The following is a 57,671-nucleotide window of genomic DNA, read 5'->3' as shown; positions in this document are numbered from 1 at the left end:
GACGCTGCAGGATGGCAAAGTGCACTATTTTGATCAGCTTACCAGGGGCTGGACAGAAGCAGAGGCGGGCTGTCAGCAGTTAAAAAAAGGACTCGACGGTGGCGCATATATTCTGAAAGAGGGTGAAGTCAAGCGCCTGAATATTAATCAGTCAACCTCATCCATTAGCCAGGGCAGAGATAATTTCTTCGCATTGCCTCATGTTCGCAATAAACCGGAACCGGGAACGGCACTTCATGGGTTGGATAAAACGGATAAAGCGCAGGCTATCGCTGTTGTTGGCGTGAATAATTATCTTGCCTTATCTGAAAAAGGCGATATCCGGTCTTTTCAAATAAAACCAGGCGCTCAGCAATTAGCACGTCCCGCGCGAACCCTGAGTCAGGAAGGGCTGAACGGCACTCTTAAAGATATTCATCTCGATAAAAAGCAGAATTTGTATGCAGTGACCCGCGAAGGAGAGATATTTCGCCAGGCACGTGAACACTGGCAGCAGGGTGAGTCAGGGAGAGGTTGGCAAAAACTGACAATGCCACCAGGTGAGAGCGGAATAGATCGTATCGAAACTGACGCTCATTTTCATCCTGTTGCAGTACTTCTCGACGGCAGCCGTTACCAGTTAAGAGGTGAAACATGGCATCCTCAAAACGCATCTGAACCCACGCAATTAGAAACCGGTCTGCGCGATTCACAGCGTGTATTTGCAAGACTCAATCAGGATATGAAAGGTGGGCTAATTCCGGGGACCGGACTAACAATACAGGCTTCAGCGCAGCTTGCCGGCCAGACAGGGAGGGAAAACCGACAAATAAAGAGTAAATTCGCTGAAAGGGTGCGTGCTTATATATTTAATCCTACCATGGCTACACCGCGACCTCTGAAAAATATTGCATACAATCTTCAACACAGATGGCAAGGACGGCGAGGCCTGAGTGCCGTCTATGAAATGCAAGGCGCGCTGATTAAGCAACTGGAATCTCAAAATGTACGAAACAAGGGTGCGCAAACGGATTTGCAAAGCAAACTGGACGCACTGGACTTTGGGGAGCAGGGTGCGACGTTACTTAAAAACATAAAGCAATTCCGTGAAGAACTTGAAAACAGCGCAACACAAGCAGCAATATTGCTAGGAAAGCATCAAGGCGTACTGACCAGCAACGGTCAAATCAATGAAAAATTCAAACCTCCGATCAGTAAAGCGGCCATACAAAGCTTTAACGTTAACCGCTCTGGCAGGGATTTAAGTAAAGGTCTGGAGCAAGCCGTTCGTGCTGCCTCTCCGTCCCCTCAAAGTAAATTGCAAAAATTGCTTAGCCATTTTGTCACGTCAGGTCTCAATATGAGCCACCAGAAAGGTGATATACCGTTGGGACGCCAGCGAGATCCTAATGATGAGAACGCACTGACAAAATCCCGGCTTATTCTGGATGTCGTTACCCTTGGTGAGTTGCACGAGTTTGTAGATAAGGCAGCACTGATATCGGGGCATAATCCCGACCCCAGCCAGATAGCCCAGCTAAACCAAGAGTTTGAGGCCCTGCGTGAAAACCAGTACGAAGCAAACCCGGTAAAACAGTTTACCGACATGGGCTTTACCCATAATGCCGCACTGGAGGCGAATTACGACGCGGTAAAAGCTTTTATCAACGCGTTTCGAAAAGAGCATCATGGCGTAAACCTGACCACTCGCACCGTACTGGAAACCCAGGGAAACGCCAGCCTGGAAAAGAAATTGAAGGATACGCTTCTGTCCCTGAACGCGGGTGAAAGTATGAGTTTCAGTCGTGCATACAGTGGTGGCCTCAGTACGGCCTTTGTTCCCACTATAAAAAAAATACCGGTACCGATTGTACCCGGCGCGGGTATCACTCTGGATCGGGCTTATAATCTCACGTTTGGTCGTACTGATGGCGGACTCGATGTCAGCTTTGCCCGCGACGGCGGAGTGACAGGAACCCTCTCTGTTTCTACAGGACATGATTTATTACCTTATATGACCGGCACCCAAACCACCGCCGAAAACGCCAGTGACTGGCTGAGCAAAAAACATAAAATCAGCCCGGATTTTCGTATCGGTGCCACCCTGAGTAGCAACATGCAGCGCACGCTACAAAACAGCCTCAATTTTAAACTCACAGAAGATGAGCTTCCCTCATTTCTGAATGGGATGATTCAGGGCACATTGACCCCAGTAGATCTGATGAAAAAAGGGATTGAGCATCAGATGAAACAGGGGAGCAAACTGGTCTTTAACATAGATGTTTCGGCCGCGTCAGATCTCCGTGCCGGTATCAATATCACCGCCGACGGTAGCAAACCCGATACCGCCACCTTCCGTGCATCTACAGGATTGAGCGCCTCAGCCAATCTTGTTTCAGCCAGAAGCGAGCGCAGTACAACAGTCGGCCAGCTTGGGAATACGGTTTCGGCCAGTGACAACCGGCCTACATTTTTCAATTCTGCTAATATAGGTGCCAACCTTACGTTAAGTGCGGGCGTCGCTCATGATTTTATCCGCGGTGCCAGCGTCAGTCAGGATGGAACAACAAAACCAGAAAAAAAATCTGGAACCTTCCCTGCATTTATGTCAGTTAATGTTTCAACAGCGCTGGCTTTGGATAATCGCACGACACAAAGCATCAGCGTTGAAATGAAACATGCTGATCCCGTCTCTCAAAACGATATCGACGAGTTAATTTCAACGTTAGGTAAGCATTTTAAAGACAGTATGAGTACTACATTACTTTCATCTCTTAAAAATCAAGAAAATCCCGATCCGGCTGAGCAACTGAAAAGCCTTGATCGACATTTCAGCTATAATAATGTCGTTGGCGATGACCGTTATGAAGCAGTGCGAAGTCTGAAACAATTAGTTCAGCGCCAACGGGCAGCAGAAAGTAATATGATGGAATTAGGTTCAGCCAAACATACCACGCAATACAGCAACCTCTCTCGTTTAGATGAAAACGGCATTTTCGATATTTTACATCATCATTTCAATGCAGCATTACCGCCGACCAGCGCAACCCGTATTAGTAATATGATGGCTAACAACCCTTTACTTAAAGCGCTTATCCAAAAGTTGCAAAGTTCACCATTCACCAGCGCAAGCGTTTCGATGGAGCTCAAAGATGGCCTGCGTGACCAAACGGAAAAAGCCATTCTGGACGGTAAGGTGGGACGTGAAGAACTTGCGCTGCTCTTCCAGGATCGTAATAACTTACGTATCCGTTCGATCAGTGTCAGTCAGAGTGTTAGTAAAAGCGAGGGTTTTAATATGCCCGCATTGCTATTAGGGGCAAGCAACAGTGCGGGGCTGAGTATGGGACGTAATATTGGCACCATTAATTTCAAATATGGGCAAGATCAAGACACACCCAGGCGCTTTACTCTGGAAGGCGAAATTGCTAAAGCAAATCCAGACGTAGCCTCTGCTTTGTCTGAGCTTAAAAAAGAAGGGTTTGAAATGAAAAGCTGACATTATGATTAATTCATCAGTCACTACAGGTTATTACAATATTAAGGAGTAAATTAATGACACCTTCTCAAAAAAAAGTTGAAGCATTATTACAGCAATTTGCCACGAGCTGCAATACAACGTTGCACCTTAAAGAAGGTGTATGCGCATTGTATAACACGCAGGGACATGAAGCCGCAGTGCTGGAGGTTCCAGACCAAAGTGACTGCCTGCTTTTTCATTGCCAGTTAATCAACGCTGAACATCAGGCCGGACAGAACTTTTATGCGCTTTTACTGCAGTTGAATTTTGAAATGTCTGCTATGCGAGGCTGTTGGCTGGCGATAGATGAAAATCATATAGTGCGTTTATGTTTTCAGCAAACGATAAGTCAGATTGATGAGACCAGTTTTGGTAACCTTATAACAGGTTTTATTACACAAGCTGAAGAGGTGCGTGAGTTCATCACACACATTACTGAGCACGAAGTGGCTTGAATTATAATACGTAACAATATCAAAGCCTCTTAGATACAACTTAGTTAGCCAAAAAAGTGTTATAAAATAAATCGTCCTCATAAATTAAAAAATTTAACATTAAGCTAAGTCGCCATGAGGCCGTAACAATGCGCAGTTTGGCAATTTTTCATTATTAACGTATAGAGGAGGGCGCTTACCTGCATCACGCGACAAAGGTAAATTACTCAAGAAATAAATTTATGAGCAATGTATAGTCAACTTATTTTAGCGAAACTACAGATTATCCAAAAAGAGTCAAGCTGGCCCAACCGGACCAGCGTAAAGGAAGTAAAATTACTTTATAAAACGCCGGATTTATTATGACTTATTACAGATTAGCAGGACTAAATAAATAAGTCATGAGAAGTATTTACGATAGATATCGCTATGGTTTTTCAAAAAAACTTTCATACTTTCTCATGAAATCTTTAAGCTGCATGGTCATTGCTTCCAGGTCCGGCACAATACCATGTTTCATAGGTCCTAAATCCATGCCTCTTGCCTGGGCAATAGAACGAACACATAATTCAGTTTTCGCTGCACTTCCACGCTTGTCTGGCATGGCATGCGCCATCCACCAATGCATTTCTGCCAGCGTGTTTAATGCTTTGGAATCAGGTTCTCTTGCATCGATAGCTTTTCTGTACAGATCTTCAACATGTTGCATGATTAGCGGTACATGTTCAGCACTTGTATGAAACATTTGATTCGGCTCTCCAATATCATCGAACCCTCGCTGACGTATACTTAAATAAGGTTCTTGCATTCGATCTGCATTCTTATCTGTACTGACCGTAACCTGTGTAAGGGGAATTTTTTCACCATTTATTTTCCCTATAATTTGAAGGGATTTAGTTGGCGGAAGAGAATATTGAGAAGGGCTGGTTTCTAAATCATTTCGGTCAGCTAACTTCCGGGCTACATAAGCGTACTGTTCAGCTAAAGGCGTTCCATAAACTTTATAAGTATTGGGATCACGTTCCTCCCGAAAAACATGTGCGTTTTCGGGAGCCATGTTTGCTCTCCATTCACGGGCCTTACCCCAAAGCTCATGGAAGTTTGTCACTGAGCCCTCAGCAATTTCCGAACCCAATTCTCTGGTTTTATTGTAAAAAGATTGTCCATATGCCATTTGATGAGGTGAATCATCTCTGTTAAACCTTTGCTCCGGCCAACGTGCCACACCGACCAGAGACTGCTGATAAGGTACCAACCTGCTAGGTTGTGGTCCTTTTAACTCGCCATATCTAGGGGAATTTCCCTGACGCCTGGCCGCAGAAGATGATGATGCCCCAAAATTGTCTGGAGAATTTAATGTGTAAGAACGAAAACTATCAGACGTGATAGAGTTTTTGGAAGATACGCAACCCATATCAATGATACCTCTTATTTTCCCTGGGGATGGATGGTAAAAGCCACTTTCACTAACGTTAAACCTTTTGTGAGTGGGAGTTAGGGGTCCACCAGTTCCACTAAATATGTGGGTGCTTTAGTATCAATACAGCTTTCGCTACAGGCGCAGCGACCAGATATACGCTTCTGAAAAACGAGAAGCAGGAGGATTGTGAAGACAGGGCGACTTACAGGACTGGTAATGGGCAGATAATTACATAAAAGTTATATAATTTAACATAACTATGATTATACGCACTTTACTGTAGTGGCTAAGTTCAGATGTCTGCCTCTGGCTGTATTGATATGTCCGCATTGACGTCCTTTTACCAAGGCTTCCGGGCTGAGGATAAACCTGATGACGGCTTAGGGTTCGGCGTGCTTTACGATGAATGAAGTTAACCGCATCAAGATCGTGCATGACGTTATTGATGGCCGGCTTACCACCTCGCTTGCATCACAACGACTCGGCCTGACGGTTCACCACTGCCGGCGTCTGCCTGTTCGTTATAGCGAGTCCGGGCCGCTGGCAATGGCGAATCGCCGCCGTGGCTTGCGCAATCGCCAGCTTGTGCAAGGCCTTGCTGTACTGGTTCCCGGCATCATTCGATGACAATAGTTGAGCCGTTTTATATTTTGAAGAGCTGGATTTATATGCTGATGAGCCTTACCGACCAGCTGACCTGCTCCCTGAAAATGAATACATGGCCTGTTTCGGCTACAACCACCTCACCGGCATGCAGGTCGGCAATCATGCGCTGGAGTTCAGCGCGGTCGCTGAGGCCTTTTCTTTATAAACGCCGTCAACATAACCATCCCTGCCCCGGGCATCTTCAAAAATGCTGTTCTGCAGCGTCAGCTCTTCCTCGTCAGTACTGACGCGTAATGATCACGGGGTAAAGAAAGCGGCCAGGAAGGCCGCTGAAGCGTGGCTGAATGTACCCGCCTTAAACAGCGCAGATTAGTCTGTGTCAGGGCATGTTTACGGCTGTCAGATTCCGGATATGCTTTCACTGTCCCGTGACGTCATTTGTCCTTTGATAAAATTCAGTACGAGGTACATCAGGCAGCCAGCAATGATTGAGTTCAGCGCCGGTACGCCGTAGGTGACGTAATAACCCGCTACCGCGCCCAACAGGCTGGCGATGATCGCATTCCAGCCGAAGTTTTTCGTCTGCGCTTCGTCGGGTAAGGCGTTCCTGCGCCGGCTTTCGTCCAATACCTTCCTGTCACTTTTCAGAATGAAATAGTCAACCATCATGACTCCGATGACTGGCGGGAACAGGACACCTAGCAGGTTAAGAAAGTCGACGAAACGGTCAAGAATGCCCATTACCGACATCGTAGTGCCGGCAAGGCCGATGAAAAGCGTGATAACCACGTACGGGATTTTTTTCCCCGTAAAAGCTTCAATCGCGTTGGCCACGCCAAGCGAGGACGAATACAGGTTGATGTCGTTGATCCTCATCGTCGAAAACACCACGACGACCAGCCCAATGCCGCCGGTGACCTGACTCATAATGGTCACCACGTCTGCAGTATTCAGTATCACGGAAATGATCACTGCCAGCCCGTTGATAACGTATTCTCCCGCAAAGATGGTCAGAACCGTCATGAGCATGACCTGCCGGCCGTTGCTGTAATAGCGTGTCAGGTCTGGCGTTATCAGGCTGGCCACGATACTGCCTCCCACCACAAGCGTAATGGCATCACTGATGGAAAGACCTTTTCCTGCTTCAGACAGCGCCGAAAGCGCCCCCATGTCCTGACCTGTCAGCAGAACGGTAGAGATGTACAGAACGCTGATGGCGAACGCCGGGACCGCTATGCGGGCGGCAAAGCGTAGCGCTCTGAAACCGAAAGCCACGATAAGCGTCAGGGTAAGGCCTGAAAGCGCAGCTGCCCAGTGGAATCCGAGTTTCTGGCCAAGGGCATGATCCAGCGAACTGGCAAAGACGGAATTCTGTATGCCAAACCATCCCAGGAGACTGACGGCGATAAGCAGACTGACCAGCACGGAACCTCCCCGGCCAAAACCGCACCAGCGAGCCAGCAGGCTGCCGGAGATGCCTTCCCGCATACCGGCGTAACCCAGCCCAAACGTTGCGACAAAGAAAATCAGGCTGCCGGCGGTGATGGCGATGAAGGCGTGTGCATAGCTCATTGAGTGGCCAAGGGTGGCCCCCAACATGAACTGGTCCAGCGCAGTCAGCATCCCCATGTGAACCAGTGCCACGCCCCAGAACGGCAGGCGAGCTGCGGCCGGAACCCTTTCAACAGAATAATTTTCATGCAAGCTCATAAGTGCTCCGGTCAGATAAATTTTATGCCTTTATTAATGGCAAATTCAGGCAGGTAATTCTGCAGGTTTTTATGTAAGCAGAATTCATAGAGCGCAGAAACTGAATTAACTCCTGTCTTTCTGTATATATTTTGCATTTTGTTATTAATGGTCTTTGTGGATAATCCGAGTTGGTTTGCGACCTCTTTCTGACTCAGGTTTTTCATCAGATAAAAAATCATATCCATTTCCGAACGAGTGAATACAGACTGGTCGGACGCTGTATGCAGGACGCCCGGTTTTTTATCACTGATACATACGTACGGGGAAAGGACCCTTATTTTTCTGGCATTCCACAGTGTCCCCATACAGACACCGTTCGCATCCCTGAAGGGTATTTTCTCACTGATATAAGGGTAGAGTTCTTTTCGGCCAAACCAGAAGTCGGTCTCTATCACGCTGACGCCTTTTCCTTCTGATTCCGCCTTTCTGTCATGTTCAATAAACCCTTCCGCCTGCTCCGCCCACGTTGTGGGAAATTCGCAGTCAAGTTTACCCTCAAGATCGAAAGCCGCCGGTGTGCAGGTGTACATGCGGGCGGCTTTGTTCATAAAAAGATGTCTGGACTGGCAGTCTTTAATTCCCCACGGTTCATCCAGTTTTTCGATCATTTTGATCATGATGGACAGTGTGTTCGCGCAGACTCTCTTATACTGCATACATACCTCTGCTTTCGCAGGTATGCTACGTAAATTCTTTTGCCAGGTAGTGACGTCTGAACTTATGTGCATAGCCTGAGAGTGATCCATACTCTTTGTAACCGAGCTTTTCATAGAACGACCTGGCCTGAAAATCGAACGTGTCCACTGTGGCCATGTGGCAGTTTCGGTTTCTGGCCTCTGCTTCAGCAGCTGACATCAATTCTTTTCCATATCCCTTACCTCTGATACGTTCAGCGATCCATAAATACTGAATTTCAAGAGTCCCCCACCAGGTCTGAGCGATCAGACCCCCAGCTACGTTGCCATCATCGTCTGTGCAGTAAAGCAGAAACGGTTCGATTTCAACGGGATGGAATGTGGCGTTGTGGCTCCAGAGTCCATCAGTGATAACGTTTTTTTCCTGGTGGGAAGGATTGGTAATAAGTGTGATCTTCAAAGTACGTTCCTTGCGGCTTGCAGATGTATAAAGCAGATTACTCTCTTTGGAATAAGAATCCTTATACACAAGTCATTGCATCTGTCAATGGGGTGAATAACCCCATTTACTCCATTCCGGTGTGGTGTATCCTACGTAAATGAAACAACAGACCGGAAGATGCTTAATTCCCTTTTATTTTCTGCAAGGGTATATAAATAAAAAACAGACTGCAAGAAATTTAAAATGGCATTGTTTTTGTAGTATATTTCTGGCGCATGATGGGTCTGGATTAGGGCATTCAGCCATGTGATTTTTACATAATATAAACAACACCAGGGAACGCTATTTTTTCTCGTTTATATTCACTAAGATTTTTTATAAATTCAAAGTTCTGAGCTGTTTTAACAAAATTACCAGGTTCCATAATAAAAAATCTATACCTGACAATCTGTTGAGTGACTTTTGAAACTCGACGTATTTTTTATATCAGGACGAATTAATCAGTAACATGATTTATGAACTCAGGAAAAAGTATCGCAGTTAAAGTGATCATGAAGTCACGATGACTGCTAACGAATACGTAAATTATGAATCGCTTACAACATTTTTCCTGAGCAGACTGTGCAGCAGGCCACTCATCTTTGCATGCTGGTCTTCTGTCACATTACGAGAGAATCTCGCTAAATAACTTAGGTTTTCTGAAGATAAGGTTAAAGAAGCCATCAATTCCGTGCAGAAAAAGCTGGGTGTAAACTCCCGGAAAATACTGAGAGCATCTGTCACCCGCCGCGCACTATTGAAGCTTTCCCTGAATGTGTCTGACGAAAAACCGCACACGTAATCCCACCGGCCGTTCTGGCCATTATATCACCCTCTCCTGCCGCCTCTGTCTGTACAGGCACCATACTGTATTCAGGAAGAGTTACTACGTCACATGATATTGCAGCGAAAGACAGGCTGGAGCGGTATAAAATCAATATTGATCTCGCAGCCTCAGGCGTTGTCTGTAAAGAGCAAATGAATAAACCCTTATCCCGATGGAAGCAGAACTGCAGCAGTCAGAGGTACTGCGAGTTTATTTTCATGAGCGCCTCGACCGTTAGCGCAGATTTCCCTGACTCTGCCAAAGAGCGCCGATCCGGTTTACCTGAAAGAGGATAAGCCTGAAGGAAACTGATGACAGGTCAGCTGGTGGCCGGAGTGCGTTCCCGACCGTCAGGTTGCCCGCGTCACTATCAGCGGTATCTTCATAAAAGCGTCAGGATGATAATTCCGGCTGAACGTGAGGGCGCAGGCGTTGTACACAACTGAAGAACTCAATAACCCCTGTTTCTACGAAGGCAGACCGAACCTGAACGCAGGTGAACTTTTCAGCCTCACCAGATAACTGGCTGTACTGGTGACGCGGCAGACCTCGGCGACATCGACGAGTAATTCGCTGCCTTCCAGCAAAGGCACATCTTCGGCTTTCGCCAGAGCACGGGCTGTGAGCCTCAGGCCAAAGGTTCGCAACTGCTGCGGCGTTGGGCCGATAAAAATCCGCCCTGCGGACTCACAGGCTTCCGCAAGCGCGGCATTTTCAAAGAGAAAACCGTAACCCGGGTGAATTGCCTGCGCGCGACTTTGCTGCGCTGCGGTGATAATTTTCAGATCGGTGTAAGCAATAATTATGTAAATGCAAAAAATGAATCAGTCTACCTAACTGGAATTTCTGATAGCGCACAGGCTCATAACCACCACCTCTTTCCTGTTTAATCAGCAATATCAAAAAAGTCGGCTATTCATGGACAGCACATTCACAAACATCAATGCTATCTAATCTTTTGATAAAAGAATTCATTTTCTTTAACAGGTTACAGGTGGGCGCACAGACTTCTTTTGTAAAGAACAGCAAATATCCACATTAATTCCGGAGACCTTTTTTAAGTTAACAATTGATTTAAATCAAACAACGGAATTGTTTTTAGTAAAAAACAAAAGATTAATTAAAAAAATCATTTCAGGATAAAAAGAAAACTTCATATTTATTCAGATCTCATATTTAACAAAATAAAAAAGAAAATGGTAGAGTTATCCTTCACATCATGACTAACCCAGGTCTAATAAACTAAGAGGCCGATATCAATTTATGAAGTCATGTAGTTGCCGCATCAGGGTTTTTTGAGGTTAAATTGTAGATCATGTCAAAAATACGAAGTGTTATAGCTGTATTTGCGTTTTTTTTAGTTTTCCTTAATCACGCCATTGCTGATGGTGGTATTACTATAGAAGGAACAAGACTTGTTTATCCAATGGATGATAAACAACTGACTTTCACTATATCTAACACATCATCCAAAGATTCTTTTTTGGTACAGTCCTGGGTTGAAAATCAGGCAGGTATGAAAGTCAAGGATTTGATTGTAGTCCCTCCCCTTTATCTGAGTGGTCCTGAGGATGAGAACATTCTCAGGCTCATTCTTATGAATCATAATCTGCCGGAAGACAGAGAGTCTCTTTACTACTTCATTGCGAAAGGCATTCCTTCAATCGGAAAAAAAACTGATGATGAGAATAATGTCCGTATCGCCATAGCAAGCCGCATTAAATTATTTGTGCGTCCGTCAGGGTTAAGCCCCTCTCCTGAGAAAGCTCCGGCAAAGTTAAGTTTCATGAAAAGTAATAACAGCATAGTTGTAAAAAACCCAACACCTTATTACCTGACCATGGTCAATATTAAATACGGCTCACAAAATATCGAAAGCATGATGGTTAAACCTTTTTCAGAGCAATTATTAACATCAGGGGATACAAGCTCATCTCTGATTATTTACTCAACCATTAATGACTATGGTGCGAACACTCTCCCAATTCATGCCAAAGTGCTATAACAAAAAAAGCAATAAAAATGGAAAGAACATCTTTTTTTGTGAAAAGTATTTTTATATTGACCGTAATTTTAAACCCTAAAATTAGTTTTGCCCGACTTAATTTTGATCCAGCTATGATTTCAGACAATGTCAATAATGTAGCTGATTTATCTGTGTTCTCTACCCCGGGCAGACAATTACCTGGAAATTATAATGTTGACATGTATTTAAATGGTTCATTCATTGAAAAGAAGAACATTTATTTTACTTCCATACATTATATGAATATAAAAACAAAAAGCGTAAGAGATGATACCGGTTTAATGGCTTGTCTCAGGCCGGATTTTTTTCAAAGTATCGGCTTGAACTTTAACACGTTTACTAAGATAAATAATACGTCCCGAACGAAATGTTTTAATCCGGGAGAATATATAGACTCTGCGTATACACGATTCAGCTTCTCCAAAATGAGGCTGGACATTAATATCCCACAAGCATATTTAATTTTAAAAAACAATGAATCAACGAATGAAACTGAATGGGACAACGGCATAAACGCGGTTTTTTTGAGCTGGCAATATTCAGGAAATAAAAACAGTACCGTATACGGAAATGCCTTTAATGATTATATGAACTTAAATTCTGGCATAAACACAGGCGCGTGGCGTTTACGCGATAACAGTATACTAACTCGATATAGGAGCAACGGTAAGCGAGAGCATAATTGGGAACATCTGAATACTTATTTAATGCGGCCTATCGTTCCATGGAAGAGTAACCTCGTCATAGGTAATACACAGTCGAATGGAAACATATTTGAATCTTTTTCATTCAGTGGTTTTAAAATAGGGACTGATTTAGCAATGTATTCCGACACGATGCAGGGCTTCGCGCCGGTAATCAGAGGTGTCGCTGCCAGTAATGCCGAAGTGTATGTTCGTCAAAACGGTAATCTTATCTACAGCACGGCAGTGCCTGCAGGGGCATTCTCTATTACTGATCTGGCTTCCGTCAGCAACAGTGGTGACCTCAGGGTTACGATTGTAGAAACTAATGGTACAAAGACACATTTTGTTGTGCCTTATTCTTCTGTACCGGTTTTACAACGAGAAGGACGTGTTGTTTATACGCTGGCAGCCGGGAAAGTCAGAGATACTAACAACTTATATGATCCGCTTAACTTTGCGCATGGAACTTTTCAGTGGGGTGTAACGGATGATACAACCATTTATGGTGGCACGCAGCTAGCAAACCGTTATCAGGCGGCTGCAATCGGTGCAGGTTTAAATGCTGGCTTTCTCGGTGCCATATCAGCCGATGTTACCCGGGCAGAGAGTCTTTTAGCTGATGAATCGAAGCATAGTGGTGCTTCATGGAGATTGATGTATGCAAGATCTCTGTCATCGGTAGGGACAACATTCCAGTTAATGGCAAACCGATTTTCTACCAGGGGTTATTACACGCTATCTGAAGCGGCTTTGAAAAAAATGAACGGATGGGCCAGTGATGATCTTTCAAACCGCATTAATCCTAATAACGATAAAGTAAACTGGGGTGATTATTACAACCTCTATCAAGCTAAAAAAAATCTTATACAGGCTAATATAACACAACGACTCGGGGAAGTAGGCTCGCTGTATCTGACTGCAAGTCGGCAGACATATTGGAGTGGCATGACACCGACCACTTCTTTTCAAGTCGGATTCAACAGTTCATTCTGGAAGGTTAATTATCAAGTCTCCGCAGGGTATAGTAAATACAGCGATCAGCCTTATGCTGATAAGAGTATATACCTCTCTTTTTCACTTCCACTTGATAACTGGTTATTCAATAGAGGTATGCTGAGTAATAGTTACCTGGCATACAATATTAACAGCGGTAACGGCAGTACCTCTAATCAAATGCAGCTCAGCGGAAGTGCTCTGGAAAACAATAATTTAAACTGGGGTGTTAGTCAGGTTTATAACCAGCGGGAGGGTAACTCCGGCGACGCTGCCATTGATTATTTGGGTACCTATGGCGGTATTTCATTGGGTTACGGTCAGAGTAAGAATTACAGCCAGTTAAGATATGGAGCTACAGGAAGCATGGTACTTTCGTCATATGGTCTGACGTTTGGTCAGCAGCTGAGTAAAACTAATATTCTTATTAAAGCACCTGAAGCATCGTATATACCTGTAACTGATAGTCCGGGAGTGAGAACTGACTGGCGTGGTTATACAATCAAAAATAATGCTTCAGATTATCGTCGAAATCGTGTCGCTCTTAATGTCGGCTCGCTTGATCAGTTTACTGAAATTAAAGAGCCCGTCAAATACGTTACTCCTACCGAAGGTGCGATAGTGCTTGCAGGTTTTAACGTTCGTAAAGGGCATCAAGCTCTTTTAAACCTGATTTATCAGGATAAACCTTTACCTTTTGGTGCCGGTGTTTCTGTCTCTGACGATGATAAAGCCGGAATTATTGATGAAAATGGAGAGGTATATCTTACCGGTTTAAAGGAGAAAGGATTGCTTAGGGCTAAATGGGGAAATCACACAGGCGAACAATGTACTGCCCATTATGACTTTTCAAAAATAAAACAGGATAAAAGCATTATTCAAATGTCTCTGGTGTGTAAGTGAAATATGAACTATTGCAAACATTCTTATTTCAAATTTTAAATGAAAACTATTGAGGATCTAAAATGCCTTCAACCAAAAAGTTCAGTACTGCTTTCTTGATGAATATCTTAATTGCATGCGCAGCTACTGATGTTTATGCGGCAACCGAAACTGCAAAAATTAATGTTACAGCAACGGTTGTTGATAATACCTGTACGCCCGGCTGGAGTGCTTCTGGAATCAATGTATCTTTAGGCCGGGCATCTCTTAGAGATTTTACGGGCACAGGAGAATCTGGTGCGGCTAAAACATTTCATCTGGATTTAGAAGGCTGTGGCGCTGGTGCTAAATCAGTTACTGTGACTGCAAATGGAACCCCTGACGGAACCAATCAGACACTTTTTGCAAATAGTACCCGTTCAGGAGCTGCAGGTGTAGCACTCGGTCTGTACGGTGGTAGCACACAAGCAACCCAGCTTTTGCCCAACGGCAGCAGCTCCGTTGATTATGCGATAGTGGATAGCAAAGTGAGAATGGATTTTACCGCAAAGTTAATCCAGACGTCTGCCACCGCACCCACGGCTGGTGACTTTAGCAGTATTGTCACGCTCAACGTTGCGTACAACTAATTAGCAAAGCTGCCCGTACCGGGTAGCTTTTATTTCACTTACTGAAAATGACTGGCGAATGTCGTTTATTCTTAACGGCATCGCCCTTCAATGAGTAAATACACAAAATGAATAATACGCTGACTTTTAGCTTTTTCCTTAAATTTTTTTTTGGGGCGAGATGCAAATTCATAGTTTTCTGTATCATACCTGTGCTTGTCTGTTCTCTACATTCCCGGTCTGTTTTTGCAGATTCCGTCAGCGGCAGTTTTACCTGCACGTCAGGTAAGGTATGCAGAATGCAGTTACAGTCTGTTTATAATGGCCATAGCATTGAGCCTGCATACGATTATGATATTACAGGATGGAAAAGTGACGATGCTCAGGTTGATAATGATTCTGTCATTGCCAATGTTACATATACTTATAGTGATGGTACGTCTTCATACGCAAATAATATAAAAATCCCTCTTAACCATGAAAAGAACCGTTATTTCCCCTCAAACCGCCCTGATTCAAATAAAAAGGTAGAGAAATTAGTAGACACTGTATACGCCACATTCAAAAATGAATCCTCTGAGACTAAAACGATAAGCATAAATATTGATCACCGATATGGAGAAAACTCCGACAGGTTTACCTACACAGTCAATGTATTGCCCCCACCGCCTGTGTGCACGACATCTGTCAGTAACCCGAATCTGGATATGGGGACCTTTACCACTTCTCAACTCGCCGCTCTTTCTCCTAGTCAGTCGACTGGTGTCAGTAAAAGTGTGAAAGTTATTTCACAGTGCTCTTACAGTGCTGGTATTAATATTATCCTTAGCACCAATAAGGTAACATCTGGCGGGTATCTCGTTGCTGGCGGAGGTTTGAATTTCCTTACCGATATTGACGGAAAAAAAACAGTTTTCGGTCCCGATGGGAAATTATCGTTTTCTGTTAATTCCGCCAGTCATGGTTTTGACTTGGGTTTCACAGGTGTCCGTTCCGACGATAAACCTACTGCGGGAAATTTTAATAACATTATTACCATCACCACAACACCTTTATAGCGTTAAGCTCAAATTTTATATTAATTTCACTCTGCTCGCCTTATCGCGAGCAATTTTTGATATGTCTGCCTGAATGAATGCGGATATAAAAAGAGGACGAATTCGGCTTAGATTATTAATTAAAAGAGTTTAGCATATGAATGATATGATACCCGATGCGAGTCACTTATGCGGTAATTGACCAGACAGATTTTATCGCTTTTCCCGCCCCCTGTATTTGGGCAATTTTCGAGGTTTTCTCTGAGTCAGCCTGTTGTATGGCAACTTCCGCCGTTACCACAGCTCAAGGACAGAGTGTCAGGGCGATGCCCTCCTCCCCCCTTTTCATTTTCTCTTTTACCGACAGAGAGTTAGCTTCATCTTGTTTACAGGAAACCGTCCAGAGCCCCACTTTTTATTTCCGGACGACCGGGTTATTCTTCGCACACAGGAGAAAAGCCTGAAAGCGGACCCGGTGAGGATCGATATATCCCCGCCGAAAAGCTTTTACAGATGCGCGAAAATACATTGCACCATTACAGAGAATGGCAATTAATTATTCGCCTCGAAGCACCGCAGGTTTCTTTTTAATTCACCATGATAAAATAACCACGCTATATCATGTTTCTGACATTGAATTCGGTTTTACTTAAGATAATAAAGTTTTCAGGCTGCACAGAAGTGATCTGCGGTGTTCGCATCTGTATCAAACACCAGACCTGAACCTGAATCGTTAATAATGATGAGTCAGGAAGAGTCTGCGTCAGCAAAAGCCTTTTTATTCAAGCCTTTATCCCCAAACAGCTTTCTGCCCATTCCCCTCCTGTGACATCCCCCATCCCCAGCCAAAACATTTCCGCTTACTACCGGAAAAACACTCTCTGTATCCCATCAGAGCTTGCTGATAATTTATCCAGACTCTGGCTTTACATTCCCAATACAAACGCTTAACGGACACCTTCAGAAAACCGCAGCCAGGCATGCGTGCCACGCAGAGGCGCTTCTGACAGGCCGAAAAGCGACACGACAAAGTGGATGGATACTCTCCGCCACACTTTTCTGGCAATCGTTTCGACGTAAAGGCAAAGCGCGCATCACTGAAACGCTGCGTTCTGCCCTTTTACTCACGGCGCAGTCACTGCATTGATGAACGGGCAACCGTTATATTCGCTTAATGACACTGGTAAATAGGGAAAAATTATGAATAAAACGATTCTGACAGCCGCCGCCGTTGCAAGCGTTACGGCCTTCGTGCCGTTTATGGCTCAGGCATCTTACGCGTATGTGGGAACCTATAATCCTGATGGCGAAGGGGTTTATCGATTCACGATCAATGCGCAGGGTGAACTGTCGGGAAAAACGTTGGTGAGTCAACTGCCCAATCAGGCGCAGATGGTCGCGTCAGCCGATGGTAAACATCTCTATGTGGCCAGTGAGACCGAAAAAGGCAGCGTTACCGCTTATCAGATTGACCCGGACGGCTCGCTCACGGCATTAAATCAGGTTGACACCCAAGGTAAGGGGCCGGTTTATCTGTCTATGACACCCGATCAGCGTTACCTGATGGTCGCCAATTATGTCAGCGGTAGTATCACAGTGTTTGCGGTGACGTCAGAGGGCAGGCTGAGTGAGGCTGTCGATCATCATCAGGACAGTGGCCCGGCAGGCGCAGGCAAACCCGCGGCGGCACCGGAGGGCAGTTTTGCTATTAGCGATCACAACGGTCCGCATGCACATATGGTCGCCAGCGATCCTACGGGCCAGTTTGTGTACTCGACGGATCTGGGACTGGATCGCATTTACCAGTATCACCTGAATAAAGACGGTACGCTCACGCCCGGTAAACCCGCATGGATAAATGCCTCGTCAGCAGGAGCAGGCCCGCGCCATTTCGTCTTTAGCGCCGACGGTCGTGCGCTCTGGTTAGTCAATGAAGAAGCCTCGACACTCACGCATTACCTTATTAATCCGCATACCGGTGCCTTGCAGGAAAAGGCCACGGTTTCTACGCTGCCTGCCGGTTATAAAGGCACCAGTTTTGCAGCCGGGTTAGTTATTGATAAGGCGGGGAAAAATCTTTACGTGGCCAACCGTCTGCATGACAGCATTGCGCACTTTGAGGTCAATGCTAACGGCACACTGACGCATAAGGATGATGTGTGGACGCGCGGTGATTACCCACGAACGCTGACGTTATCCCCCGATGGCAGCATGATTTACGTGATGAATCAGCGTAGCGATAACATCACCAGCTTCAGAGTGGACAAAGCGAGCGGTGCCATGACCTTTACCGGAAACTACGTTGCCGTTGGCGCGCCCTCTCAAATGGTTATTGTGCCCTGATGCATTATTCGGGTGCGGGTCATCAAAGCGACCTCACCTGCTGAAACGCGCCTACCCCACGATGATCTCTGGCGTCCCGCGCGGGCGGGATGCCAAACAGACGACTATATTCACGGGTAAACTGCGTCAAACTGTCATAACCCACCGTCGACGCAACGGCAGCGACGTTACCGGGCTGACGAAAGAGCAGATTACGCGCCGCATAAAGCCGCAGATGCTTTTGATACTGCAACGGAGAAAATCCGGTGCTGGCTTTAAAACGACGATGAAATACCGAGATACTCATGTTGGTCATATGCGCCAGTTGTTCAATGCGCACCGGCGAAGCATAGTGCGTTTTCAACCAGCTCACCGCACTGCGGATGGATAAAAAATAACCGCTTGTGTCAGCAGCCTGACGCAACAGCGCCCCCTGGGGGCCACGCAACAGGCGGTAAATAATTTCACGCTCCGTTAAGGGCGCCATCACAGCAATATCTTCGGGATGATGAATCAGACGCACCAGTCGCAACCAGGCATCCAGTAATGTTGCATCTGCATCCTCAACAGCAAACCCCGGTCCGTCCGGTGGTTCACTCACTAAGGGTGACACATGCAGTAATGCTCTTATCACGGCAAGATCGAATGTCAGGCGCACTGCCAGATAAGGCGCTGTATCGCTGGCACCCACAATCTTACCGCTTGCTGGCAGATCGACAGACGAGATAAAGGCCTGCCCGGCGCTATAGCGAAAGAGACGCGATCCAATCTGCAGCTGCTTCTCACCCTGCAGGATCAGGCTAATAAAGGGCGGATAAACCTCGGGCGGAAGAGTAAGAGGTTGCGTGACCCGGTAGATGTCCAGTCGTGGGATGGCCGAACGCGCGTTTGCATCCACAGGCCAGTCCTGCACGCTCTCGCGCAGGGCGTCTAATGCCGTTGTCATAAGCTCAGCCTTACGCAGAATTAAGCAGAAACAGGCAAATAATAAGCAGAATTCAGGCCGCGCGGCAATGATGTGCGCACTAAAATCAGTGCGGAGAGTGCCGCAACCGGAGCGAGAAAAGCGATGAATATTAAAGGGGCAGTAATCATGATAACCGGCGCATCGTCGGGCATTGGTGCAGCAACCGCCCGGGCGGCTGCACAATCTGGCGCGCAGGTGGTACTTATCGCGCGGCGTAAAGAACGCATTAGCGCGCTGGCGCAAACGTTGGGAAACGCCATAGCGATAGCCTGTGATGTGACGCGTCATGATGAGATTGCCAACGCCGTTCAGACCACGCTTAGCCATTTTGGGCGCGTTGACGCGTTAATCAACAATGCGGGGCAAGGGCTGCATGGTGCCATTGACACGATCGGCAGTGAGGACTTCATGGCACTGCTGGACGTAAATCTGGTTGCGCCACTCAGGATGATGCAGGCGGTCCTACCCGCGATGCGTCAGCAAGGACGCGGCAGCATTGTTAATGTCAGCTCAGGTGCAACGCTGGCAACCTATCCAGGCTCTGCGGCCTATACCAGCGCGAAAGCCGGACTGAATATGCTTTCACGTGTTGCCCGTCTGGAGCTGGCTTCTGAGCGGATCACGGTATCGACTTTCTATCCCTTTGTGACCGCGACAGAATTTTACCAGTCCGTTAAATCAGGCCGTGAGCAGGCCAGCGCGCAGGAAAAAGAGATTGCCGCCTTCGCGCATTCACCTGAAAAAGTTGCTGAAAGTCTGTTAATGCTACTTGAGAGCGGGGATGCCGAGCAGGATCTGGTGCCGGAAGCTTATGGTGGCAGCGTCCGCGACGCGTAAAAGGCCGGGAATACGCATCACCTTTACAGCCGTTTTTGTTTAGCAAACAGCGCGCCGATAACATGCCAGAGCGCATGGCTTTCGGCGCGCAGGTGCACGAGCCATACCTGCTTCGCGCCCCTGCCAGACGGAGATCACCAACGAGCGTGATCAGCCCCGGCGGTAACCGCTATCCGGGGCCCGAAACCGCTCCCGCTTCAGACGTTCTCTTCCCTTATCACCGCAACCCGCTGTCCCGCGCGCACAGCACTGCCTGGCTGCACGTTTATCTGCTGAATGATGCCGTCGCACGGCGCCAGCAGCGGAATCTCCATTTTCATGGATTCCAGCACGACCAGCACATCCCCCGCACGCACGCGACTTCCCGCCGTGGTTTGCACCTGCCAGAGATTGCCGGAAACCGGGCTTTCGACGCCCTGTTCACCCTGCTGTAATGACCTATCGCCGCCCTCTTCCACCACGCTTTCCTGGCTGTCGAAATGAGCCTGACCGCTGGCGATCCAGCGATCGCGTTCCGCATTAAACGCCTTTTGCTGATGGTCACGAAACGCCGCGATGCTCTGCGCCTCCTGAGCAAGAAACTGCTGATAATCGCTTAACCGCAGCGTGCTGTGCTCAATGCGCAGCGGATAGCGTCCCAGTGGAAAATCGCGGCGGATTTGCATCAGTTCCCCGGCGGATACGGGGTAAAAACGCAGTTGATCGAAGAAGCGCAGTAGCCAGGGTTTTCCGGCAAAATCGGTGACGTCGCGATAGCGGTTCCACATCTGAAGCGTGCGGCCCACAAACTGATAGCCACCGGGCCCTTCCATACCGTAAACGCACAGGTAAGCCCCACCGATACCGACCGAATTTTCTGCCGTCCAGGTGCGCGCCGGATTATATTTTGTGGTGACAAGACGATGGCGCGGATCCAGCGGTGTCGCTACCGGCGCGCCAAGATAGACATCACCCAGCCCCATAACCAGGTAGCTGGCTTCAAATACCGTTTTCCAGACCGCCTGCTCATCAGGCAGATCGTTAATCCGACGAATAAACTCCAGGTTGCTGGGGCACCACGGCGCATCAGGACGTACCGTGGTCATGTATTTTTCAATCGCCTGACGACAGGCGGGATCGTCCCAGGAAAGCGGCAGATGCACCACGCGGGTCGGCACCTGCAGATCATCATGCATACAAACTGTGAGCCACTCGCCGCGCACCCATGCCAGCAGCGCGTCATGGGTGAGAATTTCAGGCTGAAAATGGATTTGCAGCGAACGGATCCCCGGCGTGATATCAATCACCCCGTCTTTTGCATGCGCTTCCAGCGCCTGCATCAGGGCATGAATGCGAAAACGCAGAACCAGATCCAGTTCCGGCTCCCCGGCTTCGAGGAGCAGATGCGTATCGCCCGAAAGCCGCGCCACCAGGCGCTTATCGGCCTCGCCGCAGGTCATAACAATCGGCGAGGTCAGCGGCACAGGTTGCCAGGCCGTCTCCTGCGCGCAGAGCGTTGCCAGCGCCTGGCGTTGCTCCCGGGCCAGCTGACGCGCGGTGGGCAAATCCACTGCGGTAAAGCGCACGTTATCACCGGCTTTCAGTTGCCCCAGTTGCCAGAGGTCGGCTTCTATAACCGTGACCGGACAAACGAAGCCTCCCAGACTGGGTCCATCCGGGCCCAGAATTACCGGCATATCGCCGGTAAAATCAACCGCGCCAATAGCGTAGGGGTTATCGTGAATATTCGACGGGTGCAGTCCGGCTTCGCCGCCGCTGTCACGGCTCCAGTCAGGCTTGGGTCCAATCAGACGAACGCCCGTGCGACTGGAGTTGAAATGTACTTCCCAGTCCGTGGCAAAAAAGGTGGCGATATAGTCCGGCGTAAAAAACTCCGGCGCGCCATGGGGGCCATAAATCACCCGCAAGGTGCGGACCTGCGGAAGATTCGTACGCAACGCCAGAGGAAGTTTCGTGCCCGCCTGCGCCGTCTGCGGTGCCAGGTGCAGGATATCACCGCTGCGCAGGGCGCGTCCGGCATGACCACCAAACTGGCCGAGCGTAAAGGTGCTTTTGCTGCCTAAATATGTTGGCACCTGAATACCGCCGCTCAGGCAGAGATAGCTTCGCACGCCCGCACCGTTTACGGCACCCAGCTTTAGCGTTGCTCCGGCGGATATCGTAAAGACACATTCCATCGGCACGGGCTGGCCATCCAGGGTAGCGCTCAGCGATGCACCGCAAATCACCGCCTCAATGGCGGTGTTAAATTTCAGGGTGGGTCCGGTGAGGGTGATTTCCAGCGCGGCTTCGCCCTCCTCATTCCCCAGCAGCCGGTTGCCTGAACGCAGGGCGCGATCATCCATCGGCCCGGATGGCGGTACGCCGACTGCCCAGTACCCCAGACGGCCCGGGTAATCCTGAACGCTGGTTTGCGTACCGGCACTCAGCACCTCAACTGTCGCCGCCTGATAACACAGTTGCTCCAGACAACGGGTCCAGGGTTCTCCGTGGACAAAGGGCGCAAACGCCAGGATTTGCTGCAGATAGAGGCGATTGGTTTCAACACCGTACAAACGCGTCTCCCCTAGCGCCTGCGAAAGCGTGGCAATGGCCTCATCGCGGCTGGGCCGCCAGGCGATCATTTTTGCCAGTAGCGGATCAAAAAACGGCGGCACTTCACAGCCGGCTTCGACCCAGTGATCAATGCGCAGGCTGGCATTCTCGGTTTCGGGAAAGGCTACCTCCGTGAGCAGTCCGGGGGAAGGCTGAAACTGCCGTCCCGGATCTTCCGCATAAACCCGTGCCTGAACAGCATGACCCTGTGGCTGAAGCCCCGCGGCCAGCTCGCGCAGCGGCGGCAAGGTGCCCGCCGCCAGTTCAATCATCCATTTCACCAGGTCAACACCCCAGACCTGTTCCGTTACGCCATGCTCTACCTGAAGGCGGGTATTGACCTCCAGGAAGTAAAACTGGCGGGCGACGCTGTCATAAACAAACTCCACTGTGCCCGCACTGCGATAGTTTACCGCTTTACCCAGCGCAACCGCCGCCTCGCACAGCGCCTGCGCCATTCCTTCGGGCAGATTGGGCGCGGGGGTTTCTTCGATGACCTTTTGATTACGCCGCTGCACCGAGCAGTCACGCACGCCCAGCGCGATAACCTCACCCAGTCCGTCGCCGAAAATCTGTACCTCAAGGTGGCGCGCCCGCTCGATATAGTTTTCGAGAAACACGCCGGCGTCGCTGAAGTTGTTTTGCCCCAGCCGCTGTACCGTATCGAACGCGTCGGCCAGCTCGTGCGCATCGCGGCAAACGCGCATGCCAATTCCGCCGCCGCCCGCGGTGCTTTTCAGCATCACCGGATAACCGACTGTCCCGGCGACACGGCAGGCTTCGGCGGCATCGGCCAGTAATTCGCTGCCTTCCAGTAAGGGCACACCTTCGGCTTTCGCCAGGGCCCGGGCCGTGTGCTTCAGGCCAAAGGTTCGCAACTGCTGCGGCGTTGGGCCGACAAAAATCAGTCCTGCGGCCTCACAGGCTTCCGCGAACGCGGCATTTTCAGAGAGAAAACCGTAGCCCGGATGAATGGCCTGTGCGCCACTTTGCTGCGCTGCGGCGATAATTTTTTCGGCGACCAGATAGGTTTGCGCCGCCGGGCCGTCGCCAAGGCTTAACGCTTCATCCGCGTCGCGAATATGCAGGCTACCGAGATCGGCTTCGGCGTACACAGCCACACCCTTCACCTGCATGGCACGTAGGGTGCGCAAAATGCGGCAGGCAATCGCGCCACGGTTGGCAATCAGTAAGGTATCAAACATAAGCGGAACTCTCAGGGAAGCGGGCCGTCCCGCACAAAGTCGATATGTCCCCTGGGGCCGTCCCCGGGGCTGATGTTGTTCAGGCGCGCGTAACGCTCAGCCGCGCCGGACTCAGTTCCACACCAGTACCTCGGCGGGTGTAGGGTTCCAGCCGTTGCAGGGGTTGTTTAACTGCGGACAGTTAGAGATCAAAACCACCGCATTACACTCAGCACGCAGTTCAACGTATTTACCGGCCGCAGAGATGCCGTCCTCAAAGGTCAGTCCCCCTTGCGGGGTAACAGGGACATTCATAAAAAAGTTGATGTTGGCACCGATATCGCGTTTATGCAGACGGCCATCGTGCAGACAGGCACAGAGAAAATTATCCCGGCAGCTGTGCATATAGCGCTTGTCATGGGCATAGCGCACAGTGTTACTTTCCTGCGCACAAGCCCCGCCCAACGTATCGTGACGGCCGCAGGTATCGGCGACAATAGTCAGCAACGGATTGCCCAGATTGGAATAGAGTACGCTGCCGGTGGTCAGGTAAGCCTTACCCTGACGGCGTAGTGTACGTTGAGGATCGTAACGTTCACGCGGGTTATCCGCGTTGTAAAACAGCGTATCGATCGCCTGATTCCCTTCCAAATCGAGCAGACGCAGTGTTTGCCCTTTTTTAACCTCAAACAGCCAGGGCTCTCCCGCCGGGATCACGTGACGGTACACGGCATCTTCAGGGCGGCGGTCGCTGGAAATCATGGTCATCACTGCCTCCTTACAGGGCAAAAAGTTGGGTATTGCGAATCGCGCGCTGGTTTTCATCGCGGATAAACAACGCTTCGGTAGCGGCCTGTTCGTCATCCGCCTGATACCAGCTCAGCTGAATGGGGCGCGGGGCATAGTCCGGGGCAGGATCCATCGGATGCGGCAGCACGGTCAAAACGATCAGGACGTCCATAGGGGCAAACAACTCAACAAAATCCCCTGCGCGACTGTTCGCTGTGATGAAGTGAAAGTGGCCATCTTCATCTACAGTGACTTTGCTGAAGAAGTTAACGACCATGAGCAGATCTTCCAGACCCAAATCCCATTTGCCCATTTCGACCAACAGATTATCGACGCCGTTACGATGGAAGCCATTCCGCAGCTCCTGATAGCGCCCCGTGCCATATTTTTCGTGCGTTTCTGCCGCGTTCAGTACGCCGCCAAACGGGTCGTGCCAGCCACAGCTGTCCGCCACGATTCCGGCGAGTACGCGGCCCATATCGGAGTAGAAACAGTGCCCGGTGGTGAGCCGGGCAGTATGCTGACCCTTTAGCGTATCCGGCAGATTCAGGCGTTCACTTTTTTCGTGGGGATTGAGCATCATCATGCTGACGTTAGCGCCGCCGTCGAGATCGGTCAGGCGCAGGATCTGTCCTTTACGCAGAATGAGTGAGGTATGCGCCCCGCCGGGAAGCCGCTCTTCGCGCAGGCTGGGAGCCGAGTGAAAACGTGCGGTCATTGCTGTCTCCTTAATGCATAAACGTTGTCTTTACTGTCTGCCATCAGTTGTGCCATTCGCGCCTCATTAAGCGGAATATCGTAAGTAATACGTGCGCCCCAGGCATCAGGGGCCTGGGGATCGTGACGGACTTTGTCGAATACCAGTAGCCGGGTGCCCAGGTTGAAGCCTTCGGCAAGATCGTGAGTGACCATAAACACCGTCATACGGGTTTCACTCCATAGTTGAAGCAACAGCGCATGCATATCTTTGCGAATGCCGGGATCCAGTGCGCCAAAAGGTTCATCAAGCAACAGCACGCGCGGTTGCATGATGAATGCCTGGGCAATCGCCAGCCTTTGCTGCATGCCGCCGGAGAGCTGCGCCGGATATTTATCCAGCGCATTTCCCAGCCCCACCTTCTCCAGCATCGCGCGCGCCTGCTGGCGGGCCTCGCGTTTCCGGGCACCAAACAGGCGGCCAAACAGCGGGGAAGCAGGTAACTCAAGTCCCGTCGCGACGTTATCCAGGACGTTGAGATGGGGAAACACGGAGTAGCGCTGAAACACGACGCCGCGGCTACGGTCTGGTTCTGTTGCCAGAGCCTGGCCATCCAGCGTGATCTCTCCCCGGGTAGGTTTCTCCTGACCCAGCAGCAGGCGTAAAAATGTCGACTTTCCGCAGCCCGATGCACCGACCAGGGAGCAGAATTCACCCTCTTTAACCTGCAAACTGATACGCTCCAGCACTACATGATCGCCGTACTCCTGCCAGATATTCCTGATGCTGATAAAACTCATTTCCGGCCTCCTTCCGCCCAGGGGAAACAGGCGTTGTGCAACCTGCGCAGGCCCAGATCCATCAGCCATGCCAGCAGCGTGATCCAGATGACATAAGGAATAATCACATCCATCGCCATGTAACGCCGTACGAGGAAAATGCGATAGCCGAGCCCGGCGGTCGCCGAAATCGCTTCAGAAGAGATTAAAAACAGCCAGGCCGATCCCAGCAGCAGACGTAGCGAGGTAATAAGCCGCGATAACAGCTGCGGCAGGACAACCCGCAGCACAACCGTCCAGCTATTCGCCCCCAGGGTTTGCGCTTTGATAAAGAGTTCTGCCGGGATTTCCCGCGCCCGGTGTTCAAGATCGCGCGCGAGCATCGGCGTAATGCCAATGACGATAAGCATCACTTTTGACAACTCATCCAGGCCGAAAACAATAAACAGCACGGGCAGAATCGCCAGCGGCGGAATCATTGAGACAACCGTCAGCAGGGGTGACAGGGCGGCGCGGGACAGCGGGAACACCCCTGCGGCGATACCCAGACACAGGCCGATCAACGAGGAGAGCGTCAGCCCCAGCAGCAGGCGGCTCAGGCTGGTAAACGTATCGGTCCACAGCAGGTATTCACCACTGCGCTTATCCGGCGTGAAAGCCATCCGGTCAATGGCATCAATCATCTGCGACAGGCCGGGCAGCAGTTTGTCCTGCGGATTGGCTTCGAGCCGCACCGCCGACCCGATAAACCAGGCGGCGATAATCAGCACGAAGGGCAACAGCATTAGCGTCAGGCGCATGCCCTGGCGGGGATAGCGGTTGATGAGGCGCATGGCACGAACTCCCGTGGTCAGTGGTTACAACTTGCCCGCGGCGGCCAGCTTCAGATAGCTGTCGTCGAAGCGCAGCTTGCTGTTAGCCCTGTCGCCAATGGTGACGTTGCCCGGGAACGTCATGCCGATAAAGTCAGCGCTCTGTGCGCCCTGGCCCAGCAGCCCTTTATCAAAGGAGAATGTCGCCACGCGCTGCATGGTTTTTGGCAATTCCGGGGAAGAAATAAAGGCCAGCGTTTCGGCAGGTGTCCAGAACAGGTGGGTCGTTTTCAGCTGGGCCTGATAGCCCGCAAGGTCGGTACCGGAATCAGCAGCCATCTCACTCAGCACTTTCGTATCGCCTGCGTGCATTTTTGCCATCATTTCAAACCAGGCTCCGGTCAGCGCTTTGCCGAGAGCCGGGTTATCTTTCAGCGTCTGGGTGTTCACCACCATCATGTCGATAAGTTCACCGGGGACCTGGGAGGAGCTGAACACTTCAGTGGTTTGTGGTGTCTTTTTGATGACGGACAGTTGCGGGTTCCAGGCGACCACCGCCCGCACGTTGCTGGTGCCAAAAGCCGAGACGATATCCGCATCCGAGGTATTGACGACCTTCACGTCCTTTTCCTGCAGTCCGGCTTTTTCCAGTCCGCGAACCAGAAGATAGTGCGATACCGACAGCTCAGGTAAATAGACCGGCATGCCCTTCAGGTCGCTGAGTTTTTTATTCACCCCTTTCAGGACTATACCGTCGTTGCCATCGGAATAGCTGCCGGTGATCAGCGCAGTCGAATCCACGCCGCCTGCCGCCGGGATAGTCAGCGCATCCATATTAGTCATGGTGCAGCCGTCAAACTGCCCCGCTGTATACTGGTTAATGGATTCGATGTAGTCGTTGAGTTGAACGATATGGATTTTGATGCCGTATTTGCTGGCCCATTTATCAATAATTTTTTCATTACTGATGGTGCCCCAGGGCATCCAGCCCGCATAGATCGTCCAGCAGATGTTGAATTCTTTTTTGACCGCGGCGAAGGAAGGAAAGCTGATCAGCAAGACCAGTGACAGCAAAAGCGTGCGGATGAACGACGTTGTTTTCATGGTTAACCTCTGGTTGGCACAAAAAAGGAGCAGCGCGACACCTCACGGTGCTGCTGTCTCCCGGGCTTTTGTCCCGCCGTGTAACCTCGCAGAGGTCGCCAGCTCTCGGACCAGACATTCACCCGCGTGAACCGGAACCCTAGCCAGCTATTGCTATCAGATTATGTGTTGCGCTGCGTACTGTTCACAGTTTTGCAATTGACGTGCCAGAAATCATGTTGCCAGAAATCAGGCAATTACCCGATTTTCAGGCCGCGAAGCACCAGAATGATGAGTAATGAATGTGCGTTGCACACTCTCGGTGCCGGTACAGAACAGAAAGACGAAATGGGGTGATATCGCACGTAACCGCATCTGTTTGCCTGACTTAAGGTGTGGTGGCTGGGGCATTTGACTCAGAGCTGAATGTCATCATCATCCCATTCACAACGCAGGGTAAATCTCGTGCTTTTTTTACGGCAGGATAATCCGGAATACACTAGAGTTAACTGATTCAATTACCAGTAAAAACCCATGACCATGCACTCTTCCTTTGGCTCAAATCTTTTCGCCCGGTTGCGCCTGCTCATCTCTGTCGTTGCGGGTATCGTCTGCTATTTTTTACTGCCCGAACAGTTGGGGCAAATGCAGCGACTGTTGATAAGCTGGAACGTGCTGGCGTGGCTCTATCTTTGGTTTATCTGGTTTCGTATGTTACGCACTGCGCCTGATCAGATTAAACGAATCGCCCAGATGCAGGATCAAAGTGCCGCACTCGTACTGGGGCTGGTGATTGTAGCCTGTACGATCAGTATGGTGGCCATTATGAGTGAGCTTCCCACGCTGAAAAGCCTGACGGGCACACCGCGGGCCCTGCATTTGCTTCTGACCGCCATAACGCTCATCGCCTCCTGGGCATTACTGCCCAGCGCGTTTGCAATGCATTATGCACACCAGCACTATTTGCATCGTAGCAGCAGCGTTACCCCGATGATCTTTCCAGAAAAACCGGCGCACCCGGCTTACTGGGATTTTCTCTATTTCTCTTTTACCATCGCGGTGGCTTCTCAGACCGCCGATGTGGCAACGGGCACAACAGAAATGCGAAAACTCGCCCTGCTGCAGTCGGTCATCTCTTTTATCTTTAATCTGACGATTCTGGGGCTATCTGTAAACGTGGCCGCCAGCCTGCTGAGCTAACGTGCGTCACGAAAGAGAGAGAAGAGATTACCTGCGGTGAAAAGCCTGATCTGCCCTACACCTGTCCGCTGACGGACGGTGTAGGGAGGCGAGATTTACTGCTGCCCTTGCTGCTTAGCATCCGCCTCTTTTTGTTTTTTCTTCGCCATATGATGCCCAACCGCACAGCCAGCCGCCGCACCCGCTGCACCGTGGTTTTTCATATGCCCGGCAACGCCACCGACGGCTGCACCTTTCAGGCACCCTTTCGCTTCGACCTGAGTACTCATTGCCATGAGCAGACCTGCGGTAATAACAACCATCGAAAGTTTATGCATCAATTTGACTCCGTAACGATTATGAAAATGATTTACCTATATTGAGCGTAGCGATGTTGTACGTTTTTGCCGTTCAGGTTCTGTTACGTTTATGAGACGTTTAACTTTCATTAAAAATCTTATTTCGCCGCAAGGCGAAAAAATAAACAGACGGATAAAGTCGGCGAGAACGGGCATGGTTAAGCCTGGCGGAAAAGGCGATCAACCGGGATCGAAACCCATCTCAACGCTACCTGTTGCGAAATAAGCCTGTCTGTTTTGCTTTAAAAAACAGTCAAAGCATGCTCAGAATAGGTGACTCAAATCAGGCTGCGATCCCACGGCGTCTGGCAGATGAGATGACATCGTAACTGCCTGCATTCACAAGCAAAAACGGCGGATGCGCCGCCCGCTCTGGATAGCCTGTCTTGCTGGTGTTTAATTCAGGAGAATGACATACCGCACATACTAGCGCCTTAAGCTCTCGCCTCGTGCATTACAGGTATGTTCGATACCGTTTTCTGGTAAATCCTTAATCATCGTGATTGCGTCAAATAGAGTGATATCCGCTAAAGGGCTGTCATAACTAAAAGGGTTAATTCATCACCAGTGCCTTCTTCAAATCCATCCCGCGATTTTGTTTATTGCAGAACAGATTAACGAACCCGTTAACTATCGCCGGATACCGTTAAACGTGATCCTTCTATTTTGTTGATAGCCTTACGCCAGTTTCAGTCCGACGATGTCGTGTGGCATTAAGTCGCAAGGCGTCGGGAAAACCGCACACTGCGCCCTTAGCCTCTGTACCGAACGCGCCGTGACCTTGCCAGGCATATTCTGCTTTAAAGACGACGGTGAATGAGCAGAAGTTTCATACGCAGGAAATTAAAACGCGCTTTGTTTTTCTGGTTTTGTTTACGCTAAGGGCAACGTGCAATGCCTGCCATAACCGTGACAATCGCTCAGGAAGAAAAAATGAAAGTACAAAAACTTGAACAACCTGCTTCGATCAGCACTCTCGAACCCTGGGGTACCGTTGAGGGATTACCTGGTTCACCTGAAATCGTGATCGCCGGGCTGCAGAAAGTCATTCCGGGCCATGAGAGTATTGATATGGGCATTTTTGAATGTTCGCCGGGCAGCTATCGTCGCGGCGTAAAGCAAGCGGAGATGATGCACTTCCTTTCCGGAACGGGATCTTTTACTGCTGATGGCGAAACACCACAGCATTTCAAACCCGGCGATACGTTGTTTTTTGAAGCAAATACGGAAGGCACATGGGTTATGGACACGACCATGCGTAAGCTCTACGTGATATTTGAAACCCCTTAATGACGCCGACGAACAGACTTTTTGGTTGCCCGGATAACGGACAATCAGGACAACATAAAGTCTACGGCATCACGGGCATGAAGGCTGGTGGTATCAAAGACAGGCAGAGCGCTTTGCGCCTCGGGAACCAGCAGGCCGATTTCCGTGCAGCCGAAAATCACCGCTTGCGCGCCCTGATCGCGCAGCTGCGTGATCACATCAAGATAATACTGGCGTGCGCTTTCGGTAAATTTTCCCATGCAGAGTTCATCAAAAATGATGTGATTGAGGGTGGCGCGCTGCTCCGCCTCCGGCACGATCGTGTTAATCGAAAACCGCTGCTGTAACCGCCCCAGATAAAAATCCTGCTCCATCGTATAGCGGGTGCCCAGCAAGGCGACTCGCGTCATCCCTCTGGCTGTTATCGCCCTGCCCGTGGCATCGGCAATGTGTAAAAAGGGAAGATTGCAGTGGGCTTCTATATCGTCGGCGACCTTGTGCATCGTATTGGTACACAGCACGATGGCTTCGGCCCCGGCAAGTGCCAGTCCCCGGGCGGCTTCACCCAACTGCTTGCCTGCCTGTGCCCAGTTGCCCTCACGCTGACAGACTTCAATATCGTGAAAATCGACGCTGTGTAACAGCAGTCGTGCCGAGTGTAATCCGCCCAGTCTTTCCCGAATACCTTCATTGATGAAGCGGTAATAAGGCAGCGTGGATTCCCAGCTCATCCCACCGATCAGTCCGATTGTTTTCATGTTCATCCTGTGTGCATGCCGTGCAGGTTCAGGCCCGCCTTATGCGTGCGCAGGCCTGAATGCAGGTTTAATGGTCTGCCGCAGCAATAAGGCCATCAGGTTTTTTTACCTTTTTCGCTGGCCTGCTGCAGTGCCGTGATGACGATGCCCGGGGTTAACACCTGCGGCAGAACGACAGGTTTTCCGCCATCCGCAGGGTAAACGACATACAGCGGCAATCCGCCGCGACCAAAGTCGCTGAGCGCCTGTTCGACATCAGGATTGTACTTCGTGGAGTCCGCAATCATATAGATGGTGTCCGTGCGCGCCATGGCTTGCTTAACCGCCTGCGTCGACAGGGAAGTGCGCTCGTTAACCTGACAGGTAATGCACCATGAGGCCGTAAAATTGACCAGAACGGGTTTGCCCTGACCTTTTATCGCCTCAACATTTTGAGGTGTCCATGCCACCGCGGCCGCGGCAACGGTATCGGGCGAATCCGGCGTTGTCGTGGCGGTTTTCAATGTTAACAACGGCGGAATTAACAGAACGACCATGGCGGCTGTAGCGATGTGTAATGCCCAGTGCCGCCTTCCCATCATCTGTCGCTTTTGCGCCATACCATACAGCCAGGCGGCAAAACTCAGCACCAGGCAGCATGTCAGAATGGCTGCCAGGGCTGTCGAACCCGCCTGACGCTCCAGTACCCAAATCAACCACCCCGCCGCCCCCAGCATGGGAAAGGCGAGCCCGTGTTTGAGCGTGATCATCCAGGCACCCGGCGCAGGTAGCAGGCGGGCAAACACAGGGAAAAAGGAAATTAGTGTGAACGGTGCTGCAAACCCCAGCGCCAGTGAAAGGAAAATAACCACACTGATAACGGGAGGTTGCGTAAAGGCATAGCCGATGGCGCTGGCCATAAACGGCGCGCTACAGGGCGTGGCGACGACGATGGCCAGCGCGCCGGTGAGTGCCGATCCGGTTAGCCCTCCCCGCTCGCCTCCGACTTCACCCGCCCGCTGAAGGGATAAGCCAACCTCAAACAGGCCGAACAGGTTGAGGGCCGATGCCACCATGATTAGCACCAGTAAGGCTATCACCAGCGGCGATTGCAACTGAAAACCCCAGCCGACGGAAGCGCCCCCCATTCTTGCCAGTAACAGCACACTGACCAGCAGCACCATCGTGACAACCACACCCACCAGAAAAGCCAGCCCTTCGGCTCGCGCATGTGCGGGTTGGGCATTGTGGCGCAGCAGACTCAGGGCCTTCAGCGAGATCACCGGGAATACACAGGGCATGAGATTAAGGATAATGCCGCCCAGAAACGCGGCGGCGATAGCAGTCAACATGATGGCGCTGTCCAGATGTGAGATTAAGCCGGGTTAGCCTGACGGTATTTTTTCACGGCATCCAGGGTCTTCTGAATATGGGCCTCTGGATTTTTATCGGTGTAACTCAGCAAAATTTTGCCATCCGGCGCAATAACATACGATGTGCGGTCAGACAGAGTTTTACCTTTCATTTCCATCGTACTTTTGTATTCGGCCGCCACTTTGGCACCCGGATCGGCGGCGACGGTGAACTTATCGCTACACTCAAGCTGAGAGAATTTCGCAATCTGATCGGTATTACCTGCGGTCACGCCAATTACCGTTGCGCCCTGCTTTTTAAACTCATCGGTTGCTTCCGCAAAAGCATGCGCTTCCAGCGTGCAGCCAGCGCTGAACGCCGCCGGGAAGAAATAAAGTACAACCGGTCCTTTTTTCAGTGCCTGCTGTAAGGAGAAGGTCGTTTCTTTACCTGCCAGAGCCGCTTCCAGTTTAAAGTCCGGTGCGGTTTCTCCTGCGGCCAGCGCAGCAAACGCAGAAGTCACAGGCAGGCTTAACGCCAGCAGCGTCGCTGCCGTCAGCATTTTCAGGCGCTTCATTTGATGCATTCTTTTTCTCTCCATCGGCAAACAGGCAACAGTGCCTTATGCACATTGATACTAGATTCACTGGCAAAAAATGGAAATATTTAGCCGCATGGCCGGGCGGACAGAAAGGTCATACACACGTACCCGGCAGATAAAATAAGATAGTCATATAACCGTTCTAATAGATATGCGGTTAGTAAGATAAATGTGTGACAGAGCGTAACGGTCCGCCGGTCACGCCCGTGCAATATATCCGACCTGATAAGCGCGAGCCGGACAAGTGACGGCCTGCGGTGTTCGCCATAAGGTGAATGTCAGGCGCCGCCAGCCGCAGGCGTCCAGTGCGGACACCCGTGCCAGCGCGTTGTCCAGCGGCCGATGGTGAGTCAGTAGCGCGAGATCGCTGTAAGGTTGTACGGGGCTGATTTCACAGACGGCCCAACTCGCCTGGCTGATAGCCGTCGATATGTCGGCAGACAGCACCGGAAAGGTATCAATACGCGGCCAGCCAAAGGCCTGCGTCAACCTTTTGAACCCCTCGCTGGCTAAAAAGCGGTGCATACTGTCCGCATCCTGCCAGAGATAAAACGGGGCATAACTGTTTTCCTGGCCGTTCATATCGGCGCCCTTCTGCCAGGCGTAAAGATAAGCTTTAAACAGCAGGCCTGGAAAGCCATCCATTTTTTTGCCGTTGTCAGCAATCCTGCGCTGAATGATTGTCATATCGTAGTCAGCGGGAAGAACAAAACGGTACTGCATCGCCAGCATATTTTTTCTCCTCAGCGTGATGAGATATCGGCCAGACTAAACACCTTGCCGTTGCCAAATGACCAGTCCTCGGGGTCACTGAAATTCACGACAATCATGACGTCAGCCGGATTAATGCCAATCGCCTTTACCAGACGCGCATTCAAATCTGCATAAAAAGCCTGCTTTTGTGCGAGGCTACGCGCTTTCCCTGCCGTAATGTGAAACAGAAGAAAGTCATCACTTCGGCCCGTCTGCGCGCTGCACAAATAGTGCCGGTCAAAAACACGTGTATGCCGGTGATAACTGTCAAAGAACTGAAAACAATCCCCGTGCGGCACAGAAAAAGAGGTCTCGAATGCGTCCTGTAACGCCGTGGAGATAGCCTCACGCCACTGTTCAATACGGTGTTCAGATATCGCAATACGACTGACGGGCATAGATATTCCTTACTCTGAGAGCGTGCTTTTAAAAACCGTGAGGGCGGAAACAGCCGCCGGCCAGCCGCAATAAAAGGCCAGGTGGGTCATCATTTCCGTGAGCTCAGCCTCAGAGAGGCCATTCTTGCGAGCCAGTTTCAGATGCCAGCTCAGTTGTTCGGGTCGGTTTAACGCAATAAGCGCACTGACAGTAATCAGACTTCTGTCTCGCGGTGAAAGCCCGTCGCGCTGCCAGATATCGCCAAATAAAATGTCTTCACTCAACGCTGCCAGCCTGGGCGCGATCTCAGCCAGATTTTCGCGCGTTAACGGTATGGGGTTCATTTCTCTTTCCTTCTGTGGGTGTGATAAAAAGATAAAAGGCGGCGATGATTTATAAAATCAGAAATATTGGGACAAACAGTCCCGTTTTATGGGATGAATAAGAATGGCGAAAAGGCCCGTGACGTTTGATGCAGAAAGCCTGCGTACGTTTGTGACCGGTATTGAACTGGGGAGCTTTGCGTCTGCCGCGCAGCGCCTGGGCCGATCAACCTCGGCGGTGAGCGCTCAGCTAAAGAAACTGGAATACCAGGCGGGAGCAGCGTTGGTGCAGAAGTCAGGACGGCATCTGACGCTTACCGCGCAGGGCGAGATTATGCTTGCCTATGCGCGCAGGCTGATGAGCCTGAATGACGAAGCCTGTGCCGCCATCAAGGCCAGCGGGATTGGCGGAGAAGTGCGGCTGGGTTTGCAGGAAGATTTTGGCGAAACATTCCTGCCTGCCGTTCTGGGTCAGTTTTCGCGTGCGCATCCCGACGTGCAAATTTCAGCATCCGTGAGCCGCAATCAGCCCTTGCTGACCGCAATACGCCAGCACGAGATTGACGTCGCCCTCTGCTGGCAAGGCGAGGAGTCGACGGCGCACAGTCAGTCACTTGGCGCGTTGCCGCTCAACTGGATCAGCGTAAAGGGTTTTGATGTCCAGAGTCTGCTGGAGGCTAAACAACCACTACCCTTGCTGGTCTTTGACGCGCCCTGCCTTATGCGTAGCGCCGCCACTGCGGCGTTAGACAGGGCGAATATTCCCTGGCGCATTGCGTTCACCAGCCGCAGTCTGAGCGGAATATGGGCCGCCGCGGAGGCGGGGCTGGGTATTACCTTGCGGACACAGATGGGCTTACCGTCTTCGCTAACGTTGCTGACATCAGCTCTGCCGGAAATGGGCACGATTGGCGTCAGCCTGCACTGTGCTGAAAAACCGTTATCCCCTGCAGCCGCATCACTCTGCGAGTCGATCAAAGCGCACTTTGCTGGTCTGTGACGGACCGGAACGCTTTACCTCGGGCGCGGCATCACTGGTGTGAGTCGCTAATCAGTGCAAAGAATTCACCCCGCCAGATGAATGAACAAGGTGATAGTGGTGAAGAAACTGGGGGGTTTTCCTTATTAGACTGCACGTTAACCTCTGCCCTGCTGCCGCTTCACGTTACGCTGTCACGGATAGCACACGCTTCTGGCGGGCCGATGAAAGCGGGTTTTCCGCGAAAAGGTATGTTCGCAGATTATCTGCTGCTAACGCTATTTTGCCGCGAAAGTTGATGCCGACACCCTGGCAGGAAATCGTTAGAGTATGATGTAACTAAAATGCATAACACAGCGCTGTTCGCGTTTCCCCTGCATCAGACACGCTGAACCCGCACCCACAAAACGCTAGCCCCGGCTGATTTCTCCACCAAAACCGGACACCCTGAGTTGGTCACCCGTGATATCAACCCACGCAAAGGGCACCGCTGTGGGGCCATCCAGCATGCCTTTCAGGGTGAAAAATTCCGTCCCGTCGATACAGGCATAACCTCCACGATGATCGTGCCCGGCAAAACAGGCGCGTACGCGATAACGTGTGAATAACGCCACCAGCGCGGGGGCATTCATCAGGCGGTGCGTGGTTACGGGTGCCAGCGGATAGTGGCCAAAAACAATCACGCTTTCCCGTGACTGTTGGGCAGCCTGTAGCTGCTGTTCAATCCAGTTGAATTGTTGCCTGCCAACGGCACCGTTCCAGGGCTGCGCCTGAGGCTGATGGTCATGTTGCAGTTGCGCTAACAAGGCTGCGGCCTCTTCACGATCGCGGCCGTTGAGGGTATTACAGTACAGGCTCATATCGTTGCCATCGTAAACAACAAAGCGCCAACCGTTAAAACGGAAAGCGTAATAGCCTTTGTGTAAGGGAGCCTGATTATCTAGTCGTTCAGCGATGGTCTGCGCATCATGGTTGCCCAGTACCACAGCATGCGGATGCTGTAACCGGGCAAACACCGGCAGTATGGCGGCATAGCTTTGCCAGTGGCGATCCACCAGATCGCCCAGCGTCACCACAAAATCCAGCGGCTCCGCATTGAATGCCTTGATGGCCTGGCTGAGTTTATTAAGGCCATTGCGGTAGTAAAGATTGTTGCTGATATCCGGGTCCACATCAGCATACTGAGGATCGGCAAGCAGACCAAAACGGATGCCATTATCTCTGACGGGCAACGCACGTAACGATGGCGGCTGATACAGCGACGCAATATCCGCCAGCAAGGTACGTTGTGACGGGCTGAGAGTGTGCGGCGTTAACATGTTATTTTCCTTAGCGAATGCCTGCGCGCATAAATGACTGGATAAACTGGCGCTGGAACACCAGAAACAACAGCAACAGCGGCAGCGTTGTCATGATCGTTGCCGCCCCAATCAGTGCCCATTGCACGCCCTGCTCCGGTGCCGAAAATAACTGCAGTCCTACCGTCAACGGACGGACTTTTACAGAATCCGTAATAACCAGCGGCCACAGAAAATCATTCCAGTGGAAACTAATGGAGACCAGTGCAAAAGCGATATAGATTGGCCTGGCCAGCGGAATATAGATTTTGCGCAGGATATAAAACCGACTGGCGCCCTCTACAATGGCCGCTTCTTCCAGCACCACAGGGATGCTTTTAAAGGTCTGGCGCAGCAAGAAAATCGCAAATGCTGAAGCAAAATACGGCAAGGCAATGCCGGTCAACGTATCGCGCAAGCCCAGCGCACCAATGGTTTTGTAATTATTCAGGATCAGGACATCCGGGCTTATCATCAGCTGTAACAGGATAAGCGCGAACAGAAAACCCGAATATTTCAGGCGAAACCTGACCAGCGCGTACGCCGCCATCGTGGCCAGGATAAGCTGACACACCACAATCATGACCACCAGCAATATGGTATTCAGGAAATAGCGACCAAAGGGCGCGGCGTGCCAGGCATCCGTGAAATTTTGTAGCGTCAGGGGTGCCCACAGCGAGAAGCTTCCCTGATCGGCCGCCGGGTGAACCGCTACCCACAACGCCACCAGTATCGGTAACAACCACAGCAGCGCCGCCAGCCAGATAACCATATTCAGGCACAGTCGGCCCGCAGAGAATTCAGGCTTCATTGATAGTGCGCTCGCTTATCCAGCAGGGAAAATTTCAGCACCGCAATCAGGGCTAAAATCAGCAGCAATACGACGGTCATCGCCGCTGCCGCAGGGAGATCCCAGTAGCTGAATGCCGTACGGTAGATATAAAACAGTAACAGGCTGCTGCTGCTGTCCGGGCCACCGTTGGTCATCGCAATCACCTGATCGACGATACGAAATGCATTCATTGAGGCATTAATCAGCACGAACAACGTCGTCGGCATCAGTAACGGCCACTGGACGCGGCGAAAAAAATACCCCTTTGACGCCCCTTCGATTTGTGCTGCTTCGCTGAGGCGCGGATCGATCTGCTGTAACGCAGCCAGATAAAAAATCATAAAAAAACCAGCCTCGCGCCAGACAGAAACGGCCATCAGGCACCCGAGCGTCGTGCCGGGTTCGCCGAGCCAGTTAACCGGTGCGACAGAAAACAGCGCAAGCAGCTTATTCAGAAGTCCCAGCTGTGGTGTGTAGAAAAACAGCCACAGATTGGCGATGGCTATCATCGGCAGCAGAGAGGGAATAAAGAAGGCTGCACGCACAGCGGCGTTACCCGCCAGCCGTCGGTTAACGGCCAGGGCCATCAGTAACGCCAGGGAAACCGCAAGCGGTATAGTGATCAAGGCATACAACAGGTTATTCCACAGCGACCGGATAAACACATCATCATCCAGCAGCGCAGCGTAGTTATCCAGCCCAACAAAGTGGGCCGGATGACCTGCACGGGCAGCGCTGAACAGGCTTTCCCACACCGTTGCCAGCGCAGGATAATGGGTAAACAGCAGCAGAAAACCCAGCGCCGGTAAAATCAGCAAATAGCCACACAGCTGAAGTGAACCGCGCCGCACACGCGGTGCGGGCGTTGCTGTTGCCGCCATGTTCATCGCCATCCCCTTACTGATAGGCCTTCAGTAAACGATCGGCCTGCTTCTGTGCCGCTTCCAGTGCCTCAGCCGGGGTTTTAGACTGCGTCACCGCCGCCTCAATGGCATGGTTCAGGGCTTCCTGTATCTGCACACTGTTGTAGGTAGAGAGTTCAGGCTGGGCATATTTCAGTTGTTCACGAGCGACCAGCGCCTGAGGAACCTGCTTCACATAGTCTTGCATCGCTGGCGTTTCCCATGCTGCCGGGGAGGTAGCGACATAGCCTGTCGCAATACTCCAGCGCGCCGCCTGCTCTGGCGCGGTGACCCAACGGATAAATTCCATGGCGGCTTTTTGCTGTTCCGGTGAAGCACTTTTGAAAACATAGAGATTACCGCCGCCCGTTGGGCTGCCGCGCTGTGTTTTTTCAGGCAACATGGCAACACCAAACGGGAATTTGGCATTTTTGCGCACCACGCTCAGGTTGCCGGTGGTGGTAACCATCATGGCCGTTTTGCCACTGAGGAAATCCTGTGGCGTCGTGCCCCAGGCAATCGCGCCTTTCGGGGAAACGCCCGCCTTCTGGCCTAAATCGGTCAGCCATTGCAGCGTTTCGACATTGTTGGGCGTATTAAAATAGACCGCCGTGCCCTTGCCGTTATCCAGATGCGCGCCGTTCGTGGCCGCAAAGCCCTGGAAAACCCAGTAACCATTGGGCGTCGTCGGGATTTCGATGCCCCACTGACTGACGTTATCGCCGTCTTTCACGACCAGTTTTTTACCGAAATCCACCACCTGCTGCCAGTTCGCAGGCGCTGTATCAGCAGCCAGACCCGCTTTTTCAAACGCCTGTTTATTCCAGTACAGCACCACCGTCGAGCGCTGAAAAGGCACGCCCCAGACTTTGCCGTTGATGTGGCGCAAAAAAGCGGGGTAAAAGCTGTCGATCCATTTTTTACCGGCGTCATCCTGAGCCAGATCGCTGGCCGCCACAATAGCCCCTGCATCCATCAGAGAGTAGGCTTCGATATCACCAATGACCGCCATTTGCGGCGCATTCCCGCCACGAAAGGCGGTTAAGGCTTTCGTAACCGTTGTGGCGTAGTCACCGGTATAAACAGGCTGAATGCTGACCTCAGGATGAATTTTTTCGAAATCGGCCACCAGCGCTTCCACGGTATGGCTGATCTCCCCACCGACCGCGATAGGGTAATACATTTGCAGTTTGACCGGCTCGGCGGCAAAGACTGCCGTGCTCGTCGCGATAAGTAAGGCTGAAAGCAAACGTGACAGACGAATGGCTGGCATGATTTTCCCTTAGGTAAAAGTTAAACGGCGTATTGTTTGAAAGAGGCAGACATCTGCTGTTCAGCGTGTAAACAGCGTTTACCGCTCGCAGTGGAAAACAGGTATTGCTTATCGACAGGCCATTGCAACCCGGTCAGATGACCTTCGTTAAAACGTTTCATGCCCGGCACGGTAACGGTTAAAACGGCCTGGCTGCCTGTTAGCTGACAGACCACTAACGTATCAGCGCCCATGTATTCGTAGTTCACGACGTTGGCAGTCAACCCCGCACTGTGAGGATCAATGAACTGGATATCTTCCGCCCTGATCCCCAGACTGAGCGCCGTCTCAGACGACTCGGTGACCACAGGCTGAGTGAGCTGGCTCAAAAAGTGCCTGCCGTTGACAGAGGTCAGCGGCAGAATATTCATGGGCGGCGCACCGATAAACTGCGCCGCAAAAATACTGGCCGGATTGTTATACAGGTTGTCTGGCGTATCATGCTGCTCAATCCGGCCGTCATTCAGCAGAATGATGCGGTCAGCCATGCTCATCGCTTCCGTCTGATCGTGGGTGACATAGAGCATCGTCAGGCCCAGCGCTCTCTGCAGCGCACGAATTTCGCGACGCATACTTTGGCGCAGTTTCGCGTCCAGGTTAGAAAGGGGTTCATCCATCAGGCATAAGGTGTTGTTGGCAATCACGGCACGTCCGAGTGCAACGCGCTGTTGTTGGCCGCCCGAAAGCTGTGCAGGTAACCGATCCAGCAACGTCTCCAGTTCCATTAATTTGCTGACGCGGCTCAGGCGGCCAGCAAATGTCTGCCTGTCCTCACCGCGCGCTTTTAAACCAAACAGCAAATTTTCGCGAACGCTGAGATGCGGAAACAGCGCATACGACTGAAAAACCATCGAAAGTTTGCGCTCTGATGGCGGCAGGTGCGTGATATCGCGATGACTGAAACTGACCGTTCCCTCATCCGCGGTTTCCAGTCCGGCGATCGTCCGAAGCAGCGTCGACTTACCGCAGCCTGACGGACCTAACAGCGCTACAAAGGTTCCTTCTTCCGCTTCGAAACAAATGTTATCCAGAGCAGTTTTTTCGCCCCAGCGTTTAGTGATGTTGTGAAGCGCCAAATGGCTCATAGCTTCGCCGCTCTGCCAATGAGAATGGCAGTAAGCTAGCGGAGCAAAATGAAAGATTTATGGCTGAAAAGTGTCAGCAGAATGACAGAACGTGATGTGATTATGGCGGCTAACGGTTCTGCAAGGTGCAGAGACGGTTAAGCGTTGTGCCGACAGGCTATCGACGCCCTTCGTGTCGTGCTGCTGACAGGACCTGATCTGATTCGTTTGAAGGCAGTTAACCTGTTTTGGCGGGTGAAAGCCAGTACGGTTAAAGAGCACAGCGCACTCTTTTGTTATCCTCACGACACGATTTTTAAAGGATGATGTCAGGAGAGATGATGAGCGAGATAATTAACCTGTTTACCCGTCACAAAAGCGAACGCAGCTTCACCGATCAGCCGGTCGATGATGCCATTCTGGATCGCATAATCAGCACTGCTTATCGCGCGCCTACCTCCGTAAACTCACAGCAGGTTTCTCTGGTGGTGACACGCGATCCGGCTAAACGCCAGGCTATCTCGCAAATCGCGGGCGGCCAACCGTGGATCGCTAAAGCCCCTGTCTTTATCACTGTGGTGCTGGATATGCATAAATCACGGATGGCGATGGCCGCCGTAGGCAAAGAGCAAATTGCCCAGCAAAGCATTGAAAGTATTGTTTCTGGCTCGACGGATGTGGGTATTGCCCTGGGAAGCATCATGGCTGCAGCCCGTTCAGAAGGACTGGGCATTGTGCCGATTGGTGGTATCCGCCGCGATCCTGACGCCATGATCGAACTGCTTAACCTGCCAGAATATACCTTCCCGGTCGCAGGTGTGGTTATCGGCTATGTTGATCAACCCGCGTTTCAGAAGCCACGCCTGCCAATGCAGACTTTCCGTCATGAGGAAAGCTACCATACCGAAGGCCTGGAACAACAGATTGCCCACTATAACGCCGAGATGGTGCAGCACTGGAAAGATACAGGCCGCGCCGACGGCGAAAGCTGGAGTGACAGCGTGAGTGGCTATTACCAACACATCTATTTCCCCAAAGTCCTGCCCGCACTGCATAAGCAAGGCTTCGGTAGCGACAAGTAAGACACCACTGCCCGGTGCTAATCCGGGCAGCGGCACTGAATGGCGCGACGTTACAGACTAGCACCGTTTCGCCCTTCGTGTTTTGTCCGGTACAAGGCATCATCCGCACGCTTGATCAGTGATTCTGCATGCTCTGGCCCTTCACCAGCCTCCGTAGCCGCCACCCCCGCACTGAGCGTAACGCAACCCGTTGTGAGCCCCGTTGAGACATGAGGTATGGCCTGTTGTCTGACGGTCTCGACCACACTTAAGGCAACGGTCAGCGCATCCCGGGCCGACGTATCGGCCAACACAATCGCAAATTCCTCGCCGCCATAACGGGCCGCGATATCCGTGCGACGTTGGGCAAACGTTTTCAGTATCTGGGCGACCTGCTGTAAGCATTCGTCACCTGACACATGGCCTTAAGTATCGTTGTAGCGTTTAAAATAGTCGATATCGAAAAGGATCAGCGACACCGGCCCGCCGCTGCTGCGCGCATGGAGCAGGCTTTTTTTCAGGAATTGATCGAAATAGCGACGATTTGCCAGCCCTGTAAGCCCGTCCGCATTTGCCAGACTCTTCAGCGACTGATTCGCGGCGGTGAGCTCATCGCGAAGATGCGTCAGTTCAAGTTGATAACGCAGGCTGCGCCTGGCTTCATTCCGGATAAATATCCAGAGCAGAATAATGCCCACCAGCAATACAAGGCTCAGTAAAACCCCCTGCACGCGGCTTTGCATCCACTCTAAAAAAAGCCGTTTGGTATCAAATCCCGCGGTCACAACTACCGGATAACGGCTGGAGCTGACAAAACCAAATATTCGCTTTTCGCCATCCAGTTCGGCTTTCCACTGGCCGCTTCCGCGCTCGGCATTGGCTAATAACTGATGGAAAAGTGGACTGGAGGAGAGGTTTTTGCCGATATAGCTGTCTGGCAACGGGCGCGCATACAGCACCGTACTGTCTGCCAGCATAAGCACCAGTAAATCCTGCGGGCCGATAACAAAGTAATCGTAATAATGGCGGAAATAATCAATGCTAATCGTGGCGAGCAGCACACCTTTGAAGCCGCCATAGTCGTCATTAATCCGTAAGGATACCGGGATGACATAGCGTCCCGAGCTGCGGCTGCGGAGCGCCGGACCGACATGCACGCTGCTACGAAGATTATGTTGATGGAAAATAAAATACTCCCGGTCAGCATTGTTATTTCCTTTGGGCATCTCAGTAAGCGAACTGGCTATCCATCGCCCTTGTGAGTCAAAGTAAAACATGTCCTCCAGTTGAGGAAGACGACTTTGTAAGGTGCGCATGATGTTATTGACTTCCGCCACGTCAATATCCGTTCCGGGCTGGGACTGAATAACGCGCTGTACCTCGCGCAGAGAAAGTTCGATTTGCAAAAAGGTATCTTCTGCCTGACGGGCCTGTGCGACAGAGAGATCAATCGCACGCTCCTCGGTTGACCGGACGGTTCTCTGCCAGTCCATGTGCAGCGTCCAGGCATTAACCACAATCACGCCCAGCGTCAGTAAACTACAGGCCAGTGTTATGCTTCTGAGCAGCGGGGAAAGGCGCATCATTGCAGCATCTTTTTTACGACGTAATTCCATGCCGGTTTACCGTTTTTTCGCTATGGGATACCGCAACATATCAGAAATAACATGTTAACAATGACAACCACACAGGCCATTTCTGCCAACTGTGTTTAGTGTAGATGACGGTTACGCTTTCACGCGCATGCTGTGCATGTCAGCGAGAGGAAAGAGAATCTTCTCCGGCGGTGGAAGCATAATGCGGCAGGGCGAGTGAGCTGATTATCAGGTTTCCCCTCTGCCCTCAGAGACAGAGGGGAAGATGCCTTAACGTCGACGACGCCACCACCAAAACAGCCCCCCAATGACCACCAGCACGCCTGCGACCATCGCCCCCCGGACCAACGGCAGCAGCAGTGAAGGCTCACCGCCCTGACGCAATGCTTTCACGCGCGCCGGAGTGATGCGCACTGCACTGTTGCCGATGTCCTGCATCACGTAGTTCGTGACATCGGCAATTTGTGTGTCATTTAAGGTCTGGGCAAAACTGAGCATGCCCTGCCCTTTTGCAGGCCAGACACCGTCCAGTATGACCATCGCCACGTTATCCGCATTGGGTTTCTCCAGTACCGGATGTTTGGTTAAGGCAGGCAGGCCGTTAAGTCCCTGTCCTTCCAGGTTATGGCAGGATGCGCAGTTATTACGGTAAATCTGCTCGCCGTCCGTCATATCCGATAACATATCAGGTGTATCGTCCCCGGTGACGGGCGTCAGACCGACAGTGGGCTCCTCGCTGTCGGCATCGGCATCCGTGTCGTCTTCGTGATCGACTGCAGGCAACAGGTAGGTCGCGATAGCGGCCCGATCGTCCGGCGTCATCCGCGAAAAACTTTTGTCGATGGCTTCCAGCATCGGACCGGCCGCCGTTGCACCATTATCGGCGTGACCGCTGGCGAGATAGGCTGCCAGCGACTCGCGTGACCACTGATCGTCACTTTGTAACGCAGCAGACGTAATCGCTGGCGCATACCAGGTCCCGAGAGAAGCGCCCTGTAACGATTTATCCGACTCCTCCGCCATCAGGAAATTACGTGGCGTATGGCAGGTGCTGCAGTGAGTTAACCCTTCCACCAGATACGCGCCGCGATTCCATTCAGCAGACTGGCTGGGATCGGGAGTAAAAGGCTTGCCGTCAAGGAACAGAAGATTCCACGCCGCCATGCTGAAGCGGAGATTAAACGGAAACGGCAACGCCGTTTTTTCTGGCTGTGTATCATCTGCTTTTACACCGTACATAAAATAGGCATAAAGCGCGGAGATATCGCTGTCGTTAATCCGGGCATAGGCGGGATACGGCATGGCCGGATAAAGATGGCTGCCATCCGCGCGAATGCCCTTGCGTAAGGCATCGGCAAACTGCTTCTCACTGTAGTGACCAATGCCTGCCGTTTTTGAAGGCGTAATGTTGGTACTGAAGATGATCCCTAACGGGCTGCCAATCGCATGGCCACCGGTAAACGGTGCTTTGCCCTCTTCTGTATGGCAGGCCGCGCAGTCCCCGGCTACGGCAAGGTATTCTCCCCGCTTAATAAGATCGCCCTGGCTTTCGGCATGCGCAGTGGTCTGCATGAGGCTGAGCATAAGGGCAATCGGCGGCACCAGGCGCCTCAGTAACTTATCCATGCTGCGTCTCCTGCAAAATTTTATCAGCCGTGCGCAACGCAAGCGCCATGGCGGTCAGTGTGACATTACAGGTTCCGACCGTGGGCATCACGCCAGTGCCCACCATAAACAGGTTTTCATGATCGTGCGCCCGTCCCCAGGCATCCGTGACGCTGGTAGCGGGATCCAGGCCCATCGACAACGTGCCAGTAATATGTTGGCGATTAGAAAATTTGCCGCTTTTACTGTGGCGAATATTGGTCGCGCCCAGCTTTGCGGCAATCGCGTCATAACATTCACGGGTTTTCGCCGTGCCCTTTTGCACATACTCGTCCACATTCCAGTACAGTGCCGGGGTAGGCAGCCCAAGAGCATCTTTGTTACTGCTTAACGTGACGCGGTTGGTGGGATCCGGGAGCTGTTCCAGGGCATTCTTTATGCTGAGACGACGTGCCGCACGGAAGCGAATCTGTTCCTGAAGTTTTTTGCCAAAATAGCCTTCCTCCAGCACTTCTTTCGTCACCGCGGCGACCTGCGAGGCATTGGAAATATCCAGACGGAATGGCGCGTGTTCACGACGGAACTTACCGTCCCTGAACTGCCCGATTGAGCACGGGCTGACGGGGCCGCGTCCGGGCCAGATTTCTTCATCCACATCAAACGTGACGCCAATCGCGGGGTGATCGCAGAGGTTACGGCCCACAGTGTCCCGGGCATTGCCGATGCCCTGTGGGAATCTCTCGCTGGTGGACATCAGCAGCAGCTTAGGCGTTTCAATCGCATTGGCCGCCAGAACAAATGTCTGCGCCGTCACGCGATGGCGGGTTTTATTCCAGTCATAATAGTTTGCGGCCACAATCCGCCCCTGCGCATCGTGCTCAAGTTGATAAACGACAGCTTCAGTGATTACCTGTACGCCGCTGTCTTCCGCCTGCTGAGCGGCCAGGCCACCGTGATACTGCGCGTCAATGGGGCACACGGGCATGCAGTTATTGTTTCCACAGCAGGCCGGTCGGCCATCGTAACTTCGGCTGTTGCGGCCGGTACTGTCATCCAGTACGGTGAAGTCTGGCGCGAGTCGGGCCGTGACACGTTGCTGCAACCAGGAGGCTGGCACCCGTTCCATCGGAAACGGCTTACTGCGAGGCGAGCCGTTGTCCGGCGATCCGCCGACGCCAGCGATGACTTCGGCTTCATAGTAATAAGGTTCCAGATCCTGATAGCTAATCGGCCAGTCTTTTCCCACGCCATACAGCGAATGTTGCTGAAAATCATTCGGGACAAAGCGCCACAACTGAGCCGCCCAGTGCCAGCTGGTGCCGCCAAAAATACGAATATATTGCGCATTAAATGCCTGAGGCCCCAGTTGCTGCAGGTAATCATTGGGTTCTGGGGTATAGCGCGGTTGGGGTGCCATCGGTGAAAAGGGGTACGGTGACATAAAGTCAGACTTAAAGGCAGAACTGCGGAAGCGCTCCACCAGTTCTCCACGGCTGACCTTAGGTCCGGATTCAAGCAGGATAACGGACTTTCCGGCTTTCGCCAGACGCGTCGCCAGCAACGCGCCATTCACGCCTGCACCGATAACGACCACATCAGCCGAATTATTCTTCTTCATGGATAACATTACTCTTGAAAAGGGTCACGGTTGACTCGCCCAACTGCCACAGACGCCATAGGAGAAGCTCGGTGGAACCAGTTTGTCGTTAACGACCCGATTCGCAAGCGTGTTGATATAGGTGATATAGCGCGCATTTTTGCCTTTGCCGACAATGCCGGTATACCAGCTGCTCAGAATCGCCCCGGCCAGTCTGGCGCTCGCCGCCTCAGTTTCAGCAAACTGCAGGCGTGCCTGTTTTAACAGGTCGGGCTGATGCGTTAACAGGTTGCTGAGATGAAAAAGTGCCGCGCTGAAGTTTTTCTGCGTCTGACTGAACGCATCAAACAGCGCACTGCCTACCGTGTCATTGAGCTCGTTCTGTTGTGTCAGTTGCTGTGAAACCAGCATAAACACATCAAGGGCATCTGCCTGCATGTTCGGTTGCGCGGCGTTGAGAGGCGCCAAAGGGAACAGATGGCCGGTCGCACTGGCCACAGCGACAAGCCCAACCATCTTCAGCACGCGTCGGCGTGAATAGTGATTCATCATATTATCCAGTCAAAAAGCTGCCTTTCTCTGGCAGCAAATCCTTCTTTGGCATACGAATAGTGTGTTGCCAGAATGCATTGCGTCCTGGATGCTTTGCCTTACGTCATCGCTAAACTTGACGAAGTGATGACTGCGACGACCTGCTCTGATTAACTCTATCGACAAGCCAGCCACTGTCCTTTACGTTACGCATGCAAGAAATCTTTTTCCTGTTAGCGGCAAACCCAGCATGATGTTTTGTGATCCTTCAACAGCGCCTGGACAGCGTAGTCGTTAAACCAGATGGTTATTTGGGTTATGAATATATTAAATGGATAGTAAACAAATTTGATACGAAGCGGTACTGACCGTTGAGACGGGTGAGGTGTGTGAACCTGTTACGTCAGGCTGTCCTGCGCGTTGTGCCGGCGGCAAGCTGATCTCTTTTTCCAGTCGGTTATTTAGCCGGCCAGACAAGGCTTTATTTTTGTGTGAGAATCCCGGCAGGAAACATGCCAGGCTCAGCAAAATGATCGGGCAACCGACGCCCGTCCAGAACGCAATTGCCAGCAACACGATGGCGGCACCGCTGATGGGACGACGGATGTTATCAAGACAGGCAAATGCAGCTCAAAAAAGTCGACAAACTCACGTGACAGCGTCACACGGATAGCAATCGTTGAGGCATTACGCTTCGCGTTGCGCCACGACCACCGGCACCGCCAACTCTACATAGATCCGTGCAAAAATTCGGGTTTCCACGCTACGCCTTGCCGCACCGTTTCCCACATTGTAAAGGCCATTACCGCATGAAGCATGGCCTGGAGCGCATGTCCGGTGATAATGGCACTAATCGCGAACCCAGCTAACAGCGGGTAAAGCAAACAGGAGACATTTTCCGCCATGACCCGCAACAGGGTGAGAGTCAACTTTTTACTGTGACGTCGCCCCAGCGTTTTCAGGGTTGCAATGGCGGTATGTGGCGCGGTATTCGGTAGTATCGCTCTGGAAGAACGCATGATTTTCTTTTCGTAAACTGTTAAAACTGAGCGGTCGCTCAAGTACCAGCGCATCATAATTGCGTGATTGCTTAAAGTTAATTCAGGAGTCAGGATGCAAGCATCAACCCAATCCGCCGGGGAAACACTGAAAGAAAAAATTCTGGCGGGCGCCGTCGCGCTTTTTCTTGAAAAGGGGCTCGAAAAGGCCACCACACGCGAGCTCACCGCGACGCTGGGCATTTCACGCAGTCATATCTATCACTATTTTCCTGACTGGCACACGCTGACCTTAACGGCGCTGGAGCGCTTTATGCAGGGCGAACTCGACGACTTCGCCCGTGAACTGGCCGCGCTGGATCCTGAGCAGCAACTATACTGTTTAATCGAAGGACATATTCCTGATGCGGCGGATTCCGGCTGGCAACTTTATGCTTCAGTGTGGCAGATGGCTGGCCATCACGATGATTATGCCGGACTGGCCGATAAAATTACGGTCGGCTGGGATGCCCTGCTCTGTCGCATTCTTGAGGCTGGCGTCGCACAGGGATACTTTCGGATTGAGGATGTTGCGCGCAGCGCACGCCAGCTCAACGCCATGCTGAATGGCTATGCCGATCTGCTCAGTATTAAGTCTTCGCCTGAGAGAGTCGAGCAGGTGATGTCTGATATTCATCACTTTGTAAAACTGCTGCGTTAACCGTATCCGCAACAACAGCGTGGCGTTGACGCCCACCGACATTAAAGGAATGTTAAACAGAAGTTATAATTATATTTACTCTTATCCTTATATTGTTTCATCTCTATGGCGCACGTTTTACATTTTGATGGTTGATTAATCTCAAATTTTATCGCTTATCCGCACCGAAACGGTTGCTAACACACTTTATTTTTACTTAGTAAAACGCATGCGTGATCCGATAAGCGCGTGTTTTTTGGCACTTTATTGATTATCTGTTTTAAGAAAAGTTGCTTACTTAGTGACGAAATTAACGGTAAGCAACTGTTTTATATAACAAATGAATTAATAAAAAGACATAAAATTAATCATTGAGTCCTGTGTTAAAAAACAATATATTGGCCGCGTTTTTAACATGAGTTCTAAATTTTATTCACTTATCCAACTGCAGCGTGATGCCACGCCCGGTTGTAGGAGAGATATGATGACGGATAAAGTCCGTATTGATAGTTTGAATGCGAATACATTAAACGGTAACAATGAGTCTTATCTGGCCCGCCAGGCCGAGTTTGAATCAAATGTTCGAAGTTATCCGCGTAAATTGCCGTTAGCGATCGCAAAAGCTAATGGTGTCTGGATCACAGACGTTGAGAACAAACAGTATCTTGACTGTCTTGCCGGTGCCGGAACGCTTGCGTTGGGTCATAATCATCCTGACGTACTGCAAAGCATCCAAAATGTCATTACCAGCGGCTTGCCGTTACATACTCTCGATCTGACCACGCCATTAAAAGACGCGTTCTCAGAATATTTGCTCTCTCTGTTACCGGGTCAGGGCAAAGAGTACTGCCTGCAGTTCACTGGTCCTTCTGGTGCGGACGCAGTTGAAGCCGCGCTGAAACTGGCGAAAAAACACACGGGCCGTTCAGGCGTGATCAGCTTCTCCGGCGGTTATCATGGCATGACCCACGGTGCGCTTTCAGTGACAGGTAATCTGTCACCGAAAGAAGCCGTGGACGGCATGATGCCGGAAGTGCAGTTCATGCCTTATCCGCACCTTTACCGTTGCCCGCTGGGCATTGGCGGCGAAGCCGGTGTTAAAGCGCTGACCTACTACTTCGAAAACCTGATCAACGACGTTGAAAGTGGCGTACGTAAACCGGCTGCGGTCATCCTGGAAGCCGTTCAGGGTGAAGGCGGCGTCAATCCTGCGCCAGCAGAGTGGCTGCAACGTATCCGTAAAGTCACCCAGGAGCACGGCATTCTGCTGATTCTGGATGAGGTTCAGGCCGGATTTGCCCGTACCGGTAAATTCTTTGCCTTTGAACACGCCGGCATTGAACCCGACATTATCGTTATGTCAAAAGCCGTCGGTGGCGGTTTGCCATTAGCCGTACTGGGTATTAAAAAGCAATTTGATGCCTGGTCGCCTGGCCACCATACCGGTACATTCCGTGGCAACCAACTGGCCATGGCAACCGGTCTGACAACGTTGAAATTGCTGAAAGAAAACAACATCGCTGACAGCGTGGCAGAAAAAGGTGAGTGGCTGAAAGGCAAACTGGCCGAGCTGCAAAAACGTTATCCGGCGATTGGCAACGTCCGTGGTCTGGGTTTGATGATCGGTATCGAAATGGTCAAACCAAACGAAGCACAGGATCACATGGGCTGCTACCCGGCTGACGGCGATCTGTCTGCGCTGGTGCAGAAAAAATGCTTCGAAAATGGTCTGATTCTGGAGCGTGGCGGCCGCCACGGCAGCGTATTACGTCTGCTGCCTTCTCTGCTGATCAACCATGATGAGCTTCAGGTTTTCCTGGATAAGTTTGAAAACGCCCTGCTTGCCGCAGGCGTCGAAGCAGTTTAAGTGGAGTAAGTTCGATGTCACGGTCAAATCCTATTCTGGCGTCCTCGGTGCAAAGCACCGAGGCTTATCAGCAGGCTATCGCTCAAAGCAGCGCGGCCGTTGTTAAGTGGCTGGAACAGCCTGAAATGTATCAGGGCAAAACGGTTGCAGAACTCCGCGAACGCATCAAGCTGGACTTTAATCCAGAAGGCCTGGGTAACCAGGCCGCCATTGAGCGCGCGATTGAGTATTTCCTGAAAGACAGCCTGTCTGTTCATCATCCACAGTGTGTTGCGCATTTACATTGCCCAAGTCTGGTTATCAGCCAGGCCGCTGAAGTACTGATCAACGCAACGAACCAGAGTATGGACTCGTGGGATCAGGCACCTTCTGCCACGCTTATCGAAATGAAGCTGATCGAGTGGTTGCGCGAGCAGGTTGGTTATCAGGCGGGTGATGCAGGCGTCTTTACCAGTGGCGGCACGCAGAGCAATCTGATGGGGCTGATGCTGGCACGCGATGCCTTCTTTGCCCGTCAGGGTCATTCCGTGCAGCAGGACGGCCTGACTGGCGATCTGAAAAAAATCAAAGTTTTCTGTTCGGAAAACGCGCACTTCTCAGTGCAGAAAAATATGGCCCTGCTCGGCTTAGGCTACCAGTCGGTCACGTTGGTGAAATGCGACGAGTTTGCGCGCATGGATATGACGGACCTGGCTCAGAAACTGGCACAGGCCAAAGCCAACAACGAGCAGGTGCTGGCGATTGTCGCGACGGCGGGCACAACGGATGCCGGTGCTATCGATCCGTTACGTGAGATTGTCAGGCTGGCGGCTGAGCAGCACATCTGGGTTCACGTTGATGCGGCCTGGGGCGGCGCGCTGCTGCTGTCCGAGAAATATCGTCACTACCTGGATGGTCTGGAGCTGGTGGATTCCGTTACGCTGGATTTCCATAAACAATTCTTCCAGACAATCAGCTGTGGCGCTTTCCTGTTAAAAGAAGCCCGTCACTATGAGCTGATGCGCTATCAGGCCGCTTACCTGAACTCTGAATTTGATGAGGCACAGGGCGTACCGAACCTGGTATCAAAATCTCTGCAAACCACGCGCCGTTTCGATGCGCTGAAGCTGTGGATGGGACTGGAAGCGCTGGGCCAGAAACAGTATGCCGAAATTATCGATCACGGCGTCACGCTGGCACAGCAGGTTGCGCAGTTTATTGAACAGCAGGATGCGCTGGAGCTGGTGATGAAACCTCAGCTGGCGAGCGTCCTGTTCCGTTATCGCCCACATCAGTCCGCGGGCTGGAGCGATGCTGACATTGCGCTGTTCAACCAGCGAATCGGCGATGCATTGCTGGAATCCGGCCGGGCCAATGTCGGCGTGACCGAGCATAACGGTATGACCTGCCTGAAAATGACGTTGTTGAACCCAACGGTGACCCTGGAGGACATTACTGTCCTGCTGGCACTCCTGGAGAAAACAGCACAGTCATTACTGTAAGCCTTTCTTATTCTGCCTGACTCAGGCCGGTAATTTTTACCGGCCTTATTTATTTGTGAAGACTGTCCGCAAGGCTTAGCGTGCCGGTGGACAATGTCGCCCTACCGCGCCCCTGACTGAACTGACTTGCGCCACGCAGCATCGTGCTGCAGGATAAGACTTTTACAGCATTTACCGGAAAGACTATGACCGCTCACGTCTCTAACGATCCCCTGCACGGTATTACACTTGAAATGCAGGTCAACAGCCTGGTGGCACGATATGGCTGGGCTGAACTGAGCAAGCGTATCAATATCAACTGTTTTAAAAACGATCCCAGTGTGAAGTCCAGCCTGAAGTTTCTTCGCCGGACGCCCTGGGCGCGTGCTGAAGTGGAAGCCCTGTACCTGGCTTCACGGGATGGCGCGCAACCGGATTCCGCACCGTCATCCGATGAAGATCCGTGGTCCAGTTGGCGCCGTGATAAAACCTGATGAAGATTGCGCGCACGCTTCAGACGTAAAAAAGCCCGCGTCATCACTGACGCGGGCTTTTTCAGATTATGGCATTACAGCGCCATATCGTGCTTCGCTGGTTCAGGTGTTTTATCACTTTTCGCCGCGGGAGCTTCAGCAGGCTTAGTGCCCATGTTAATAACCGGTGGCTTCGTCAGCTGCAGCGTTGCAGCCGTTTCATCCCATACCTGCTGGGTCAGTGCAGGATTGTCGTTCAGTTTCTGACCGTAAGCAGGAACAATTTTACGGATTTTTTCCTGCCATTCCGCAGACTTGAATTGCTCCGGGAACAGTTTCTGCATAACGTTAATCGCAATAGGTGCAGCGGTTGATGCGCCTGGCGATGCGCCCAGCAGTGCAGCAACGGTTTTCTGCTGATCGGTCACGATTTCTGTACCGAGTTTCAGCACGCCACCTTTCTCTGCATCTTTCTTGATGATCTGTACACGTTGACCGGCCTGGATCAGCGTCCAGTCTTCTTTCTTCGCATCAGGATAATATTCTCTCAGCGCAGCAAAGCGGTCATCATCGCTCAACATGACCTGACCAATCAGGTATTTCACCAGATCGAAGTTATCCAGGCCCACATGGGTCATTGGCATAAAGTTGTGAGTCGTCGTCGAGCTCAGCAAGTCAAACAGCGAACCGTTTTTCAGGAACTTGGTTGAGAACGTGGCGAAAGGTCCAAACAACACGACACGTTTGCCATCGAAGTAGCGTGTATCAAGATGTGGAACGGACATCGGTGGCGCACCCACAGAAGCCTGACCGTAAACTTTGGCTAAATGACGCTCAGCAATCTGCGGGTTTTTGGTGACCAGGAATGAGCCGCCAACCGGGAAACCTGCATAATTATCCGCTTCGGGAATGCCGGTTTTTTGCAGTAACTTCAGCGCACCGCCGCCCGCGCCGATGAACACATATTTTGCGTCTACCGTGCGTTCGCCGCCATTTTTGGCATCTTTGATGGTCACGTGCCAGGAGTTATCGCTGTTACGTTTGAAGTCAGTGACTTCAGAAGACGTTTCCAGACGGAAATTATCATGTTTCTTCAGGCTACCAATCAACTGACGGGTAATTTCACCGTAGTTAACGTCGGTCCCGACAGGCGTCCAGGTTGCCGCCACTTTTTGTTGAGGGTCACGACCTTCCATCACCAGAGGTGCCCACTGCGCAATCTGTTTGTGATCGGTGGAGAACTGCATACCCTGGAACAGGACGGTTTTCTGCAACGCCGCGTAGCGCTTAGTCAGATAATCCACATTATCGCCCCATACAAAACTCATATGCGGCGTAGAGTTGATAAATGAACGCGGGTTATTTAACACGCCGTCTTTCACCTGAGAACTCCAGAACTGGCGGGAGATCATAAAGGCTTCGTTAATTTCCAGCGCTTTGGTCACGTCAATAGAACCATCAGCACGCTCAGGCGTGTAGTTCAGTTCCATATTGGCGGAGTGGCCGGTACCGGCATTATTCCAGCCATTCGAGGATTCAAGTGCCACACCATCAAGCTTCTCAACCATGATCTGTTTCCAGCCCGGTTGTAGCTCTTCCAGCAGGGTGCCCAGAGAAGCACTCATGATACCGCCGCCGATCAGCAGAACGTCTGTTTTTTCTGGTGAATTTTCAGCATGGGTGACTGAAGAAACGAGTAACGCTGCAAGCGAAAGTGCAGGTACGAATTTAGTTGATTTAATCATTCGGAATCTACAATTAACGTGGAGAAGTAGTTAAAAAAAGTCCCGAAAGTTTAAAATATTGTTATTGCGTAGTTAATGTGAAAATAGTTAAAAAATTAAAAGCTTCTTTATTTCGATTAATTTAGTTACAAAAGGTTAACTTCATTATCGATATATTTTAACCACACAATAAAGGGGCGTTTTGCAATATACAATGCCCTAAGGCAAATATTTTCAGCGCGCGGTGATGAGAAATGATGCGACAGCTTTTACTCGCAGGAAGGCTAAAACACAAAGAGGAAAGCGCGCCGTTCCAGATAAGATATTACGGATAGTGAGTCTCTCAACGGTGATAAAAGCGGCTCTTTATCACTGACCGGTCAAGGGGATCCTCAGTGACGGATCTGCGCCAGATCATCCGCATTAAGACCCGTCATTTTCATTACCGTCTCGTTATCCAGGCCGTTTTGCAGCATAGTACGGGCAATTTTCAGGGTAGCTTCACGTTCCCCTTCAGAACGACCCGCTTCACGTCCCAGCTGAATGCCCTTTTCGATACCTTTCTCCATGCCCTTTTCGATGCCTTTTTGTTCGAGCTGCTGCGCGATGGTCATTAGTTCGTCTCCATGTTGCGGCACACGTTGTGCCAGTTCTCTGACCAGGGCTTCGGCATCCGAAGTTTCCCCTGTCTGCACAATGTAGTGTATCAATGATATGACTTGTGATGAAGAAAGATAGCCTGCCAGCAATACCGGGACAAGCGTATCCATCAGCTCCGCAAAATCACGCTGATGGATATGCTTCTGGAGCAGTGTCAGCGCGGCCATACTGCGATGACCCGCAATTTCTTCATCAGGAATCACGGTGACATCCACCAGCGGGAAGGGTTCGGCATAGAGTCGGGCAGCCAGTACGGGATCGCTGAATGCATCGAGCCAACGGGTCGAGTAGGGATAGGGACTACGTTTCCCGGTATAGAAGAGGACAGGAATCACCAGCGGCAGACTTTTGTGGCCGGCTTCAAGGTGACGTTGCATGGCCGCCACCGCGTACCGCAGTAATCTGAAAGCCATCAGTTTATCCGGGGAGGACTGATGTTCGATCAGTACATGGATATAGCCCTCCTCGTCTCGTGTCGTTTTCAGACTGTAGAGAACATCACTGAAATACTGGCGAAGGTCGTCTTCCACAAAAGAGCCGGATTCCAGTTTCAATGTATTCAGATCACAAATAGCGCGTAATTCGGCGGGAAGATGCAATTCCATAAAGTCACGTGCAATCTCGGGCTGCGAGAGAAATTGTCGAAACGTTGCATCGTGAGGCATTGGCGTGCCGTTCTTCTTCTTCATCAACCCTGACTCCAGAATAACAAGCTGACATTTCATTGTGGCAATAAGAGGCCTCTGGGGGATAAGCACGGAAAACACGCGCAATGACGCACGATAGCTTTACTTTTGGGTAGCAGCATTGACCTGAATCAGTCCTGCCTGTGTGGTGAGTTTTTTTAAACTGATGATCGCTGGCCATGAAACTGTACTGGTGGTACGACTTCGCGTATGTTGCATCGCGAACCTTACTATTGCTGATACTCACTATGAATGACTCCCGGCCCCACCGTTCGTCTAAAAAACGCCCCATGAAACTCAGCACGCTCTCGTCTCTGATGATGGCTGCTGTGTTGATGACCGTCTTGTTAAGCGTACATCTGCTTTACTATGTGCAGATTGATAACTTCACACGTGCGCATGTGAAAGATAAGGCCCTGGCCGTGGCGCGAACGCTGGCTGACAGCCCGGAAATCCAGCAGGCGCTGACCCAGCCTGATGGCAGCAAAATCATTCAGCCTATCGCCCAGACAACGCGTAAACGTAATGATTTGCTGTTTGTCGTGGTAACAGATATGCGCGGTATTCGGTTTTCGCATCCGAATCCTGATGTGGTTAACCAACATTTTGTCGGTGAGGATATTAACCCTGCTTTACAGGGTCATGAGAACGTTGCGGTTAATCATGGCGTTCTGGTCGAAGCACTCCGAGTGTTTACACCCGTGTTTAATGCCAGACATCAGCAAATCGGCGTTGTGGCTATTGGCATCTCAGTGAATGACGTTGCCGCGCAAGTCACAAAAAGCCGCTGGAATATCTTCTGGACGGTATTATTAGGCGCGTTGGTCGGCATGCTGGGCATTTTCATATTAGTAAAACGCCTGAAGCACATTTTGCTGGGGTTAGAGCCATACGAAATCTCCAGTTTGTTTGAAGAGCGTCAGGCTATCCTGGATTCGATTAAGGAAGGCGTCATTGCCGTCGACGATCAGTCCCGCGTCAGCCTGATCAATCAGGCAGCGTCACAATTATTGAAAGAGACGACGCGTGAAGCCTTTCTGAGTGGCGATCGCGTACCGGAAAATGCGCAAATGCTGACCCATCTGCGTGATGCGTTGCATGATGGCAAAGCCGCATATGATGAAGAACTTAATGTGCGCGGCAAGATACTGATCAGCAACACCGTACCCGTGCGCAGTCGCAGCAGTATCATTGGCGCGGTGAGCACCTTCAGGGACAAGACAGAGATCAGTCAGCTAATGCAGCGTCTCGACGGCATGGTAAACTATGTGGATGCGCTGCGTGAACGTTCCCATGAATTCATGAACAAACTGCACGTGATTCTTGGGCTGCTGCACATGAAAAACTATGCGCAGATGGAAGAGTACATCCTTAAAACGGCCAATAACTACCAGACCGAAATCGGTT

Annotated in this window: 46 protein-coding genes, 4 pseudogenes and 1 riboswitch (2 of these 51 only partly in view); of the genes and pseudogenes, 19 read left to right on the top strand and 31 right to left on the bottom strand. The window is 51.1% G+C overall.

Annotated features, from left to right (window positions below):
- A protein-coding gene (locus G5574_RS22750) for an AvrE-family type 3 secretion system effector (protein WP_164483366.1) crosses the window boundary here: on the top strand, positions 1–3,478 show its 3' portion. Its footprint begins 2,030 nt before the window's first position; 3,478 of the gene's 5,508 nt are visible here — the last part of the coding sequence; the start codon falls outside the window, past its left edge; it ends in the stop codon at positions 3,476–3,478.
- Positions 3,479–3,534: 56 nt separating this feature from the next.
- Positions 3,535–3,954 carry a type III secretion system chaperone gene (locus G5574_RS22745; RefSeq protein ID WP_164483365.1) on the top strand — a complete coding sequence of 140 codons (420 nt, stop codon included), beginning with the start codon at positions 3,535–3,537 and terminating at the stop codon, positions 3,952–3,954.
- Positions 3,955–4,360: 406 nt separating this feature from the next.
- On the opposite strand, the gene xopAH is transcribed toward G5574_RS22745, so the two are convergent.
- Positions 4,361–5,347: a XopAH/AvrB family type III secretion system effector gene (xopAH, locus tag G5574_RS22740; RefSeq protein WP_164483364.1), complete on the bottom strand. Its 987-nt coding sequence runs from the start codon at positions 5,345–5,347 to the stop codon at positions 4,361–4,363.
- Between the two features lie 435 nt (positions 5,348–5,782).
- Between xopAH and G5574_RS22735 the strand changes: the two genes are divergently transcribed.
- Positions 5,783–5,980, top strand: a complete 198-nt coding sequence (locus tag G5574_RS22735) for a hypothetical protein (RefSeq protein ID WP_164483363.1) — start codon at positions 5,783–5,785, stop codon at positions 5,978–5,980.
- A gap of 378 nt (positions 5,981–6,358) precedes the next feature.
- On the opposite strand, the gene G5574_RS22730 is transcribed toward G5574_RS22735, so the two are convergent.
- From G5574_RS22730 to G5574_RS22720, 3 genes are all read right to left on the bottom strand, one after another.
- Positions 6,359–7,669, bottom strand: a complete 1,311-nt coding sequence (locus G5574_RS22730) for a cytosine permease (protein WP_039339351.1) — start codon at positions 7,667–7,669, stop codon at positions 6,359–6,361.
- Positions 7,670–7,680: 11 nt separating this feature from the next.
- Entirely contained in the window at positions 7,681–8,319 is a 639-nt protein-coding gene (locus G5574_RS22725) for a helix-turn-helix transcriptional regulator (RefSeq protein ID WP_226374662.1), read from the bottom strand.
- A 73-nt stretch (positions 8,320–8,392) separates the two neighbouring features.
- Positions 8,393–8,806: a GNAT family N-acetyltransferase gene (locus G5574_RS22720; RefSeq protein WP_033742594.1), complete on the bottom strand. Its 414-nt coding sequence runs from the start codon at positions 8,804–8,806 to the stop codon at positions 8,393–8,395.
- 888 nt (positions 8,807–9,694) lie between these two features.
- Between G5574_RS22720 and G5574_RS24065 the strand changes: the two are divergent.
- A pseudogene (locus tag G5574_RS24065) lies at positions 9,695–9,965 on the top strand (DNA polymerase III subunit theta).
- Positions 9,966–10,150: 185 nt separating this feature from the next.
- Here G5574_RS24065 and G5574_RS23920 read toward each other — a convergent pair.
- A pseudogene (locus G5574_RS23920) lies at positions 10,151–10,435 on the bottom strand (biotin carboxylase N-terminal domain-containing protein); the annotation flags it as partial.
- Positions 10,436–10,968: 533 nt separating this feature from the next.
- On the opposite strand from G5574_RS23920, the gene G5574_RS22710 reads away from it, so the two are divergent.
- From G5574_RS22710 to G5574_RS22690, 5 genes are all read left to right on the top strand, one after another.
- Positions 10,969–11,658: a fimbria/pilus periplasmic chaperone gene (locus tag G5574_RS22710; RefSeq protein ID WP_110268448.1), complete on the top strand. Its 690-nt coding sequence runs from the start codon at positions 10,969–10,971 to the stop codon at positions 11,656–11,658.
- 17 nt (positions 11,659–11,675) lie between these two features.
- A complete protein-coding gene (locus tag G5574_RS22705; RefSeq protein ID WP_164483362.1) occupies positions 11,676–14,261 on the top strand; it encodes a fimbria/pilus outer membrane usher protein in 2,586 nt (861 codons plus the stop codon).
- Positions 14,262–14,323: 62 nt separating this feature from the next.
- Positions 14,324–14,869 carry a fimbrial protein gene (locus G5574_RS22700; protein ID WP_164483361.1) on the top strand — a complete coding sequence of 182 codons (546 nt, stop codon included), beginning with the start codon at positions 14,324–14,326 and terminating at the stop codon, positions 14,867–14,869.
- Positions 14,870–15,147: 278 nt separating this feature from the next.
- Positions 15,148–15,906 (top strand): hypothetical protein, encoded by a 759-nt coding sequence (locus tag G5574_RS22695; protein ID WP_164483360.1) that lies wholly within the window; start codon positions 15,148–15,150, stop codon positions 15,904–15,906.
- 1,179 nt (positions 15,907–17,085) lie between these two features.
- The gene (locus tag G5574_RS22690) at positions 17,086–18,228 is read left to right on the top strand and encodes a lactonase family protein (protein WP_392391914.1); all 1,143 of its coding nucleotides are present in this window, start codon (positions 17,086–17,088) and stop codon (positions 18,226–18,228) included.
- Between the two features lie 22 nt (positions 18,229–18,250).
- Here the strand turns inward: G5574_RS22690 and G5574_RS22685 are convergent, their stop codons facing one another.
- On the bottom strand, positions 18,251–19,153 hold the full coding sequence (locus tag G5574_RS22685; protein ID WP_162286602.1) for an AraC family transcriptional regulator: 903 nt from the start codon (positions 19,151–19,153) through the stop codon (positions 18,251–18,253).
- 147 nt (positions 19,154–19,300) lie between these two features.
- Between G5574_RS22685 and G5574_RS22680 the strand changes: the two genes are divergently transcribed.
- The gene (locus G5574_RS22680; RefSeq protein ID WP_282499131.1) at positions 19,301–20,011 is read left to right on the top strand and encodes an SDR family oxidoreductase; all 711 of its coding nucleotides are present in this window, start codon (positions 19,301–19,303) and stop codon (positions 20,009–20,011) included.
- 197 nt (positions 20,012–20,208) lie between these two features.
- On the opposite strand, the gene uca is transcribed toward G5574_RS22680, so the two are convergent.
- The 6 genes from uca to G5574_RS22650 form a co-directional block, all read right to left on the bottom strand.
- Positions 20,209–23,811, bottom strand: a complete 3,603-nt coding sequence (gene uca / locus G5574_RS22675) for an urea carboxylase (protein ID WP_164483358.1) — start codon at positions 23,809–23,811, stop codon at positions 20,209–20,211.
- A 111-nt stretch (positions 23,812–23,922) separates the two neighbouring features.
- On the bottom strand, positions 23,923–24,558 hold the full coding sequence (locus G5574_RS22670; protein ID WP_039339340.1) for an urea amidolyase associated protein UAAP2: 636 nt from the start codon (positions 24,556–24,558) through the stop codon (positions 23,923–23,925).
- A gap of 10 nt (positions 24,559–24,568) precedes the next feature.
- A complete protein-coding gene (locus G5574_RS22665) occupies positions 24,569–25,297 on the bottom strand; it encodes an urea amidolyase associated protein UAAP1 (RefSeq protein ID WP_164483357.1) in 729 nt (242 codons plus the stop codon).
- Positions 25,294–26,076 carry an ABC transporter ATP-binding protein gene (locus tag G5574_RS22660; RefSeq protein ID WP_162286599.1) on the bottom strand — a complete coding sequence of 261 codons (783 nt, stop codon included), beginning with the start codon at positions 26,074–26,076 and terminating at the stop codon, positions 25,294–25,296. Before G5574_RS22660 ends, G5574_RS22665 begins: the two co-directional genes overlap by 4 nt.
- Complete coding sequence (locus tag G5574_RS22655) at positions 26,073–26,888, bottom strand: ABC transporter permease (protein ID WP_033742259.1); 816 nt, start codon at positions 26,886–26,888, stop codon at positions 26,073–26,075. The genes G5574_RS22660 and G5574_RS22655 overlap by 4 nt, the downstream gene beginning before the upstream one ends.
- 24 nt (positions 26,889–26,912) lie before the next feature.
- Positions 26,913–27,971: a putative urea ABC transporter substrate-binding protein gene (locus tag G5574_RS22650; protein WP_164483356.1), complete on the bottom strand. Its 1,059-nt coding sequence runs from the start codon at positions 27,969–27,971 to the stop codon at positions 26,913–26,915.
- 55 nt (positions 27,972–28,026) lie between these two features.
- Positions 28,027–28,125, bottom strand: a riboswitch (guanidine-I (ykkC/yxkD leader).
- A 365-nt stretch (positions 28,126–28,490) separates the two neighbouring features.
- On the opposite strand from G5574_RS22650, the gene G5574_RS22645 reads away from it, so the two are divergent.
- Entirely contained in the window at positions 28,491–29,150 is a 660-nt protein-coding gene (locus G5574_RS22645; RefSeq protein WP_039339618.1) for a DUF1345 domain-containing protein, read from the top strand.
- Positions 29,151–29,245: 95 nt separating this feature from the next.
- On the opposite strand, the gene G5574_RS22640 is transcribed toward G5574_RS22645, so the two are convergent.
- Positions 29,246–29,467 carry a hypothetical protein gene (locus tag G5574_RS22640; protein ID WP_039339335.1) on the bottom strand — a complete coding sequence of 74 codons (222 nt, stop codon included), beginning with the start codon at positions 29,465–29,467 and terminating at the stop codon, positions 29,246–29,248.
- A 954-nt stretch (positions 29,468–30,421) separates the two neighbouring features.
- Here G5574_RS22640 and G5574_RS22635 point away from each other — a divergent pair.
- Positions 30,422–30,778 (top strand): cupin domain-containing protein, encoded by a 357-nt coding sequence (locus G5574_RS22635; RefSeq protein WP_164483355.1) that lies wholly within the window; start codon positions 30,422–30,424, stop codon positions 30,776–30,778.
- Positions 30,779–30,822: 44 nt separating this feature from the next.
- On the opposite strand, the gene G5574_RS22630 is transcribed toward G5574_RS22635, so the two are convergent.
- The 6 genes from G5574_RS22630 to G5574_RS22605 form a co-directional block, all read right to left on the bottom strand.
- Positions 30,823–31,515 (bottom strand): aspartate/glutamate racemase, encoded by a 693-nt coding sequence (locus tag G5574_RS22630; RefSeq protein ID WP_006122091.1) that lies wholly within the window; start codon positions 31,513–31,515, stop codon positions 30,823–30,825.
- Between the two features lie 95 nt (positions 31,516–31,610).
- Complete coding sequence (locus tag G5574_RS22625; protein WP_006122090.1) at positions 31,611–32,846, bottom strand: protein-disulfide reductase DsbD family protein; 1,236 nt, start codon at positions 32,844–32,846, stop codon at positions 31,611–31,613.
- Between the two features lie 23 nt (positions 32,847–32,869).
- On the bottom strand, positions 32,870–33,433 hold the full coding sequence (locus tag G5574_RS22620) for a peroxiredoxin (RefSeq protein ID WP_425325408.1): 564 nt from the start codon (positions 33,431–33,433) through the stop codon (positions 32,870–32,872).
- 213 nt (positions 33,434–33,646) lie between these two features.
- The gene (locus G5574_RS22615; RefSeq protein WP_110268548.1) at positions 33,647–34,180 is read right to left on the bottom strand and encodes a DUF4865 family protein; all 534 of its coding nucleotides are present in this window, start codon (positions 34,178–34,180) and stop codon (positions 33,647–33,649) included.
- An 11-nt stretch (positions 34,181–34,191) separates the two neighbouring features.
- A complete protein-coding gene (locus tag G5574_RS22610) occupies positions 34,192–34,599 on the bottom strand; it encodes a tautomerase family protein (RefSeq protein WP_164483354.1) in 408 nt (135 codons plus the stop codon).
- Between the two features lie 9 nt (positions 34,600–34,608).
- On the bottom strand, positions 34,609–34,923 hold the full coding sequence (locus G5574_RS22605; RefSeq protein ID WP_164483353.1) for a carboxymuconolactone decarboxylase family protein: 315 nt from the start codon (positions 34,921–34,923) through the stop codon (positions 34,609–34,611).
- Between the two features lie 103 nt (positions 34,924–35,026).
- On the opposite strand from G5574_RS22605, the gene G5574_RS22600 reads away from it, so the two are divergent.
- Positions 35,027–35,902, top strand: a complete 876-nt coding sequence (locus G5574_RS22600; RefSeq protein ID WP_039339329.1) for a LysR substrate-binding domain-containing protein — start codon at positions 35,027–35,029, stop codon at positions 35,900–35,902.
- Between the two features lie 389 nt (positions 35,903–36,291).
- On the opposite strand, the gene G5574_RS22595 is transcribed toward G5574_RS22600, so the two are convergent.
- From G5574_RS22595 to G5574_RS22575, 5 genes are read right to left on the bottom strand one after another with little or no spacing between them, the layout of a single operon-like run.
- On the bottom strand, positions 36,292–37,200 hold the full coding sequence (locus tag G5574_RS22595) for a metallophosphoesterase (protein WP_164483352.1): 909 nt from the start codon (positions 37,198–37,200) through the stop codon (positions 36,292–36,294).
- A 10-nt stretch (positions 37,201–37,210) separates the two neighbouring features.
- On the bottom strand, positions 37,211–38,029 hold the full coding sequence (locus G5574_RS22590) for a carbohydrate ABC transporter permease (protein ID WP_033742272.1): 819 nt from the start codon (positions 38,027–38,029) through the stop codon (positions 37,211–37,213).
- A complete protein-coding gene (locus tag G5574_RS22585) occupies positions 38,026–38,943 on the bottom strand; it encodes a carbohydrate ABC transporter permease (protein WP_174250625.1) in 918 nt (305 codons plus the stop codon). The genes G5574_RS22590 and G5574_RS22585 overlap by 4 nt, the downstream gene beginning before the upstream one ends.
- 4 nt (positions 38,944–38,947) lie before the next feature.
- Positions 38,948–40,225: an ABC transporter substrate-binding protein gene (locus tag G5574_RS22580; RefSeq protein ID WP_039339326.1), complete on the bottom strand. Its 1,278-nt coding sequence runs from the start codon at positions 40,223–40,225 to the stop codon at positions 38,948–38,950.
- 20 nt (positions 40,226–40,245) lie between these two features.
- On the bottom strand, positions 40,246–41,349 hold the full coding sequence (locus tag G5574_RS22575; RefSeq protein WP_164483350.1) for an ABC transporter ATP-binding protein: 1,104 nt from the start codon (positions 41,347–41,349) through the stop codon (positions 40,246–40,248).
- A 320-nt stretch (positions 41,350–41,669) separates the two neighbouring features.
- Here G5574_RS22575 and G5574_RS22570 point away from each other — a divergent pair, with 320 nt between their 5' ends.
- On the top strand, positions 41,670–42,410 hold the full coding sequence (locus tag G5574_RS22570) for a nitroreductase family protein (protein WP_054687887.1): 741 nt from the start codon (positions 41,670–41,672) through the stop codon (positions 42,408–42,410).
- 50 nt (positions 42,411–42,460) lie between these two features.
- Here the strand turns inward: G5574_RS22570 and G5574_RS22565 are convergent.
- The 5 genes and pseudogenes from G5574_RS22565 to G5574_RS22545 all read right to left on the bottom strand — a co-directional run.
- A pseudogene (locus G5574_RS22565) lies at positions 42,461–44,005 on the bottom strand (sensor domain-containing diguanylate cyclase).
- A 249-nt stretch (positions 44,006–44,254) separates the two neighbouring features.
- The gene (locus G5574_RS22560; RefSeq protein WP_164483349.1) at positions 44,255–45,610 is read right to left on the bottom strand and encodes a cytochrome c; all 1,356 of its coding nucleotides are present in this window, start codon (positions 45,608–45,610) and stop codon (positions 44,255–44,257) included.
- Complete coding sequence (locus G5574_RS22555) at positions 45,603–47,207, bottom strand: GMC family oxidoreductase (protein ID WP_164483348.1); 1,605 nt, start codon at positions 47,205–47,207, stop codon at positions 45,603–45,605. Before G5574_RS22555 ends, G5574_RS22560 begins: the two co-directional genes overlap by 8 nt.
- Before the next feature lie 24 nt (positions 47,208–47,231).
- Positions 47,232–47,735 (bottom strand): sugar dehydrogenase complex small subunit, encoded by a 504-nt coding sequence (locus tag G5574_RS22550; protein ID WP_164483388.1) that lies wholly within the window; start codon positions 47,733–47,735, stop codon positions 47,232–47,234.
- Positions 47,736–48,155: 420 nt separating this feature from the next.
- Positions 48,156–48,736 (bottom strand): annotated as a pseudogene (locus G5574_RS22545) (ABC transporter six-transmembrane domain-containing protein); the annotation flags it as partial.
- 94 nt (positions 48,737–48,830) lie between these two features.
- Between G5574_RS22545 and G5574_RS22540 the strand changes: the two are divergent.
- The 4 genes from G5574_RS22540 to G5574_RS22525 all read left to right on the top strand — a co-directional run bounded on the left by G5574_RS22540 (position 48,831) and on the right by G5574_RS22525 (position 53,215).
- Entirely contained in the window at positions 48,831–49,415 is a 585-nt protein-coding gene (locus G5574_RS22540) for a TetR/AcrR family transcriptional regulator (protein WP_164483347.1), read from the top strand.
- 463 nt (positions 49,416–49,878) lie between these two features.
- On the top strand, positions 49,879–51,261 hold the full coding sequence (locus G5574_RS22535) for a diaminobutyrate--2-oxoglutarate transaminase (protein WP_039339318.1): 1,383 nt from the start codon (positions 49,879–49,881) through the stop codon (positions 51,259–51,261).
- Between the two features lie 14 nt (positions 51,262–51,275).
- A complete protein-coding gene (locus tag G5574_RS22530) occupies positions 51,276–52,742 on the top strand; it encodes a pyridoxal phosphate-dependent decarboxylase family protein (protein ID WP_006122076.1) in 1,467 nt (488 codons plus the stop codon).
- A gap of 185 nt (positions 52,743–52,927) precedes the next feature.
- Positions 52,928–53,215 carry a VF530 family protein gene (locus G5574_RS22525; RefSeq protein ID WP_164483346.1) on the top strand — a complete coding sequence of 96 codons (288 nt, stop codon included), beginning with the start codon at positions 52,928–52,930 and terminating at the stop codon, positions 53,213–53,215.
- 74 nt (positions 53,216–53,289) lie between these two features.
- Here the strand turns inward: G5574_RS22525 and mqo are convergent, their stop codons facing one another.
- Together mqo and G5574_RS22515 are read right to left on the bottom strand one after the other, a co-directional pair.
- The gene (mqo, locus tag G5574_RS22520) at positions 53,290–54,939 is read right to left on the bottom strand and encodes a malate dehydrogenase (quinone) (RefSeq protein ID WP_006122074.1); all 1,650 of its coding nucleotides are present in this window, start codon (positions 54,937–54,939) and stop codon (positions 53,290–53,292) included.
- Positions 54,940–55,310: 371 nt separating this feature from the next.
- Entirely contained in the window at positions 55,311–56,267 is a 957-nt protein-coding gene (locus tag G5574_RS22515; protein ID WP_033742282.1) for an Rpn family recombination-promoting nuclease/putative transposase, read from the bottom strand.
- A gap of 245 nt (positions 56,268–56,512) precedes the next feature.
- On the opposite strand from G5574_RS22515, the gene G5574_RS22510 reads away from it, so the two are divergent.
- Positions 56,513–57,671 carry the 5' portion of a sensor histidine kinase gene (locus tag G5574_RS22510; protein WP_164483387.1) on the top strand. It continues 473 nt past the right edge of the window, so only the first 1,159 of its 1,632 coding nucleotides appear in the window; its start codon is at positions 56,513–56,515; its stop codon lies off the right edge, out of view.

It is taken from the genome of Pantoea stewartii (genome assembly GCF_011044475.1).
GTDB lineage: Bacteria > Pseudomonadota > Gammaproteobacteria > Enterobacterales > Enterobacteriaceae > Pantoea > Pantoea stewartii.
This window is presented reverse-complemented; position numbering and strand designations above follow the sequence as displayed.

Coding starts and splice junctions, on each gene's coding strand:
- G5574_RS22745 (WP_164483365.1), top strand. CDS start 3,535: ATGACACCTTCTCAAAAAAAAGTTGAAGCATTATTACAGCAATTTGCC.
- xopAH (WP_164483364.1), bottom strand. CDS start 5,347: ATGGGTTGCGTATCTTCCAAAAACTCTATCACGTCTGATAGTTTTCGT.
- G5574_RS22730 (WP_039339351.1), bottom strand. CDS start 7,669: ATGAGCTTGCATGAAAATTATTCTGTTGAAAGGGTTCCGGCCGCAGCT.
- G5574_RS22725 (WP_226374662.1), bottom strand. CDS start 8,319: ATGATCGAAAAACTGGATGAACCGTGGGGAATTAAAGACTGCCAGTCC.
- G5574_RS22710 (WP_110268448.1), top strand. CDS start 10,969: ATGTCAAAAATACGAAGTGTTATAGCTGTATTTGCGTTTTTTTTAGTT.
- G5574_RS22705 (WP_164483362.1), top strand. CDS start 11,676: ATGGAAAGAACATCTTTTTTTGTGAAAAGTATTTTTATATTGACCGTA.
- G5574_RS22700 (WP_164483361.1), top strand. CDS start 14,324: ATGCCTTCAACCAAAAAGTTCAGTACTGCTTTCTTGATGAATATCTTA.
- G5574_RS22695 (WP_164483360.1), top strand. CDS start 15,148: ATGCAGTTACAGTCTGTTTATAATGGCCATAGCATTGAGCCTGCATAC.
- G5574_RS22690 (WP_392391914.1), top strand. CDS start 17,086: ATGAATAAAACGATTCTGACAGCCGCCGCCGTTGCAAGCGTTACGGCC.
- G5574_RS22685 (WP_162286602.1), bottom strand. CDS start 19,153: ATGACAACGGCATTAGACGCCCTGCGCGAGAGCGTGCAGGACTGGCCT.
- G5574_RS22680 (WP_282499131.1), top strand. CDS start 19,301: ATGATAACCGGCGCATCGTCGGGCATTGGTGCAGCAACCGCCCGGGCG.
- uca (WP_164483358.1), bottom strand. CDS start 23,811: ATGTTTGATACCTTACTGATTGCCAACCGTGGCGCGATTGCCTGCCGC.
- G5574_RS22670 (WP_039339340.1), bottom strand. CDS start 24,558: ATGACCATGATTTCCAGCGACCGCCGCCCTGAAGATGCCGTGTACCGT.
- G5574_RS22665 (WP_164483357.1), bottom strand. CDS start 25,297: ATGACCGCACGTTTTCACTCGGCTCCCAGCCTGCGCGAAGAGCGGCTT.
- G5574_RS22660 (WP_162286599.1), bottom strand. CDS start 26,076: ATGAGTTTTATCAGCATCAGGAATATCTGGCAGGAGTACGGCGATCAT.
- G5574_RS22655 (WP_033742259.1), bottom strand. CDS start 26,888: ATGCGCCTCATCAACCGCTATCCCCGCCAGGGCATGCGCCTGACGCTA.
- G5574_RS22650 (WP_164483356.1), bottom strand. CDS start 27,971: ATGAAAACAACGTCGTTCATCCGCACGCTTTTGCTGTCACTGGTCTTG.
- G5574_RS22645 (WP_039339618.1), top strand. CDS start 28,491: ATGCACTCTTCCTTTGGCTCAAATCTTTTCGCCCGGTTGCGCCTGCTC.
- G5574_RS22640 (WP_039339335.1), bottom strand. CDS start 29,467: ATGCATAAACTTTCGATGGTTGTTATTACCGCAGGTCTGCTCATGGCA.
- G5574_RS22635 (WP_164483355.1), top strand. CDS start 30,422: ATGAAAGTACAAAAACTTGAACAACCTGCTTCGATCAGCACTCTCGAA.
- G5574_RS22630 (WP_006122091.1), bottom strand. CDS start 31,515: ATGAAAACAATCGGACTGATCGGTGGGATGAGCTGGGAATCCACGCTG.
- G5574_RS22625 (WP_006122090.1), bottom strand. CDS start 32,846: ATGTTGACTGCTATCGCCGCCGCGTTTCTGGGCGGCATTATCCTTAAT.
- G5574_RS22620 (WP_425325408.1), bottom strand. CDS start 33,433: ATGCATCAAATGAAGCGCCTGAAAATGCTGACGGCAGCGACGCTGCTG.
- G5574_RS22615 (WP_110268548.1), bottom strand. CDS start 34,180: ATGCTGGCGATGCAGTACCGTTTTGTTCTTCCCGCTGACTACGATATG.
- G5574_RS22610 (WP_164483354.1), bottom strand. CDS start 34,599: ATGCCCGTCAGTCGTATTGCGATATCTGAACACCGTATTGAACAGTGG.
- G5574_RS22605 (WP_164483353.1), bottom strand. CDS start 34,923: ATGAACCCCATACCGTTAACGCGCGAAAATCTGGCTGAGATCGCGCCC.
- G5574_RS22600 (WP_039339329.1), top strand. CDS start 35,027: ATGGCGAAAAGGCCCGTGACGTTTGATGCAGAAAGCCTGCGTACGTTT.
- G5574_RS22595 (WP_164483352.1), bottom strand. CDS start 37,200: ATGTTAACGCCGCACACTCTCAGCCCGTCACAACGTACCTTGCTGGCG.
- G5574_RS22590 (WP_033742272.1), bottom strand. CDS start 38,029: ATGAAGCCTGAATTCTCTGCGGGCCGACTGTGCCTGAATATGGTTATC.
- G5574_RS22585 (WP_174250625.1), bottom strand. CDS start 38,943: ATGGCGATGAACATGGCGGCAACAGCAACGCCCGCACCGCGTGTGCGG.
- G5574_RS22580 (WP_039339326.1), bottom strand. CDS start 40,225: ATGCCAGCCATTCGTCTGTCACGTTTGCTTTCAGCCTTACTTATCGCG.
- G5574_RS22575 (WP_164483350.1), bottom strand. CDS start 41,349: ATGAGCCATTTGGCGCTTCACAACATCACTAAACGCTGGGGCGAAAAA.
- G5574_RS22570 (WP_054687887.1), top strand. CDS start 41,670: ATGAGCGAGATAATTAACCTGTTTACCCGTCACAAAAGCGAACGCAGC.
- G5574_RS22560 (WP_164483349.1), bottom strand. CDS start 45,610: ATGGATAAGTTACTGAGGCGCCTGGTGCCGCCGATTGCCCTTATGCTC.
- G5574_RS22555 (WP_164483348.1), bottom strand. CDS start 47,207: ATGAAGAAGAATAATTCGGCTGATGTGGTCGTTATCGGTGCAGGCGTG.
- G5574_RS22550 (WP_164483388.1), bottom strand. CDS start 47,735: ATGAATCACTATTCACGCCGACGCGTGCTGAAGATGGTTGGGCTTGTC.
- G5574_RS22540 (WP_164483347.1), top strand. CDS start 48,831: ATGCAAGCATCAACCCAATCCGCCGGGGAAACACTGAAAGAAAAAATT.
- G5574_RS22535 (WP_039339318.1), top strand. CDS start 49,879: ATGACGGATAAAGTCCGTATTGATAGTTTGAATGCGAATACATTAAAC.
- G5574_RS22530 (WP_006122076.1), top strand. CDS start 51,276: ATGTCACGGTCAAATCCTATTCTGGCGTCCTCGGTGCAAAGCACCGAG.
- G5574_RS22525 (WP_164483346.1), top strand. CDS start 52,928: ATGACCGCTCACGTCTCTAACGATCCCCTGCACGGTATTACACTTGAA.
- mqo (WP_006122074.1), bottom strand. CDS start 54,939: ATGATTAAATCAACTAAATTCGTACCTGCACTTTCGCTTGCAGCGTTA.
- G5574_RS22515 (WP_033742282.1), bottom strand. CDS start 56,267: ATGAAGAAGAAGAACGGCACGCCAATGCCTCACGATGCAACGTTTCGA.